This is a genomic window from Pseudomonas sp. PONIH3, from assembly GCF_002934345.1.
Taxonomy (GTDB): domain Bacteria; phylum Pseudomonadota; class Gammaproteobacteria; order Pseudomonadales; family Pseudomonadaceae; genus Aquipseudomonas; species Aquipseudomonas soli.
On sequence record NZ_CP026386.1, the window covers coordinates 3743531 to 3799115 of the forward strand.

General features: G+C 57.2%; 60 protein-coding genes and 2 pseudogenes (2 of these 62 cut by a window edge). 42 read left to right on the forward strand and 20 right to left on the reverse strand.

Features of this window, described 5'->3' with window-relative positions:
- The 20 genes from mnmG to C3F42_RS17345 all read left to right on the forward strand — a co-directional run.
- Positions 1-1136 carry the 3' portion of a tRNA uridine-5-carboxymethylaminomethyl(34) synthesis enzyme MnmG gene (mnmG, locus tag C3F42_RS17250; protein WP_102683386.1) on the forward strand. 757 nt of this gene lie to the left of the window's left edge, so only the last 1136 of its 1893 coding nucleotides appear in the window; its start codon lies beyond the left edge, outside the window; the stop codon is at positions 1134-1136.
- Positions 1133-1783, forward strand: coding sequence for a 16S rRNA (guanine(527)-N(7))-methyltransferase RsmG (gene rsmG / locus C3F42_RS17255; RefSeq protein ID WP_023628557.1), 651 nt, complete (start codon positions 1133-1135; stop codon positions 1781-1783). Before mnmG ends, rsmG begins: the two co-directional genes overlap by 4 nt.
- Positions 1784-1801: 18 nt before the next feature.
- Positions 1802-2593, forward strand: coding sequence for a ParA family protein (locus C3F42_RS17260; RefSeq protein WP_023628558.1), 792 nt, complete (start codon positions 1802-1804; stop codon positions 2591-2593).
- 9 nt (positions 2594-2602) lie between these two features.
- Positions 2603-3475 (forward strand): ParB/RepB/Spo0J family partition protein, encoded by an 873-nt coding sequence (locus tag C3F42_RS17265; RefSeq protein WP_023628559.1) that lies wholly within the window; start codon positions 2603-2605, stop codon positions 3473-3475.
- A gap of 149 nt (positions 3476-3624) precedes the next feature.
- Positions 3625-4032: a F0F1 ATP synthase subunit I gene (locus C3F42_RS17270; RefSeq protein ID WP_011536507.1), complete on the forward strand. Its 408-nt coding sequence runs from the start codon at positions 3625-3627 to the stop codon at positions 4030-4032.
- 16 nt (positions 4033-4048) lie between these two features.
- Complete coding sequence (atpB, locus tag C3F42_RS17275) at positions 4049-4918, forward strand: F0F1 ATP synthase subunit A (RefSeq protein ID WP_023628560.1); 870 nt, start codon at positions 4049-4051, stop codon at positions 4916-4918.
- Between the two features lie 144 nt (positions 4919-5062).
- Positions 5063-5320, forward strand: coding sequence for a F0F1 ATP synthase subunit C (atpE, locus tag C3F42_RS17280; protein WP_003097235.1), 258 nt, complete (start codon positions 5063-5065; stop codon positions 5318-5320).
- A gap of 57 nt (positions 5321-5377) precedes the next feature.
- The gene (locus C3F42_RS17285) at positions 5378-5848 is read left to right on the forward strand and encodes a F0F1 ATP synthase subunit B (RefSeq protein WP_023383136.1); all 471 of its coding nucleotides are present in this window, start codon (positions 5378-5380) and stop codon (positions 5846-5848) included.
- Between the two features lie 12 nt (positions 5849-5860).
- Positions 5861-6397: a F0F1 ATP synthase subunit delta gene (locus C3F42_RS17290; RefSeq protein ID WP_023628561.1), complete on the forward strand. Its 537-nt coding sequence runs from the start codon at positions 5861-5863 to the stop codon at positions 6395-6397.
- A gap of 21 nt (positions 6398-6418) precedes the next feature.
- Positions 6419-7963: a F0F1 ATP synthase subunit alpha gene (atpA, locus tag C3F42_RS17295; RefSeq protein ID WP_038707082.1), complete on the forward strand. Its 1545-nt coding sequence runs from the start codon at positions 6419-6421 to the stop codon at positions 7961-7963.
- A 48-nt stretch (positions 7964-8011) separates the two neighbouring features.
- Positions 8012-8872 (forward strand): F0F1 ATP synthase subunit gamma, encoded by an 861-nt coding sequence (gene atpG / locus C3F42_RS17300; protein WP_023628562.1) that lies wholly within the window; start codon positions 8012-8014, stop codon positions 8870-8872.
- A 27-nt stretch (positions 8873-8899) separates the two neighbouring features.
- Complete coding sequence (gene atpD / locus C3F42_RS17305; protein WP_023628563.1) at positions 8900-10276, forward strand: F0F1 ATP synthase subunit beta; 1377 nt, start codon at positions 8900-8902, stop codon at positions 10274-10276.
- A gap of 44 nt (positions 10277-10320) precedes the next feature.
- Positions 10321-10740: a F0F1 ATP synthase subunit epsilon gene (locus C3F42_RS17310; protein WP_011536500.1), complete on the forward strand. Its 420-nt coding sequence runs from the start codon at positions 10321-10323 to the stop codon at positions 10738-10740.
- A gap of 121 nt (positions 10741-10861) precedes the next feature.
- Complete coding sequence (gene glmU / locus C3F42_RS17315; RefSeq protein WP_094010831.1) at positions 10862-12229, forward strand: bifunctional UDP-N-acetylglucosamine diphosphorylase/glucosamine-1-phosphate N-acetyltransferase GlmU; 1368 nt, start codon at positions 10862-10864, stop codon at positions 12227-12229.
- 143 nt (positions 12230-12372) lie between these two features.
- Complete coding sequence (locus C3F42_RS17320; protein ID WP_046857650.1) at positions 12373-13140, forward strand: DeoR/GlpR family DNA-binding transcription regulator; 768 nt, start codon at positions 12373-12375, stop codon at positions 13138-13140.
- A gap of 12 nt (positions 13141-13152) precedes the next feature.
- Positions 13153-14988, forward strand: a complete 1836-nt coding sequence (glmS, locus tag C3F42_RS17325; protein ID WP_094010832.1) for a glutamine--fructose-6-phosphate transaminase (isomerizing) — start codon at positions 13153-13155, stop codon at positions 14986-14988.
- A gap of 270 nt (positions 14989-15258) precedes the next feature.
- Positions 15259-16158: a TnsA endonuclease N-terminal domain-containing protein gene (locus tag C3F42_RS17330; RefSeq protein ID WP_256586199.1), complete on the forward strand. Its 900-nt coding sequence runs from the start codon at positions 15259-15261 to the stop codon at positions 16156-16158.
- A complete protein-coding gene (locus C3F42_RS17335) occupies positions 16151-18322 on the forward strand; it encodes a Mu transposase C-terminal domain-containing protein (RefSeq protein WP_012316940.1) in 2172 nt (723 codons plus the stop codon). The genes C3F42_RS17330 and C3F42_RS17335 overlap by 8 nt, the downstream gene beginning before the upstream one ends.
- A complete protein-coding gene (locus C3F42_RS17340; protein WP_016489904.1) occupies positions 18315-19763 on the forward strand; it encodes an ATP-binding protein in 1449 nt (482 codons plus the stop codon). Before C3F42_RS17335 ends, C3F42_RS17340 begins: the two co-directional genes overlap by 8 nt.
- A gap of 24 nt (positions 19764-19787) precedes the next feature.
- Positions 19788-21257 carry a TniQ family protein gene (locus tag C3F42_RS17345; protein ID WP_012316938.1) on the forward strand — a complete coding sequence of 490 codons (1470 nt, stop codon included), beginning with the start codon at positions 19788-19790 and terminating at the stop codon, positions 21255-21257.
- A 194-nt stretch (positions 21258-21451) separates the two neighbouring features.
- On the opposite strand, the gene C3F42_RS17350 is transcribed toward C3F42_RS17345, so the two are convergent.
- Together C3F42_RS17350 and C3F42_RS29395 are read right to left on the reverse strand one after the other, a co-directional pair.
- A complete protein-coding gene (locus C3F42_RS17350) occupies positions 21452-22480 on the reverse strand; it encodes an IS30 family transposase (RefSeq protein WP_100774681.1) in 1029 nt (342 codons plus the stop codon).
- A gap of 24 nt (positions 22481-22504) precedes the next feature.
- Positions 22505-23251, reverse strand: a complete 747-nt coding sequence (locus tag C3F42_RS29395; protein ID WP_158659574.1) for a TniQ family protein — start codon at positions 23249-23251, stop codon at positions 22505-22507.
- 36 nt (positions 23252-23287) lie between these two features.
- On the opposite strand from C3F42_RS29395, the gene C3F42_RS17360 reads away from it, so the two are divergent.
- Positions 23288-24199, forward strand: a complete 912-nt coding sequence (locus tag C3F42_RS17360; protein WP_016489903.1) for a DUF4238 domain-containing protein — start codon at positions 23288-23290, stop codon at positions 24197-24199.
- A 43-nt stretch (positions 24200-24242) separates the two neighbouring features.
- On the opposite strand, the gene C3F42_RS17365 is transcribed toward C3F42_RS17360, so the two are convergent.
- The 3 genes and pseudogenes from C3F42_RS17365 to C3F42_RS29970 all read right to left on the reverse strand — a co-directional run.
- Entirely contained in the window at positions 24243-24572 is a 330-nt protein-coding gene (locus C3F42_RS17365) for a hypothetical protein (RefSeq protein ID WP_016489902.1), read from the reverse strand.
- A complete protein-coding gene (locus tag C3F42_RS17370) occupies positions 24569-24970 on the reverse strand; it encodes a hypothetical protein (RefSeq protein ID WP_024717850.1) in 402 nt (133 codons plus the stop codon). Before C3F42_RS17370 ends, C3F42_RS17365 begins: the two co-directional genes overlap by 4 nt.
- 155 nt (positions 24971-25125) lie before the next feature.
- A pseudogene (locus tag C3F42_RS29970) lies at positions 25126-25319 on the reverse strand (IS5/IS1182 family transposase); the annotation flags it as partial.
- Between the two features lie 402 nt (positions 25320-25721).
- On the opposite strand from C3F42_RS29970, the gene C3F42_RS29400 reads away from it, so the two are divergent.
- From C3F42_RS29400 to C3F42_RS17390, 4 genes are all read left to right on the forward strand, one after another.
- On the forward strand, positions 25722-25895 hold the full coding sequence (locus C3F42_RS29400; protein ID WP_016489901.1) for a hypothetical protein: 174 nt from the start codon (positions 25722-25724) through the stop codon (positions 25893-25895).
- 245 nt (positions 25896-26140) lie between these two features.
- A complete protein-coding gene (locus tag C3F42_RS30325) occupies positions 26141-26278 on the forward strand; it encodes an MbcA/ParS/Xre antitoxin family protein (protein ID WP_371920596.1) in 138 nt (45 codons plus the stop codon).
- Positions 26279-26423: 145 nt separating this feature from the next.
- Positions 26424-26756: a DUF2790 domain-containing protein gene (locus C3F42_RS17385; protein WP_012316932.1), complete on the forward strand. Its 333-nt coding sequence runs from the start codon at positions 26424-26426 to the stop codon at positions 26754-26756.
- 137 nt (positions 26757-26893) lie between these two features.
- Positions 26894-27082 carry an AbrB/MazE/SpoVT family DNA-binding domain-containing protein gene (locus tag C3F42_RS17390; RefSeq protein WP_016489899.1) on the forward strand — a complete coding sequence of 63 codons (189 nt, stop codon included), beginning with the start codon at positions 26894-26896 and terminating at the stop codon, positions 27080-27082.
- Positions 27083-27187: 105 nt separating this feature from the next.
- Here the strand turns inward: C3F42_RS17390 and C3F42_RS17395 are convergent, their stop codons facing one another.
- The 6 genes from C3F42_RS17395 to C3F42_RS17420 all read right to left on the reverse strand — a co-directional run bounded on the left by C3F42_RS17395 (position 27188) and on the right by C3F42_RS17420 (position 32074).
- The gene (locus C3F42_RS17395) at positions 27188-27643 is read right to left on the reverse strand and encodes a DUF411 domain-containing protein (RefSeq protein WP_012316931.1); all 456 of its coding nucleotides are present in this window, start codon (positions 27641-27643) and stop codon (positions 27188-27190) included.
- Positions 27633-28415 (reverse strand): cytochrome c, encoded by a 783-nt coding sequence (locus C3F42_RS17400; protein WP_012316930.1) that lies wholly within the window; start codon positions 28413-28415, stop codon positions 27633-27635. The genes C3F42_RS17395 and C3F42_RS17400 overlap by 11 nt, the downstream gene beginning before the upstream one ends.
- Before the next feature lie 10 nt (positions 28416-28425).
- The gene (locus C3F42_RS17405) at positions 28426-29541 is read right to left on the reverse strand and encodes a copper resistance protein B (protein ID WP_012316929.1); all 1116 of its coding nucleotides are present in this window, start codon (positions 29539-29541) and stop codon (positions 28426-28428) included.
- On the reverse strand, positions 29531-29854 hold the full coding sequence (locus C3F42_RS17410) for a hypothetical protein (protein WP_012316928.1): 324 nt from the start codon (positions 29852-29854) through the stop codon (positions 29531-29533). Before C3F42_RS17410 ends, C3F42_RS17405 begins: the two co-directional genes overlap by 11 nt.
- A gap of 14 nt (positions 29855-29868) precedes the next feature.
- Positions 29869-31686 (reverse strand): copper resistance system multicopper oxidase, encoded by a 1818-nt coding sequence (locus C3F42_RS17415; protein WP_012316927.1) that lies wholly within the window; start codon positions 31684-31686, stop codon positions 29869-29871.
- A 181-nt stretch (positions 31687-31867) separates the two neighbouring features.
- Positions 31868-32074, reverse strand: a complete 207-nt coding sequence (locus C3F42_RS17420; RefSeq protein WP_012316926.1) for a co-regulatory protein PtrA N-terminal domain-containing protein — start codon at positions 32072-32074, stop codon at positions 31868-31870.
- A 165-nt stretch (positions 32075-32239) separates the two neighbouring features.
- On the opposite strand from C3F42_RS17420, the gene C3F42_RS17425 reads away from it, so the two are divergent.
- From C3F42_RS17425 to C3F42_RS17450, 5 genes are all read left to right on the forward strand, one after another.
- Positions 32240-32917 (forward strand): heavy metal response regulator transcription factor, encoded by a 678-nt coding sequence (locus C3F42_RS17425; protein WP_012316925.1) that lies wholly within the window; start codon positions 32240-32242, stop codon positions 32915-32917.
- On the forward strand, positions 32917-34323 hold the full coding sequence (locus tag C3F42_RS17430; protein ID WP_012316924.1) for a heavy metal sensor histidine kinase: 1407 nt from the start codon (positions 32917-32919) through the stop codon (positions 34321-34323). Before C3F42_RS17425 ends, C3F42_RS17430 begins: the two co-directional genes overlap by 1 nt.
- 385 nt (positions 34324-34708) lie before the next feature.
- A complete protein-coding gene (locus C3F42_RS17440) occupies positions 34709-35041 on the forward strand; it encodes a transposase (protein WP_009684096.1) in 333 nt (110 codons plus the stop codon).
- Entirely contained in the window at positions 35038-35373 is a 336-nt protein-coding gene (tnpB, locus tag C3F42_RS29980; RefSeq protein ID WP_009684097.1) for an IS66 family insertion sequence element accessory protein TnpB, read from the forward strand. The genes C3F42_RS17440 and tnpB overlap by 4 nt, the downstream gene beginning before the upstream one ends.
- Positions 35374-35434: 61 nt before the next feature.
- Positions 35435-36970, forward strand: a complete 1536-nt coding sequence (locus C3F42_RS17450; protein WP_009684098.1) for an IS66 family transposase — start codon at positions 35435-35437, stop codon at positions 36968-36970.
- 33 nt (positions 36971-37003) lie between these two features.
- Here C3F42_RS17450 and C3F42_RS17455 read toward each other — a convergent pair whose 3' ends face one another.
- The 3 genes from C3F42_RS17455 to C3F42_RS17465 all read right to left on the reverse strand — a co-directional run bounded on the left by C3F42_RS17455 (position 37004) and on the right by C3F42_RS17465 (position 39980).
- Positions 37004-37537 carry an NUDIX hydrolase gene (locus C3F42_RS17455; RefSeq protein WP_009684099.1) on the reverse strand — a complete coding sequence of 178 codons (534 nt, stop codon included), beginning with the start codon at positions 37535-37537 and terminating at the stop codon, positions 37004-37006.
- Between the two features lie 92 nt (positions 37538-37629).
- Positions 37630-38481, reverse strand: coding sequence for a universal stress protein (locus tag C3F42_RS17460; RefSeq protein WP_012316922.1), 852 nt, complete (start codon positions 38479-38481; stop codon positions 37630-37632).
- A gap of 11 nt (positions 38482-38492) precedes the next feature.
- Entirely contained in the window at positions 38493-39980 is a 1488-nt protein-coding gene (locus C3F42_RS17465; protein WP_104443855.1) for a SulP family inorganic anion transporter, read from the reverse strand.
- A gap of 1495 nt (positions 39981-41475) precedes the next feature.
- Between C3F42_RS17465 and C3F42_RS17480 the strand changes: the two genes are divergently transcribed.
- A complete protein-coding gene (locus C3F42_RS17480) occupies positions 41476-42159 on the forward strand; it encodes a hypothetical protein (RefSeq protein WP_177336881.1) in 684 nt (227 codons plus the stop codon).
- Positions 42160-42267: 108 nt separating this feature from the next.
- Here C3F42_RS17480 and istB read toward each other — a convergent pair whose 3' ends face one another.
- Positions 42268-43008 (reverse strand): IS21-like element helper ATPase IstB, encoded by a 741-nt coding sequence (istB, locus tag C3F42_RS17485; protein ID WP_064491510.1) that lies wholly within the window; start codon positions 43006-43008, stop codon positions 42268-42270.
- Positions 43005-44525 carry an IS21 family transposase gene (gene istA / locus C3F42_RS17490; protein ID WP_081273177.1) on the reverse strand — a complete coding sequence of 507 codons (1521 nt, stop codon included), beginning with the start codon at positions 44523-44525 and terminating at the stop codon, positions 43005-43007. The genes istB and istA overlap by 4 nt, the downstream gene beginning before the upstream one ends.
- A 373-nt stretch (positions 44526-44898) precedes the next feature.
- On the opposite strand from istA, the gene C3F42_RS17495 reads away from it, so the two are divergent.
- On the forward strand, positions 44899-45030 hold the full coding sequence (locus C3F42_RS17495) for a YHYH domain-containing protein (RefSeq protein ID WP_016489890.1): 132 nt from the start codon (positions 44899-44901) through the stop codon (positions 45028-45030).
- 72 nt (positions 45031-45102) lie between these two features.
- Here the strand turns inward: C3F42_RS17495 and C3F42_RS17500 are convergent, their stop codons facing one another.
- From C3F42_RS17500 to C3F42_RS17510, 3 genes are read right to left on the reverse strand one after another with little or no spacing between them, the layout of a single operon-like run.
- Positions 45103-45834: a TraX family protein gene (locus tag C3F42_RS17500; RefSeq protein ID WP_012316919.1), complete on the reverse strand. Its 732-nt coding sequence runs from the start codon at positions 45832-45834 to the stop codon at positions 45103-45105.
- Complete coding sequence (locus C3F42_RS17505) at positions 45831-46271, reverse strand: YqaA family protein (RefSeq protein ID WP_012316918.1); 441 nt, start codon at positions 46269-46271, stop codon at positions 45831-45833. Before C3F42_RS17505 ends, C3F42_RS17500 begins: the two co-directional genes overlap by 4 nt.
- Positions 46272-46275: 4 nt before the next feature.
- The gene (locus C3F42_RS17510) at positions 46276-46584 is read right to left on the reverse strand and encodes a metal-sensing transcriptional repressor (protein WP_012316917.1); all 309 of its coding nucleotides are present in this window, start codon (positions 46582-46584) and stop codon (positions 46276-46278) included.
- A 512-nt stretch (positions 46585-47096) separates the two neighbouring features.
- On the opposite strand from C3F42_RS17510, the gene C3F42_RS17520 reads away from it, so the two are divergent.
- The 6 genes from C3F42_RS17520 to C3F42_RS17540 all read left to right on the forward strand — a co-directional run bounded on the left by C3F42_RS17520 (position 47097) and on the right by C3F42_RS17540 (position 50326).
- On the forward strand, positions 47097-47834 hold the full coding sequence (locus C3F42_RS17520) for a HupE/UreJ family protein (RefSeq protein WP_012316916.1): 738 nt from the start codon (positions 47097-47099) through the stop codon (positions 47832-47834).
- An 11-nt stretch (positions 47835-47845) separates the two neighbouring features.
- A complete protein-coding gene (locus C3F42_RS17525; protein WP_012316915.1) occupies positions 47846-48502 on the forward strand; it encodes a hypothetical protein in 657 nt (218 codons plus the stop codon).
- Positions 48503-48576: 74 nt separating this feature from the next.
- On the forward strand, positions 48577-48699 hold the full coding sequence (locus C3F42_RS29985) for a hypothetical protein (protein ID WP_016489889.1): 123 nt from the start codon (positions 48577-48579) through the stop codon (positions 48697-48699).
- Between the two features lie 170 nt (positions 48700-48869).
- A complete protein-coding gene (locus C3F42_RS17530) occupies positions 48870-49145 on the forward strand; it encodes a metal/formaldehyde-sensitive transcriptional repressor (protein WP_012316914.1) in 276 nt (91 codons plus the stop codon).
- Positions 49142-50083: a CDF family Co(II)/Ni(II) efflux transporter DmeF gene (gene dmeF, locus C3F42_RS17535; RefSeq protein WP_012316913.1), complete on the forward strand. Its 942-nt coding sequence runs from the start codon at positions 49142-49144 to the stop codon at positions 50081-50083. The genes C3F42_RS17530 and dmeF overlap by 4 nt, the downstream gene beginning before the upstream one ends.
- Positions 50084-50152: 69 nt before the next feature.
- Entirely contained in the window at positions 50153-50326 is a 174-nt protein-coding gene (locus tag C3F42_RS17540; protein WP_012316912.1) for a DUF1289 domain-containing protein, read from the forward strand.
- A gap of 40 nt (positions 50327-50366) precedes the next feature.
- On the opposite strand, the gene C3F42_RS17545 is transcribed toward C3F42_RS17540, so the two are convergent.
- Positions 50367-51671 (reverse strand): MFS transporter, encoded by a 1305-nt coding sequence (locus C3F42_RS17545; RefSeq protein ID WP_012316911.1) that lies wholly within the window; start codon positions 51669-51671, stop codon positions 50367-50369.
- Between the two features lie 190 nt (positions 51672-51861).
- On the opposite strand from C3F42_RS17545, the gene C3F42_RS17550 reads away from it, so the two are divergent.
- The 4 genes and pseudogenes from C3F42_RS17550 to C3F42_RS17565 all read left to right on the forward strand — a co-directional run.
- Complete coding sequence (locus C3F42_RS17550) at positions 51862-52803, forward strand: chromate resistance protein ChrB domain-containing protein (protein WP_012316910.1); 942 nt, start codon at positions 51862-51864, stop codon at positions 52801-52803.
- Complete coding sequence (gene chrA, locus C3F42_RS17555; RefSeq protein ID WP_012316909.1) at positions 52796-54166, forward strand: chromate efflux transporter; 1371 nt, start codon at positions 52796-52798, stop codon at positions 54164-54166. The genes C3F42_RS17550 and chrA overlap by 8 nt, the downstream gene beginning before the upstream one ends.
- Positions 54167-54235: 69 nt before the next feature.
- Positions 54236-54688, forward strand: a pseudogene (locus tag C3F42_RS17560) (chromate resistance protein ChrB domain-containing protein).
- A gap of 713 nt (positions 54689-55401) precedes the next feature.
- Positions 55402-55585, forward strand: partial view of an autotransporter serine protease gene (locus C3F42_RS17565; protein ID WP_104444678.1) — the 5' end (the start) only. It continues 2816 nt past the right edge of the window; the window shows 184 of its 3000 coding nt (coding positions 1-184); its start codon is at positions 55402-55404; its stop codon lies beyond the right edge, outside the window.

Here is a 55585-nt window from a genome sequence, read left to right on the forward strand (position 1 = left end):
AGATCATTGCCTCGAACCTCGACCGTTCGCCGATGTATTCGGGGGTGATCGAAGGCATCGGCCCGCGTTATTGCCCGTCGATTGAGGACAAGATCCACCGCTTCGCCGACAAGGAAAGCCACCAGGTGTTCATCGAGCCGGAAGGCCTGACCACCCATGAGCTGTATCCCAACGGCATTTCCACATCGTTGCCGTTCGACGTGCAGCTCGAGATCGTCCGCTCGATCCGCGGCATGGAGAACGCGCACATCGTGCGCCCGGGCTATGCCATCGAGTACGACTACTTCGATCCGCGCGACCTGAAGTACAGCCTCGAGACCAAGGTCATCGGCGGCCTGTTCTTCGCAGGCCAGATCAACGGCACCACCGGCTACGAAGAAGCCGGTGCCCAAGGCCTGCTGGCCGGGACCAACGCGGCTCTGCGCGCCCAGGGCCGTGAAAGCTGGTGCCCGCGCCGCGACGAGGCGTACATCGGCGTGCTGGTCGACGACCTGATCACCCTCGGCACCCAAGAGCCGTACCGCATGTTCACTTCGCGAGCCGAGTACCGGCTGATCCTGCGCGAAGACAACGCCGACCTGCGCCTGACCGAGAAAGGCCGCGAACTCGGCTTGATCGACGATGAGCGCTGGGCGGCGTTCAGCGCCAAGCGCGAAGGCATCGAGCGTGAAGAGCAGCGCCTGAAGAGCACATGGGTGCGCCCGAACACGCCGCAAGGCCAGGCCATTGTGGATAAGTTCGGCACGCCATTGGCGCATGAGTACAGCCTGCTCAACCTGCTTGCCCGCCCTGAAATCGACTACGCTGGCCTGATCGAGGCAACCGGCGGCGAGAATATCGATCCACAGGTCGCCGAACAGGTCGAGATCAGGACCAAGTACGCCGGCTACATCGACCGCCAGCAGGAAGAAATTGCCCGCCTGCGCGCCAGTGAAGACACACGTCTGCCTGTGGATATCGACTACACGACCATTTCCGGGCTGTCCAAGGAGATCCAGGGCAAGCTCGGCGACACCCGGCCAGAGACCCTGGGCCAGGCTTCGCGTATTCCCGGCGTCACCCCGGCGGCGATTTCCCTGTTGCTGATTCACTTGAAAAAACGCGGCGCAGGCCGCGAATTGGAGCAAAGCGCTTGAGTTCCCCGGTCACCCCGCAACATGCCGAAGAGTTGTCCACAGGTGCGCGCCAGCTTGGTGTCGAGCTGACCGCGCAGCAGCACGAACTGCTGCTGGGCTACCTGGCCCTGTTGATCAAATGGAACAAGGCCTACAACCTGACCGCCGTGCGCGACCCCGACGAGATGGTCTCGCGTCACTTGCTCGACAGCCTCAGCGTCATGCCGTTTATCCACAACGACACCCAGCGTTGGCTGGATGTCGGCAGCGGCGGCGGCATGCCGGGCATTCCGCTGGCCATCCTGCACCCGCACAAGCAGGTGACGGTGCTCGACAGCAACGGCAAGAAGACGCGATTCCTCACCCAGGTGAAGATGGAGCTGAAACTGGACAACCTCAGGGTTATCCACAGCCGGGTGGAAGAGGTCCAGCCCGAGCAGCCGTTCTGCGGGATCGTCTCCCGGGCCTTCAGCAGCATGGAGAATTTCACCAACTGGACCCGCCACCTGGGTGACAGCCGCACGCAATGGCTTGCAATGAAGGGGCTGCATCCTGCCGATGAACTGGTAGCATTGCCCGCAGACTTCACAGTGGAAAGCGAGCAGGCCCTGACCGTTCCAGGTTGCCAGGGCCAGCGCCATCTGCTGATACTGCGCCGCAAGGCATGACTGGGAACACGAGCAACAATGGCTAAGGTATTCGCAATCGCGAACCAGAAGGGTGGTGTGGGCAAGACCACCACCTGCATCAATCTCGCCGCATCGCTGGCCGCGACCAAGCGTCGCGTGCTGCTGATCGACCTCGATCCACAGGGCAACGCCACCATGGGCAGCGGTGTGGATAAGCACGAGCTCGAGCATTCGGTGTACGACCTGCTGATCGGGGAATGCGACCTGGCCCAGGCCATGCACTACTCCGAGCACGGTGGTTACCAGCTGTTGCCGGCCAACCGCGACCTGACCGCCGCCGAAGTGGTCCTGCTGGAAATGCAGATGAAGGAGAGCCGCCTGCGCAACGCGTTGGCGCCGATCCGCGAGAACTACGACTACATCCTCATCGACTGCCCACCGTCGCTGTCGATGCTGACGCTCAATGCGCTGGTCGCCTCCGATGGCGTGATCATCCCCATGCAGTGCGAGTACTACGCGCTGGAAGGGTTGAGCGACCTTGTGGATAACATCAAGCGCATCGCCGCCCGGTTGAACCCGGAGCTGAAGATCGAAGGCCTGTTGCGGACCATGTACGACCCGCGCCTGAGCCTGAACAACGATGTTTCGGCGCAGCTCAAGGAACACTTTGGCGAGCAGCTGTACGATACGGTGATCCCGCGCAACATCCGCCTGGCGGAGGCGCCGAGCTTCGGCATGCCGGCACTGGCCTACGACAAGCAATCCCGTGGCGCGCTGGCCTACCTGGCGTTGGCCGGGGAACTGGTTCGTCGTCAACGCCGTCCATCACGCATTGCACAAACAACTTAAGGAATCCGCATGGCCATCAAGAAACGCGGTCTCGGACGTGGGTTGGATGCACTGCTCAGTGGTCCTTCCGTCAGCGCGCTCGAAGCGCAGGCTGTCAAGATCGACCAGAAGGAACTGCAACACCTGCCGGTCGAGCTGATCCAGCGCGGCAAGTACCAGCCGCGTCGCGACATGGATCCCGAGGCGCTGGAAGAACTGGCGCACTCGATCCGCACCCATGGCGTCATGCAGCCGATCGTGGTTCGCCCGATCGGTGACAACCGCTACGAGATCATCGCCGGTGAGCGCCGCTGGCGCGCCACCCAGCAGGCTGGCCTGGATACCGTTCCGGCCATGGTCCGCGAAGTACCCGACGAAGCCGCCATTGCCATGGCGCTGATCGAGAACATCCAGCGCGAGGACCTCAACCCGCTGGAAGAGGCGCTCGCCCTGCAGCGTCTGCAGCAGGAGTTCGAACTGACCCAGCAGCAGGTGGCTGATGCCGTCGGCAAGTCGCGGGTCACCGTGGCCAACCTGTTGCGCCTGATCTCGCTGCCCGAGGCGATCAAGACCATGCTCGCCCATGGCGACCTGGAGATGGGCCACGCCCGCGCCTTGCTCGGCCTCGAGGAAGATCGACAGGAAGAAGGGGCGCGTCATGTTGTCGCACGCGGCCTCACCGTGCGCCAGACCGAGGCGCTGGTGCGTCAGTGGCTCAGTGGCAAACCTGAGCCGGTCGAGGCGAGCAAACCTGATCCGGATATCACGCGTCTTGAACAGCGTCTGGCAGAGCGCCTGGGCTCGGCGGTACAAATTCGCCATGGCAACAAGGGCAAAGGCCAGTTGGTTATTCGCTACAACTCCCTTGACGAGTTGCAAGGCGTGCTTGCTCACATCCGCTGAAACAATTCCTGTTGTAGCGCGCAGTCGGAAATCACTACCCAAGAGTTGAATAGGGGTTAATCCACCCCTATACTCTGCGCGCATTTTGTCGGCACAAATTATGCCAAGTCATTGTTGACGAGGCGGTCGACTTTCGAGGAGCAGTTGTGATGGAAATCCGCACGCCAAACCGCCTGCCTTTCCATCGCTGGGCGGTTTTTCCGGTACTGCTGGCTCAATTTGTCGTACTGCTGCTGGCAACGCTGGTGTTGTGGCAGTGGAAAGGGGTGGTCAGTGGATATTCAGGCCTTTGCGGAGGTTTGATTGCCTGGCTGCCCAATGTGTATTTCGCCTGGAAGGCTTTTCGCTTCAGCGGAGCCCGGGCGGCGCAGGCCATCGTCAAGTCGTTTTACGCGGGCGAGGCAGGCAAGATGATTTTGACGGCAGTGCTGTTTGCACTGACCTTCGCAGGAGTGAAGCCATTGGCGCCGTTGGCAGTATTCGGCGTCTTCGTGCTGACCCTTTTGGTCAGCTGGTTCGCGCCCCTGCTGATGAATAAAAGACTTTCGAGACCTTAGGGCGTTTGAGGCAACCATGGCAGCAGAAACCGCTTCGGGCTATATCCAGCACCACTTGCAGAACCTGACCTACGGTCAACTACCAGACGGCAGCTGGGGCTTGGCCCATTCGGCTGCAGAAGCCAAGGCAATGGGCTTCTGGGCGTTCCACCTGGACACCCTGGGCTGGTCCGTTGCGCTGGGTCTGATCTTCCTGTTCATCTTCCGCATGGCGGCTAAAAAGGCCACTTCCGGCCAGCCTGGCGCCTTGCAGAACTTCGTAGAAGTGCTGGTGGACTTCGTCCACGGCAGCGTGAAGGATTCCTTCCACGGCCGCAGCCCGGTGATCGCCCCGCTGGCGCTGACCATCTTCGTCTGGGTATTCCTGATGAACGCCATCGACCTGGTACCGGTCGACTGGATTCCTCAACTGGCCATCCTGATCTCCGGTGATCCGCACATTCCGTTCCGCGCGGTGTCGACCACCGACCCGAACGCCACCCTGGGCATGGCCCTGAGCGTGTTCGCGCTGATCATCTTCTACAGCATCAAGGTCAAGGGCATCGGCGGCTTCATCGGCGAGCTCACCCTGCACCCGTTCGGCAGCAAGAACATCTTCGTGCAGATCCTGCTGATCCCGGTGAACTTCCTGCTCGAGTTCGTCACCCTGATCGCCAAGCCGATCTCGCTGGCGCTGCGTCTGTTCGGCAACATGTACGCCGGCGAGCTGGTGTTCATCCTGATCGCGGTGATGTTCGGCGCCGGCATCCTCTGGCTCAGCGGCCTGGGTGTGGTGCTGCAGTGGGCGTGGGCTGTGTTCCACATCCTGATCATCACCCTGCAAGCTTTCATCTTCATGATGCTGACCATCGTCTACCTGTCGATGGCTCACGAAGATAACCATTAAGACCGCCTGGCGTGTCTGATAGCCTTCCCCGCCGGTTTGGGGGGAGGGCTTAAAAAGTCCGCAAGGGCATGCTGTACCAAACGATTTGTTTTACCGCTTCAAACTAAAAACCTAACCAATACGACGTAAAAGTCGGGAGGAAAGATGGAAACTGTAGTTGGTCTGACCGCTATCGCTGTTGCTCTGCTGATCGGCCTGGGTGCTCTGGGTACCGCCATTGGTTTCGGCCTGCTGGGCGGCAAGTTCCTGGAAGGCGCTGCTCGCCAGCCAGAAATGGTTCCGATGCTGCAGGTCAAAATGTTCATCGTTGCCGGTCTGCTCGACGCCGTAACCATGATCGGTGTTGGTATCGCTCTGTTCTTCACCTTCGCGAACCCCTTCGTTGGTCAGATCGCCGGCTAATCACTCGTTCCTACGAGTTGATTGGTGTGATGGACAAAGACCGAGCGAGGTGTTGGCGTGAACATTAATGCAACCCTGATTGGCCAATCCGTTGCTTTTCTGATTTTTGTACTCTTCTGCATGAAGTACGTATGGCCTCCGGTCATCACTGCCCTGCAAGAGCGCCAAAAGAAGATTGCCGACGGTTTGGACGCTGCCAACCGCGCAGCTCGCGACCTGGAGCTGGCCCAAGAGAAAGCGGGTCAGCAACTGCGTGAAGCGAAGGCACAGGCAGCCGAAATCATTGAGCAAAGCAAGAAACGCGCTGCTCAGCTTGTCGAGGAAGCCCGTGAACAGGCTCGCGTCGAAGCTGACCGTGTGAAGGCTCAGGCTCAAGCCGAGATCGAACAGGAACTGAACAGCGTCAAAGACGCCCTGCGTGCCCAAGTGGGTGCCCTGGCTGTTGGCGGTGCTGAAAAGATCCTTGGCGCCACAATCGATCAAAACGCGCATGCGGAGCTGGTTAACAAACTGGCCGCTGAAATTTAAGCGAGGGCGATCATGGCAGAACTGACCACGTTGGCCCGACCTTACGCTAAGGCTGCCTTCGAGCATGCCCAGGCCCATCAGCAACTGGCCAATTGGTCAGCCATGCTCGGCCTGGCTGCTGCGGTGTCGCAAGACGACACCATGCAGCGCCTGCTCAAGGCCCCGCAACTGACTAGCGCAGAAAAGGCCGCCGCATTCATTGAAGTGTGCGGTGACAAGTTTGACGCCAAGGCACAGAATTTCATTCATGTTGCCGCGGAAAACGAACGTCTCCTGCTTCTGCCGGAGATTTCGACTCTGTTCGACCTGTACAAGGCCGAGCAAGAGAAGTCCGTGGACGTGGAAGTCACCAGTGCTTTTGCGTTGAACCAAGAACAGCAAGACAAACTCGCCAAGGTTCTCAGTGCACGGTTAGGCCAGGAAGTGCGCCTGCACGCGTCGGAGGATGCCAGCCTGATCGGCGGCGTCGTCATCCGCGCTGGCGACCTGGTAATCGACGGTTCGGTTCGCGGGAAAATCGCGAAACTGGCCGAAGCCTTGAAATCTTGAGTTTGAAGGGGCAGCAGAGCAATGCAGCAACTCAATCCTTCCGAAATTAGTGAAATCATCAAGGGCCGCATCGACAACCTCGATGTCGGCTCCCAAGCCCGTAACGAAGGTACCGTCGTTTCGGTTTCCGACGGCATCGTGCGGATCCACGGTCTGGCCGACGTCATGTACGGCGAAATGATCGAGTTCCCTGGCAGCGTATTCGGCATGGCCCTGAACCTGGAGCAAGACTCCGTAGGTGCAGTGATCCTGGGTGCCTATGACACCCTCGCCGAAGGCATGAGCGCCAAGTGCACCGGCCGCATCCTGGAAGTTCCGGTTGGTAAGGAACTGCTGGGTCGCGTCGTCGACGCACTGGGTAACCCGATCGACGGCAAAGGTCCTCTGGGCAACACCCAGACCGACGCGGTCGAGAAAGTAGCTCCAGGCGTGATCTGGCGTAAGTCGGTAGACCAGCCTGTACAGACTGGCTACAAGTCCGTCGACGCCATGATCCCTGTCGGCCGTGGCCAGCGTGAGCTGATCATCGGTGACCGTCAGATCGGCAAGACCGCCATGGCCATCGACGCCATCATCAACCAGAAAGACTCCGGTATTTTCTGTGTTTATGTTGCAGTCGGCCAGAAGCGTTCCACCGTTGCCAACATCGTTCGCAAGCTGGAAGAAGCCGGCGCCCTGGCCAACACCATCGTGGTCGTTGCCAGTGCTTCGGAATCCGCCGCACTGCAGTTCCTGGCGCCTTACGCCGGCTGCACCATGGGCGAGTTCTTCCGTGACCGCGGTGAAGACGCCCTGATCGTTTACGATGACCTGTCCAAGCAGGCCGTTGCCTACCGTCAGATCTCCCTGCTGCTGCGCCGTCCACCAGGACGTGAAGCGTACCCAGGCGACGTGTTCTATCTCCACTCCCGTCTGCTGGAGCGTGCATCGCGCGTTTCCGAAGAGTACGTCGAGAAGTTCACCAACGGTGCCGTAACTGGCAAGACTGGCTCGCTGACCGCTCTGCCGATCATCGAAACCCAGGCTGGTGACGTTTCCGCGTTCGTTCCGACCAACGTGATCTCGATCACCGACGGTCAGATCTTCCTGGAATCGGCCATGTTCAACGCAGGCATCCGTCCTGCCGTTAACGCCGGTGTGTCGGTATCCCGTGTTGGTGGTGCTGCCCAGACCAAGATCATCAAGAAGCTGTCCGGTGGTATCCGTACCGCCCTGGCCCAGTACCGTGAACTGGCGGCCTTCGCCCAGTTCGCTTCGGACCTGGACGAGGCTACCCGCAAGCAGCTGGAGCATGGTCAGCGCGTTACCGAGCTGATGAAGCAGAAGCAGTACGCGCCAATGTCGATCGCCGACATGGCCCTGTCGCTGTACGCCGCTGAGCGTGGTTTCCTGACCGACGTAGAAGTCTCCAAGGTTGGCAGCTTCGAGCAAGCTCTGATTGCCTACTTCAACCGTGATCACGCCGAACTGATGGCCAAGATCAACGTGAAGGGTGACTTCAACGACGAAATCGACGCTGGCATGAAAGCCGGTATCGAGAAGTTCAAGGCCACCCAGACCTGGTAAGCCGCAGCGGGGGCTCCGGCCCCCGCTTGCTAACCTGATAGGTGATACATGGCAGGCGCAAAAGAGATTCGCAGTAAGATTGCGAGCATCAAAAGCACGCAAAAAATTACCAGCGCCATGGAGAAAGTGGCGGTCAGCAAGATGCGCAAGGCACAAATGCGCATGGCTGCTAGCCGTCCTTACGCGGAGCGTATCCGCCAGGTGATCGGTCATCTGGCCAACGCCAACCCGGAATACCGCCACCCGTTCATGATCGAGCGCCCTGTAAAGCGCGCTGGTTATATCGTGGTGAGCAGTGACCGTGGTCTGTGCGGTGGCTTGAACACCAACCTGTTCAAGGCCCTGGTCAAGGACATGGGCGAAAACCGCGAACAGGGCGTTGAAATCGACCTGTGCGTGATCGGCAGCAAGGGTGCGACTTTCTTCCGCATCTTTGGCGGCAACGTCGTAGCCGCGATCAGCCACCTGGGCGAAGAGCCATCGATCAACGATCTGATCGGCTCCGTCAAAGTGATGCTGGACGCCTACCTCGACGGCCGTATCGATCGCCTCTCGGTGGTTTCGAACAAGTTCATCAACACCATGACCCAAAAACCGACGGTCGAGCAATTGGTACCGTTGGTGGCAACCCCGGATCAGGAACTCAAGCACCACTGGGACTACCTGTACGAACCCGACGCAAAAGAGCTGCTGGACGGCTTGATGGTGCGTTACGTGGAGTCGCAGGTGTACCAGGCGGTGGTCGAGAACAACGCTGCTGAACAAGCGGCCCGGATGATCGCCATGAAGAACGCCACAGACAACGCCGGTGATTTGATCAAAGAGCTTCAGTTGATCTACAACAAGGCGCGTCAGGCTGCGATCACCCAGGAGATCTCGGAAATCGTCGGCGGCGCTGCCGCGGTTTAACGGTTCAAAAATTCAGAGGATCCAGCTATGAGTAGCGGACGTATCGTTCAAATCATCGGCGCCGTCATCGACGTGGAATTCCCACGTGACGCCGTGCCGAGTGTTTACAACGCGCTGAAAGTACAAGGCGCGGAAACCACCCTGGAAGTTCAGCAGCAGCTGGGCGACGGCGTGGTTCGTACCATTGCGATGGGCTCGACCGAAGGTCTGAAGCGCGGTCTGGATGTCGTCGACACCAAGGCTGCCATCTCGGTACCTGTTGGCAAGGCAACCCTGGGCCGTATCATGGACGTCCTGGGCAACCCGATCGACGAAGCCGGCCCGATCGGCGAAGAAGAGCGTCGCGGTATCCACCAGCCAGCGCCTTCGTTCGCTGACCAGGCAGGCGGCAACGACCTGCTGGAAACCGGCATCAAGGTTATCGACCTGGTCTGCCCGTTCGCCAAGGGTGGTAAGGTTGGTCTGTTCGGTGGTGCCGGCGTCGGCAAGACCGTCAACATGATGGAACTGATCCGTAACATCGCCATGGAACACAGCGGTTACTCCGTGTTCGCTGGTGTGGGTGAGCGTACTCGTGAGGGTAACGACTTCTACCACGAGATGAAGGACTCCAACGTTCTCGACAAGGTAGCGCTGGTCTACGGTCAGATGAACGAGCCACCAGGAAACCGTCTGCGCGTAGCGCTGACCGGCCTGACCATGGCTGAGAAGTTCCGTGACGAAGGTAACGACGTTCTGCTGTTCGTCGACAACATCTATCGTTACACCCTGGCCGGTACCGAAGTATCCGCACTGCTGGGCCGTATGCCTTCGGCAGTAGGTTACCAGCCGACCCTGGCCGAAGAGATGGGCGTTCTGCAAGAGCGTATCACTTCGACCAAGGAAGGTTCGATCACCTCCGTCCAGGCCGTATACGTACCTGCGGACGACCTGACCGACCCGTCGCCAGCGACCACCTTCGCCCACTTGGACGCCACCGTCGTTCTGTCCCGTGACATCGCTTCCCTGGGTATCTACCCAGCGGTCGATCCACTGGACTCGACTTCGCGCCAGCTGGACCCGAACGTGATCGGCACCGAGCACTACGACACCGCACGTGGCGTTCAGTATGTTCTGCAGCGCTACAAAGAGCTGAAGGACATCATCGCGATCCTGGGTATGGACGAACTGTCCGAAGCCGACAAGCAACTGGTTGCCCGCGCTCGTAAGATCCAGCGCTTCCTGTCGCAGCCGTTCTTCGTGGCCGAAGTCTTCACCGGCTCGCCAGGCAAGTACGTTTCGCTCAAGGACACCATCGCTGGCTTCAGCGGCATCCTCAAAGGTGACTACGACCACCTGCCAGAACAAGCGTTCTACATGGTCGGCAGCATCGACGAAGCGATCGAGAAAGCCAAGAAACTGTAATCCCGGCGCCCCGCAAGGGGCGCTAATCAGGTTGAGGCAAGCAGATGGCTATGACAGTCCATTGCGATATCGTCAGCGCGGAAGGAGAGATCTTCTCCGGCCTGGTCGAGATGGTAGTAGCGCACGGCAACCTGGGCGATCTGGGTATCGCTCCAGGCCACGCGCCGCTGATCACCAATCTCAAGCCTGGTCCGATCACGCTGACCAAGCAAGGTGGTGATCGTGAGGTGTTCTACATCTCCGGTGGCTTCCTCGAAGTGCAGCCGAACATGGTCAAGGTTCTTGCCGACACCGTGCAGCGCGCTGCCGACCTGGACGAAGCTCAGGCTCAGGAAGCCCTCAAGGCTGCTGAGAACGCGCTGAACGCGAAAAGCTCGGACTTCGACTACGGTGCTGCTGCCGCACGTCTGGCCGAAGCTGCAGCTCAGCTGCGTACCGTCCAGCAATTGCGCAAGGGCAAGTAACCTGGCCTTGGCCGGTCACTTCCAATGCGATTGAGTTAAAGGGTAGCCTCGGCTACCCTTTTTCTTTTCTGAATTTCCCCTTTGGTCACGTCCCTGACCGCCCAGTATTGGTAGCCAGTCAATGTCCCTCGATATCGTCATTCTCGCCGCAGGCCAAGGCACCCGCATGCGCTCCGCGCTGCCCAAGGTGCTGCATCCGGTTGCCGGCAACTCCATGCTCGGCCACGTTATCCACAGCGCCCGCCAGTTGCAGCCCCAGGGTATTCACGTGGTTATCGGCCACGGCGCGGAGCTGGTGCGCGAACGCCTGGCGGCCGACGATCTGAACTTCGTCATGCAGGACAAGCAACTGGGCACCGGCCATGCCGTGGCCCAGGCGTTGCCGGCGATTACCGCCGACACCGTGCTGGTGCTTTACGGCGATGTGCCGTTGATCGAGGTCGAGACCCTGCAGCGCTTGCTGGCCAAGGTCAGCGAACAACAGTTGGGACTGCTGACCGTAACCTTGCAAGATCCGACCGGCTACGGTCGCATTGTGCGTGACGCCGCGGGCAAGGTGACCGCGATCGTCGAGCACAAGGATGCCAGCGAAGCGCAAAAGGCGATCAAGGAAGGCAACACCGGTATCCTCGCCATGCCGGCCGCACGCTTGGCCGACTGGATGGGCCGTCTGTCCAACAACAATGCCCAGGGCGAGTACTACCTCACCGACGTGATCGCCATGGCCGTGGACGATGGCCTGGTGGTCGCCACCGAACAGCCCCACGACCCGATGGAAGTGCAGGGCGCCAACGATCGCCGCCAGCTGTCGGAACTCGAGCGTCACTACCAGCTGCTCGAAGGCCGTCGCCTGATGGCCCAGGGCGTCACCCTGCGCGATCCGGCGCGCTTCGATGTCCGTGGTGAAGTGACCGTCGGCCGCGATGTGCTGATCGACATCAACGTCATTCTCGAAGGCCGGGTAGTCATCGAGGACGACGTGCAGATCGGCCCGAACTGTGTGATCAAGGACAGCACCCTGCGCAAGGGCGTGGTCATCAAGGCCAACAGTCATATCGAAGGCGCGGTGATGGGTGAGGGCAGCGATGCCGGCCCGTTCGCCCGCTTGCGTCCAGGCAGCGTGCTGGAGGCCAAGGCGCATGTGGGTAACTTCGTCGAGCTGAAGAACGCCCACCTGGGCGAGGGCGCCAAGGCCGGCCACCTGACCTACCTGGGCGACGCCGAGATCGGCGCCCGCAGCAACATCGGCGCAGGCACCATCACCTGCAACTATGACGGTGCCAACAAGTTCCGCACGGTGATGGGTGAGGACGTGTTCATTGGCTCCAACAACTCCCTGGTTGCCCCTGTGGAAATCCAGGCCGGAGCCACTACCGCAGCGGGCTCGACCATTACCCAGATGGTTGAAGTGGGACAGTTGGGCGTTGCGCGTGCACGCCAGCGCAATATCGAAGGCTGGAAACGGCCGGAGAAGATCAAGAAGAGCTGAGTTATCCACAGCGCTTTTTGCACAGGGCCGGCTTATGTGAATAAGTCGGCCTTTTTGTTTGCCGGTTGATGCCCGACTTGACGAATCGATTGACTTAGGTTTTGATTGCAACACTTATCTTTCGAATCGAAACTTAAATCCACATGTCGAAACGAAATACCCCTCAACGGCGCCACAATATCCTGGCCTTGCTCAATGAGCAGGGCGAGGTCAGTGTCGACGCCTTGGCCAAGCGTTTCGAAACCTCCGAAGTGACCATCCGCAAGGATCTGCATGCCCTGGAGGCCAACGGCCTGCTGCTGCGCCGCTACGGCGGTGCGGTGACCATGCCCCAGGAGCTGCTGGGCGACACGGTCCAGCCGGTGTCCCTCTACAAGCAGGCCATTGCCCGTGCTGCGGTGGAACGCATCCGCGAACACGCGCGCATCATCATCGACAGCGGCAGCACCACGGCGGCGATGATCCCGCAGCTCGGGCGCCAGCCAGGCCTGGTGGTGATGACCAACTCGCTCAATGTGGCCCGGGCTATCAGCGAACAAGAGCATGAACCCGTGCTGCTGATGACCGGTGGTACCTGGGACCCGCACTCGGAGTCCTTCCAGGGCCAGGTGGCCGAGCAGGTACTACGCTCATACGACTTCGACCAGCTGTTCATCGGTGCCGACGGCATCGACCTGGAACGTGGCACAACGACCTTCAACGAACTGCTGGGATTGAGCCGGGTCATGGCCGAAGTGGCCCGCGAGGTGATCGTCATGGTCGAGTCGGACAAGGTCGGCCGCAAGATCCCCAACCTCGAGCTGCCCTGGGGCAGCGTGAATACCCTGATTACTGATGATCGCCTGCCCGCCGAGGCACGCGACCGGATTCAAGCCCGCGGCATCACCCTTATCTGCGCCGCTATCAGCTAGGAGCAACATCTTATGTGTGGAATCGTCGGTGCCGTTGCTGAGCGCAATATCACAGCCATTCTCATCGAAGGCCTCAAGCGTCTGGAGTACCGTGGTTATGACAGCGCCGGCTTGGCCGTCCTGACCCAGCAAGGCGCGCTCGAGCGTCGCCGCCGCATCGGCAAGGTCAGCGAACTGGAAGGCGCGGTTGCCGCCGACCCGCTGGCTGGCCAACTGGGTATCGCCCACACCCGTTGGGCCACCCATGGCGCGCCTACCGTGCACAATGCCCACCCGCACTTCTCTGGCCATGAAGTGGCGGTGGTGCACAACGGCATCATCGAGAATCACGAGGAACTGCGCGAAGAGCTCAAGGGCCTGGGCTACACCTTTGTCTCGCAGACCGACACCGAGGTGATCGTGCACCTCATCCACCATCTGCTCAAGACCATCCCCGACCTCACCGATGCGCTCAAGGCCGCGGTAAAGCGCCTGCATGGCGCCTATGGCTTGGCCGTGATCAGCGCCAGCCAGCCTGACCGGCTGGTGGCTGCCCGCAGTGGCAGCCCCCTGGTGATCGGCCTGGGCCTCGGTGAAAACTTCCTGGCCTCGGATCAACTGGCCCTGCGCCAGGTCACCGACCGTTTCATGTACCTGGAAGAGGGCGATATCGCCGAGATTCGTCGCACTCAGGTGCAGATCTGGGACCAGGCCGGTCAGCCGGTCCAGCGTGAGACGGTGCAGTATCACGAAGGTGCGGAAGCCGCCGAGAAGGGCAACTACCGCCACTTCATGCTCAAGGAGATCCACGAGCAACCCGGCGTGGTGCAGCGTACGCTGGAAGGTCGCCTGGGCAATGACCATGTGATGGTGCAGGCCTTCGGTCCCCAGGCCGCCGAGCTGTTCGGCAAAGTGCGCAATGTGCAGATCGTCGCTTGCGGTACCAGCTACCACGCCGGCATGGTCGCCCGTTACTGGCTCGAAAGCCTCGCCGGCATCCCTTGCCAGGTGGAAGTCGCCAGTGAGTTCCGCTATCGCAAGGTGGTGGTGCAGCCGGACACCCTGTTCGTCTCCATCTCACAATCCGGCGAGACCGCCGACACCCTGGCGGCCCTGCGCTATGCCAAGGAATTGGGCTTCCTCGGCAGCCTGGCCATCTGCAACAAGGGCATCAGCTCGCTGGTGCGTGAATCCGACTTGACCCTGCTGACCCTGGCCGGGCCGGAGATCGGCGTCGCCTCGACCAAGGCCTTCACCACCCAGCTGGTCTCGCTGATGCTGCTGACCCTGGCCCTCGGCCAGGTGCGCGGTACCCTCGAGGCCGGTGTCGAAGCCGAGCTGGTGGACGAGCTGCGCCGCCTGCCGGCACGCCTGAGCGAAGCGCTGGCGATGGATGGCGTGGTCGAGAAGATCGCCGAGCTGTTCGCCGACAAGCACCACACCCTGTTCCTTGGCCGCGGTGCCCAGTACCCGGTGGCCATGGAAGGCGCGCTCAAGCTCAAGGAAATCTCCTATATCCACGCCGAAGCCTACCCGGCCGGTGAGCTCAAGCATGGTCCTCTGGCATTGGTGGACAACGATATGCCCGTGGTGACCGTGGCTCCTAACAACGAGCTGCTGGAAAAGCTCAAGTCGAACCTGCAGGAAGTTCGCGCCCGTGGTGGTGAGCTGGTGGTCTTTGCCGACGAGCAGGCCGGCATGAGCAATGGCGAAGGCACCCATGTGATCAACGTCCCGCACATCAACGATGCGCTGGCACCGATCCTCTACACCATCCCGCTGCAACTGCTGTCGTACTACGTCGCCGTGCTCAAGGGCACCGACGTCGACCAGCCGCGCAACCTGGCCAAGTCGGTGACGGTGGAGTAACGCTACTGCTGTTGAAAAGGGAGGTGTTTTTAAAGAATAAAGGTTGTCACAAAAAAATAAAGGTTGTCACAAGTTAAGAAAGGTTGTCACAAGGCTCTGTCACGGCCCGTTTGTCGGGGCAGAGCCTTGTCCATGGATATAGGATCACAATCCCTTCTGCACCACAGTGACTGCTGTCCTGGCTGAGCCCGCTCTTGAATTTCTCCGCGCCACGACCTGTGTCGTTCCGATCCGATCGAGCGGGTCACTCAACGATGAGCGACTCGTGAAATGACATCTGTACCCACTGAACCGGTGAATCCAGCTAGCTCGAAGCTAATGACTCAGCGGAAAATTGATAGAAGAATACAATCGGGTCGCGGATCTGGCGTTAGAGAGTCCTATGAGCCTTGGATCAAGATTTGGGATATCCAGTCGAGCGGGGTGTCGCATCTTGTACCGGGTGTGAAATTTCATCGCAGTCATCATTTGCTATCCAACGCTGAGCGCGACTATCACCTGATCCTTGAGCATGATCCTTCCATCATCGACATTCGTGAGCAGTTCCCGCTCCTAACGCAAGCTGAGACTCAAGCGATCGCGTCAAGCCTGAATTACCGTCATCCTGTGTATCCAGGTACTCAAGTCCCAGTGGTTATGACCACTGACTTCCTCATAACTTTCATAGATTCGAAGGGCGAAGCAACCTTGGCCGCGCGCTCTGTGAAATACCGTAAGGAGTTCGAGGATGCCAGCCTCAAGGAGCAGAATCGGATGGCGGAAAAGCTTGAGATCGAAGCTAAATATTGGGCTATGAGAAAGGTAGAATGGAAACTGGTTCTCCATGAAAGTCTCTCGCAAGTTAAAATAGCAAATCTTGTCATACTTAGAACTTACGCGGTCATCCATCCTTCGTTGCCGACGGAGAATAATATAAATAATCTGCTCGAATTTATAGCGGGATGTAAGACTAGTGAATTGCCACTAAAGGCACTGCTGCAAAAAGCCTCGAGGGTAATTTTTATAGAATATATTGGTGTTAAACGCCTCTTCCACCATCTTCTTTGGACGGGCAGACTGGGGGCGAGTCTAAGCGCTAAGGTAATAAGCTTATCTGAACCTTTGCATGTTTGGATTGCTGAGCCATCCTTTTCCAGCACATCAGAAATCGAGGTGCCTCGTCATGCTTAGTCTGGGAGTTAACTGCATCGTTTCTCCGGGTGAGGGATCTGAGCTGCTGAAGAAACCGGTCAGAGTTTTAGCTATAAAGGATGAGTTTGTCTTAGTCATTGAACTCGGTACAAGTCCGACGAAGCCATGGCGGGTTGGAAGCTCACTATTGATCGAAGAGATCAATAACGGAGCGGCGGTGATCAACCCTGAAATGGTACCTATGCACTTGCTTCGAAGTGACGACGAGATCAGTGAGAATGAAAAAGACAGCCGAGATAGGAACTGGGAGCTGGTACGTGGTTTGGTGGAGAATCATGGCCCCCTCGATATCTTGACGTCTAACTTTGGTTCCCTTGTTGCTAATCACGCAATGGTAGTGGGAGTTGACCGGAAGCAAATTTATCGACTTCTCTATCGGTATTGGAGCATGGGGCAGACACGAAACGCATTTTTGTGGAATACCAGCACGTGTGGAGGCCGTGGAAAGAAAAAAAGTCGGGCCTCAGGCATTGTTCCTGGCCGACCGCTTAAATATCGTGGCGTAGTTGTGGATGACGGTGGCGCAATTCTGCTCGAGTCACGGCACATCTCGCATATTCGCTTGGCCTATGGGCGCTTTGCCAGTGGCAGGTGTGGCAAGCTAAAGAAAGCCTATGATTGGATGCTCAATAAGTTTTATCGGTCGATCAAGTCCGACGGTTCAAAAGGTAACCTGGTTCGAGGTAGCTACCCGTCCATCAATCAACTGGAGTACCATGGAAAACTTTTCTTTGATGAACTCTATAGGTTGAAGAAGAGCGGCGGCGCAATCCGCTATAATAAAGACCATCGTGCGCTAGTTGGATCTGCCTCTCAAGGGTTAGTCGGTGCAAGTCATCGGTACGAAATCGATTCGACGATTGCTGATGTTTATTTGGTACATCGAGTCAATCGGTTATGGTTGATCGGCAGGCCAGTGCTGTATGTGTTGGTTGATACGTTCACCAGAATGATCGTAGGTATTCATGTCGGGCTTGAAGGGCCCAGTTGGAATGGTGCTCGACATGCCATTTATAATGCTTGCACGCCGAAGAAGGAGTTTTGCAAGCGTTATAATATTGAGATCGATGAGGTTGACTGGCCATGTTCTCATCTACCGGTTGAAATCGTCGCAGATCGCGCTGAACTTCTCAGTGAAGCTGGGGAGACGATGACAAAGACTCTTGGTACAGCCTTGAAGATTTTGCCACCGTTTCGGCCTGACTGGAAAAGTATCATTGAAAGCCGTTTCCGACTGCTCAACGAAAAGCTGGATTTGAAATTTGTCCCTGGCGGCGTAGATGCTCGGAAAATGGAGCGTGGTGATCGTGACTACCAGCTCGACGCAATTTTCGATATCGATGAGTTTACTGAGATGGTAATCCTCGGTGTTTTGGCTCACAACAAGAGCCTTCGAGTTCCTCATCTTCTGAACCGTGAGATGATCGCGGCAGAAGTGGAGCCCACGCCTATGGCCATGTGGAAGTGGTCTATGGCAAACAATCTCCTGAATTCGAAATTCGTATCACCAGCGGAGCTGAAGATTGCATTGTTACCCTCGCAGGTGTGTCGAATTGGTCGAGGAGGTATAAATTTCCAAGGTGTGCAGTACACCTGTGAAACCGCCATTCGTTCGGAATGGTTGGAGCGCTCTCACAACTTTAAAACGAGGTACGTTAGGGTTTTCTACGATCCAAACTCTATTGAGAACTGCTGGATGAAATCTGAGGCGGGTTTCGAGCCGTTGACCATTGTACCGCAGCAGCGGGTTAAGTACGGTGGGCTTCGTATGGAGGAGGTCCTCGATATTATCAAGATTTTGAATCAGGTCGCCCCAGATGCCCGGTACGAGGATGCCAATACTGGAGCGCTTCTTCAAGGCCGCCAGGAGGAGATTCTTCATCGAGCGCAAGCCAAACGCCAGGGGCAGGGAGATCCGAAATCTGACGCTGAGTTCAAGCGGGACAAGCGTTCGAAACGTGCCGTTGAAACCCAGACTGAGCGCGACTTGCATACCGCTGACCTAAATCAGCTTCGCCTTGTGGATAACTCGCCAGCCGCGGAGGAGACTTATACACCTGTAACCGTGAAACCTGTCTCGGGTCGGAGCGCCGCCTTCCTGAAATTGGTGATCAACGCGGGTAACGAGGCTAGTCATGAGTGATTCCAGTTTTGCGCCAGCAGATTACAACCCGACTGGCATGCCTCAATACGACGGTAACCCACTGATTGAGTGTCTCCCGAAGATTCTTTCGGATGTTGATGTAGTCAGGCGCATTGGGAGCGCCCCGCCCCGGCCTGACAACGTGGAGCGGGCCTTGGACCCGAAATTACGTGGTCATGGCATCAACAGGCTGAAGGATGTCGTTGTACCTTTTGAAATCCACCTCAGGCTTGAGGACCTGTTCAGTCAATTGATTCGGTACGGATACACCGGGCGCAATCCATTGCATGCGTCATCCGTTAGGCATCGCTTGCCCTCTTCTGCGGAGATCAAGGGGCACGGGTTTATGTCCACCGCTGAAACGTTGACACTGATCGGGTTGAGCGGCATGGGTAAAACGACTGCGCTGAACTCCATTGCCAAGCTTTATCCACAGGTGATCAGTCACAGTAAGTATAAAGAGCAGATCTTCATTGAGACGCAGGTGGTCTGGCTCAAGATCGATTGTCCGCACGATGGCTCGTTGCGAGGTTTTTGTACCGCATTCTTCTCTTCATTGGATGAAGCATTAGGCATAAAAAAGTACTCAGGCAGAGCTGCTACTGGCCGCAGCATCAGCGTGATGCTTCAAAATATCAGTCAGTTGTGCAAAACCTATTTCATCGGAGCTCTCATAATTGATGAGATGCAGCACCTCTGCTCATCCCGAGGCGGGCAAGACCGCGAAAAGCTTCTCAACTTTTTTGTGCAGCTGTCGAATGACGCCGGCATCCCGCTGATCTACGTTGGCACAAATGCCATGCTTCCGCTGTTTTCTGGTGTTTTGCGAAATGCTCGGCGTGCGGCAGGAATGGGGCCTATCACTTTTGACAGGTTTACCGAAGATGATCCGTTTTGGGCGCATCTGGTTTCACTGCTCTGGGCATACGACTGGACCAAAACCCCCACTCCGTTGACGGGTGAGATCCTTTCCAAAATATATGACCTCACTCAAGGAAACACGGATTTCCTGGCCAAACTTCTAATGCTGGCTCAGCGGCACGCAATCTGGGAGGGCATCGACTCGATTACACCGGCGGTTCTGCAGCAGGTGTACGACAGTCAGATGAGGCTCCTTCATAAGGCCATCGAGGCTCTACGAAGCGGGGATCCGCTGCAAATTGCTGACTTCGAAGACATGATGCCCACGAAGGACCAGGTCGCCAAGATGATGAATTACGATTTGGCGCGGCGTGCAGACAGGGCGAATCTCTCTTTAATTACCCAGGCCGCGATAGTGACACCTGTCGAGCACAGTGAAAGGGCAGCCGCAAAGCCTATTAGTAAACCGGTGGTTCCGGTTGCCAACGAGTCAGCACCAACTGCCCATTTCTCCGAAGGCGATGATGTGCAGACCCAGCTCGAGCAGAGAGGCTGGGTAGATAAGGACTCTGCTTGGTGACATGAACCGCGGGAGATCAGGTCAATGGATCGCTTGCATTGGTTTCCTCAGCCGTTCCCTGATGAGTCTCTCTACAGCCTGGCGGTCCGTTATCATAGGCTGTCGTCGAACGACAGCTATCGCCGGACAAGCCAGGAGTTGTTCGGCGCGTATTCCAGAACCTGTGGCTCTATCCTGCCGTGCTGCTTGGGTGCTCTGTCGCAACGGTTAGCATCAGCTTATTCGGTAGAGCATTTGATCGATCGCTTTACCCTTTTGCCTCTGTACGAACCTTTTTTGAATGACACGAAGAGCAAAGCCGCGCGTATCGCCATGACTGGTACCGACGGCACGGGCCTGAAAATGAGCCTGGGTCTCACAGCCTCAGGCTTCCTCAAGCACGCGTCGTTCAGGTACTGCGAGAGGTGTGTTGAAGAAGATATTCAAAACTGCGGCTCGGCCTACTGGCATCGTATTCACCAAGCAATGGGTACTTGCATCTGCCCGCTCCATGGAGAGGTGCTCTGCGGGACGATGTTTCCGGATGGAACTGACTGGCGTTGCATGCTGTTTCCGGCGGAGGCAGCGGGGTCGCCAGTGATGCGGGCTCCTGACTCTTCAGCTGCTGTGATAGGTGAAATGCAGTTTTGGGGACTTGAGCACCCAGCGGATGTACAAAATCTGCTGACCGGAAACTTCCTTCAGCATCGTCTGGATGAGATGGGGTTTCTTAAGGCTGGTCGGGTGAGGGAACAGGTATTAAGGAGCTTCCTGACGCCGCGTCTTCTCTGTAGCCCTCGCGCTAATGAGTTTCAGGAGCTCAGTTGCTCTTGGGACTGGGTGTTGGGCGTCGTGCGTCCACGCGGGGCGGTCGTACAGCCATTAAAATTCTACTTTCTTTGCTGGCTCCTTGAGGCAGACCTTGAGCACCTCAAATCCTTTCACCCGCGAGCTGATGCTCGCAGCGGTGAAGCGGCTAGGGGCAACGATACTAGGCCCCTCATAGAGGACGGCGAAATTGAGGCACGCCGCGAAGCTTTCTCGAGCAGCAAGAACGCGAAATGCCATGATAAGCCGGGCTATCAGTGGCTTTACCGCCATGATAAGGAGTGGTTAGCGCAGTATGTGTCTGCCCATCCTTTCATAAGGGTAAGGAGGGGGTTGGTCGATTGGCATGCGAGAGACGCAGCGCTTGCTCAAGATCTGCTAATCGCCAGGGACCAGATTCTGTCTACGCAGGGCAAACCGAAAAAGGTGACCCGCGCCGCGTTAAGCAGGAAGGTCGCTCGTAGCCATGATTTTTTGAGGGTACCTGATAAGTTCCCAATAAGTACTTTGTTGATGAAAGATATTCTCGAATCTGATCATGACCATCAAGTTCGTAAAATCAGATGGGCGGTGAGACATTATCTTCTATCTGAGCGAAGTGCTATAAGTGTTGTGTACCGGCTTGCTGGGATTCGGCTGTCTCATGTAACTGATGAGGAGGTACTAGGTATTCTATCTACTGTATGATATTTGCGTTTGATGAAGTCAGACCGAATAAGTTCATTAACTTCGTTTTGCAACTGAGTGCACGCGGCACTGTTTGTTAGCAAGTCTAGGTATCTGGCAGCGGTGCGACAGCCTAGGAAGGCTTGAATTACGAAGTTGTAATCAGTCGCCCCCTTTGAATAGGGAGGCGGTTGCAGGAGCTGAGTGCAACACGGTCATTGAATTGAAACTGGAGCATCATGCCGCATAGCCATGGCCTTCTGCATCACCTCGCCCATAACTTCGATTGGGCATTTGAAGTCGAAGCGCTTACGCGGACGCATGTTCAGTTGCAGTGCGATGGCATTCAGTTCTTCCTGGCTGTGTACCGACAGGTCTGTGCCTTTGGGCAGGTACTGGCGGATCAGGCCATTGATGTTTTCGTTGCTACCGCGCTGCCAAGGGCTGTGCGGGTCGCAGAAGTAGATCGCCACGCCGGTTCTTTGGGTGATCTCGGCGTGTCGCGCCATCTCCCGGCCCTGGTCGTAAGTCATGCTCTTTCGCATCTCCAGCGGCATGCCATTGAGCGCGGCGCTGAAGCCTTCCAGCGCCGAAGTCGCCGTCGCGTCGTTCATCTTTACCAGCATCAGGTAGCCACTGGTGCGTTCCACCAGCGTACCGACGGACGAGGCGTTGGCCTTACCCTTGATGAGGTCGCCTTCCCAATGCCCCGGCATCTGCCTGTCTTCAATCTCCGGCGGGCGCACATGAATACTGACCATCTCGGGGATCTGGCCGCGCCGATCCACACCACCAGAGCGCGGTCGGCGTGTCGTCTTGCTTTGCCGCAGGCAGATGATCAGCTCCTTGCGCAGTTCACCGACCGGCAGGGCATAGATCGCGTTATAGATCGTCTCGCGACAGACGTAGGCATCTCTGAGGCTGGGAATGTTCATGCTGCGCAGCTTGCCGGCAATCTGCTCGGGAGACAAACGCTCACGGAGCATATGCGCCACCAACTCGAAGCGCTCACCACCCGGCAACAGCTTTCGCTTCGGTCGACACACCTGGCGGCGAGCCTGCATCTGCTGCTGGGCCGCGTGGGCCGAGTAGCCGCCACAGACATCTCGATTGCGGCGCAGCTCCCGGCTGATGGTCGAAGGGGATCGGTTGATCAAGCAGGCAATCCTACGCAGGCTGAAGCCTTGAGTACGACCGATTTGAATGGTGGCGCGCTCTTCAACGCTGAGTTCGGTATAAGACATAGTGGCAGCACCGTACCGGAAAGGTCAGGTGTTGCACTCAGTTTTTGCCGCCGCCGGATTTATAGTTTTTGTGCCGAGCTCACGCACTATAATTTCAGACACGTATCCATAATTGCCGTATATTTCATCGAAATAATTTTTGTATAAGCTTTTGGTCACTATCCATTCAGCGTTGTGCGTTTTAGCTGGAGGGCCTTTGTAGTTCAGAAGTTCTGCGATAAATATTGAATACAGATGGTTCGGTGATTTCCATTGACGTGTCGGGTTTTTGTATTTTTGACTGCATATTCCTAGTTGGGTTATTTTATGCTTATTAATGGGGGTTGAACATGCGGGGCAGATAGTTATGAGGTCAGAACCATGGATGCTACAAACCTTAACATAAGACTGTACATGGCTTCGATGTACGTACGCTGTGCCGTGATTCTCAAAGTCCTCGAATGCGCATTCGGGGCAAATTTTTTTCCAATAAGCGGGGGTTACTATTGTTTGGTTTGTAGGTCGGCCTAGCGCTGCGGTGAGAGGGTACAGGGTGTGGTTGTGCAAAACCTCTTCCGTGATTTTTCGTTCAGTAAATAAGGAGGGAAATTTAAAAATTGCGTACCCCCTAATTTCCGCTTTTCCCCCAATTCCTTTGCGTCCGTAACCTGTTCTTGGTATCGGTCTTATCCGGAAATCCTCATGTGGCAGGGTTCGGATACCGAGCATCTCGTTTCCCCGCTGCAGTGCCGACGCCACATATTCTCCAGGTAATGGTGTGAAAATCTTCATTGCTATAGCATCCTCATTTTTGGAGAGAACCACTGCATGCCGAATCCCCCTCGCAATCACCATTTCGTTCCACAACACTTTCTCAAGGCTTGGCAATACGCTCCTGGGAGAGTCTTCCGCTACCGCCGACTGCCTTCGAATGGTGCGCTGGAAATCAAGCCGGTTGCTATAAAACATACTGCTTCGATTGAGGACTTGTACCGTATCGACTTTCCCGATGGGGGATTTGAGGTCGAATCCAGCCATATTACCCCGATGATTGATGAAGCGGGCCATAAGATCATCGAAAAGGCACGTAGCAGTAGAGTTCAGGGTTGGAACCATCTGGACCGCCGACAACTGGCGAACACCCTGACGTTTCTGGAGGCTCGCCATCCCGACATTCTAAAAGCCATGGATATCCGCTCGGAACTCGATCTTATTAGGCAAAATATGAAGGATGAGCAGATCTCATCACATACTTCGATCAATGAAGTGGTTGACTATTTTAAATCAAGCAAGTCCCTCGGTGCGATGTCGTTAGTCCTATTCGCCCAGAACGAGATTTCGCCGTTTATTGACGAGGCATTTTCAGATGGACTCTTGAAGGCAACCATGCGGGAGTACAATTGGGAACAACCGGGCTTGCTCGCATCTGATTACCCCGCATCTCGCTGGGGAGACTATTTGAGGGACCTGTTGTTCATCATCGCCATCTCGCCAGGTAAAGCTTTAGTATTCTCCAATAACCCCAACGTTGTCGTCTATGATCATCTCAAGCCGCACGTACGTGCTCGGCTGATCAATCTGTATTCCTTGGCGAAGGCGCGCACGGCTTATTACTTCGACGAGACTCAGGGCGAGTTTGTCAGCGCTCATCTCGGCTGGGCTCTAAACCGCTCCACTCTTTCAAAGCAGCGCGACTACGTCAAAGATTTTTTACTCGCCGAGAATGCTTGGGACCTCTAGCATTTTTCCAGATGGCAAATTGCCTTCAATTGACCAGTGAGCCTCATTGAGGCTGACCATGAGGAGCCGGTTCCAGCAAATCTATAGCAGGCCGGTAGCGATACTCTTGCGGCGAAAAGCGTCCCTGGGGGCCAAAAAACAGCCTGGCTGTGAACTTTTCCAAGTAGGTCACCGCTTCCTCTGATGCGTGCTGTACGAAATAGGCCCGCTGCGCTGCGGGCAGTGTGGCGCGGTGAATCAGACAGGCCTTCACCATTTCTGCCAGCACAGAACCGCGAACGTCGTAACGCGCATCTACGGTGTGCAGGACAGTGCAATAACAGGACTGGTATGCCGATTGATGATCGACCTGCCATTGGGTATCCCGATTCATCCCTGGCTCCCCGCCTGCCAGGAGGCTAGGAACTGCAGCACTCGTTCAACTTGAACCTGACTGACCAGTTGCTCCGCGGTCTGCTGTTCGAAGGTCGGTAACGGCTCGAGTCGAAACCAAGTGATCGCCCGTTCGACGGCGACTCCGCTCTCGTCTAGGGCCAAGATCACCCGCAAGACATCCGCGATAAAGCGTTGCGTCGCTTCGGCGTCGGATGCGCTGGTAGCATCTGGTTTGCTGTGACGATAGGCAGCGATCTGACCGGCAAACTCGGTAGGGCTGAGGCCAAAGATCTCGGCATAGCGCTCGACCGAATAAGGCGCCCCGCTCGTAGGACACAGGTAGTCGATCAGTTCGGCGGCCGACAGTACCGCTGTCTGGAGTGTCCCCTGGTTCATGGCGCATTCCTCCTGCCACGTTTCGCTCACAGCATGCCCCCAAACCTGCGAGAAGCAAAGCTCCCGTTCGCTAGCCCAGGCCATTTATGACCTCATTTTCCAAGGAGTCCCCAAAGCTATTTTCCGGAGCTGGTCGGAACCAAGCTCATCCCAATGCTGACGGAAAGATGGTTGAGATAGCCATAGATGTTGATCTTCAGCAGTGCAGCAGGGTACGCAGGGCGTCCAGTTTCGGTGAGAACCACACCACTGAAGCCCAACGGGTGAGATCAAGCTCATCGTCGAGCACATCGATTACTCGAACCTAGTTAGTATCTGCGACATAATCATCCAGGCTCTCAGGCCGCAACGTGCATTAATCTCGATGCTTGCCTTGGAGGAATGGCCTCATGGACTACTCCGCTATGACTGCCGACGGCAGAATAACATTAGCACTGGTCAAGGTTTTACACAGCCTGGGCCGGTAGAAGACGCTGGCGAGAGGCAGCTAGCAGCATGCGGCACTAGTTTTCTACGCTTGGTTTTCCGATCAACCGAGAGTGCTTTGGTTGGACCATTGGCGTCTAAAAGGCTAATAATCGCTCTGCAATTTAAGCAACAGCCTTTTCGGCCAAAAAGCCAAAACCAGGCCGTGAGTGGGTCCGGGCAACTGACAGGATCTGCCTGTATTTCGCTGTCCACAGGGCCCTTTTGTGGAGTGTTTAGCAAACCGATACTATCGTCGCATTACTTTCACGCCTAGGACCCTTTTATGCATATGAGCTTCGGAGCTGGCGACCTTAACGAATACCTTGCTGACCTGTCGGGTTATAAAGTTGGTTTGGCTTTAACCCTGGAAGAACTCTACGACCATCTCAGTGGTGAAGAAGGATACGCAGATCTCGCGCGAGAATCTGAGCAGGGCGGAACCACCCCGACGGGTTGAGCCAGCTGGAGCTCCTGAGTCTAGTCCAAACAGGATTCTTTTTCAGCGACGTGAAGTGCATGGTCGAGTCATCGAGCCTGTTCAAGGCTCGTAACCTCGTCGGGCGAATCACAGGAAGATCGACCAGAAGCATTCACCGTCTGAGCCATCCCGCTCAGGCCCATCGTCTGGATGCCCAGCAGAGCGCGGTGGCGTTCCAGTATGCGAAAGGACTGGAGCTTGCATCGAAGGTATTTGGCTCTCAGATGCTCGCGGAGCAGTGGCTTTGTCGGCCGTGCGGCCGTTTGTTGGGGTTTGTACCCTTCGAGATGCTCGACACGTCGCTCGGGTTCAGCGTCGTAGCGGACTATCTTGAGCGTATACGCTTGGGTGTCTACCAGTAGCTTGCCTGAGGGCGAGGTTGGTATGCGGCGAGGAGGCAACGCTACCTCTTTTTACATGCGGGACTTACAACCTTGTAATTCCCGTATCACTCAATTGACAGCGATCAACCCCTAATCTTCAGTCACGTTTATTGGAGTGATTGAAATGAAAGTCATCAAAAGTATCACCGCTATCCTGGCCCTAGTGGCTTCGTCAGCCGTACTCGCCGAAGGAGGATCCGACCGTCTGCATGGAAAGATGATTCAGGCCAATGAGCAAGCTATGCGAGCTTATGCCGCTGCCAAGGGAAAGAACCCACCGGAGGTGATCCACTATCGCTACGGGATGCGGCTCGACGTGGCGAAGGTGATCAGCATGACGTCGACCAAGGCGAGCTGTGACGTGATGCCGGCACAGATGAATTACGAGGATTCCAACGGAGACGTGAAAATCCTTGAATACCGGACCGCTGGAGTCGGTTGCCGGGGCCAGAACTGAGCACTGAGCGAGTGGACAGGACTTACTCTGATAAAACGCCGGGTTGAAGCGTCAATTCCGGCAATAGATCGCCTGGTTACCGGCTTTCATGACTGGTGGAGTACGATGAGGACTGGTAGCTCAGGCAGGAGAGTCCAATGACTCAATCAGCGCGCACCACGGTAAAGTGCCTAGATCCCGGCGACGGCTCCGGCGATGTGATTGTGGAATTACCCGATGACATTTTGCGCGAGCTCGGGGTCACGACGGGCGACAGACTCTCCATCGAGCTCATCAACGGCGATATCGTACTCAAGCCAGTCCGCGAGCGCCGTGAATCTGACTAGCTACCCTTTGTAGCCCCTCTCTGTCGTCCTGTTGAGCTGATGAAGCTTTCTAGCGGGGGAATAAGGGACGGCAGTCAGCCTACCGCCGTCCTCCTGGTAGGTGCGTTATTTGGCTGGATAGTTGGCGACTACTTGGTCCTCGCCGCTTTTGATTAAACCAATGACTTGGTAGGCATGGCTTACGCCATCAACCTCCATGCCTGGGGACCCAGCTGGCATTCCTGGTACGGCGATCCCGACTAGATCGTTCCGCCCCCTGAGTTCTCGAATCTGCTCAGCTGGCACGTGACCTTCAACAAACTTTCCGTCGATCACAGCTGTGTGGCAGGACGCTAACCGTGGCGATACGCCCAGCTTCTGTTTCACTGCGCTCATGTCCGTCTCAACATGGTCGGTCACTTTGAAACCATTGGCTTCCAGGTGCGCGATCCACTTCTTGCAGCAACCGCAGTTCGCGTCTCGGTGAACGTCGATGGACAATGGCTCGGCAGCATAGGCCGCCGAGGTCACCAGAAGCCCAGCGATAGCGGCTAGCCGAACGAATATCCGGTTAGTTGGCATGAGTGTGCTCCTTACCGTCTTTGTGAACATGCGTCTTTGGCGACGATGTCGGGTGGGCATCCGAATGGGCCTCGGCCGCATTGTGGTCACCGTGATGATCTGCCGCTTGAGCGGAGCCTGCGGGTGCAGCTCCATGGTCGTGAGCTGCCTGGGCATGATCGTCGTCTGCCGCTTCATCGTGATCACCATGCTCGGCACGACCGCTCCCGCCGTGCTGGCCCTCATGGTTGTGCATATCGCTTTCACCGCCGCCGTGCTGGTGGCCGCCGCTCGTGGCCACCAAGGCCTTGTACTGCTCGGCATTCATCTGGGGCAGTTGATCCAGGAACGCGACGATTCCCCAGATGTACTCATCGCCCATGCTCTTGCCCCAGGCGGGCATGCCCGTGGCTTTGATACCGTGCTTGATTGTCCAGAATGCGGCGGCTGGATCGCCTCCGACACCCACCTTGGTGAGGTCGGGTGGCGACGGGTATAGCGCTTGGCTTAGCTCAGTCTTCCCAACGCCAGGGGCAAGGTGACAGCCTATACACATGGCGTTGTAGTTGCCCGCCCCCGCTTTGATCAACGCGGCTTCCTTCAGATCAGGGACTTCGATGTCTCGCGCTCGAACCTCAATAGACCGATCACGAGCCATGGCGAGAAAGGAATGGACTGCCGGGAAGTGAGGATCATCAGCGCCGACATTCACCAGACCGAAATAGGCTGTGCCCAATACCGCAGCACTTCCGACAGCACCGGCCCCAAGCAGCGTTGTAATTGTTTTTTTCATGTTGGAATTCTCAGAACCACATCCGGATACCGGCAACGAAGCGTGCCTCATCAACATCTCCACCCTCGTCTCGGATGAAGTCAGCGGTGTTGCCGTAGGAGCGGCTCCAGGTAACGCCTATGTATGGAGCAAACTGGCGGACAATTTCATACCGTAGGCGCAGCCCGACTTCGGTATTGGCAAGGCCCGAGCCAACGCCGCGCTCAGGATCGTTCTTGCCATAGAAATTGACCTCGGCCGTGGGCTGCAAAATCAAGCGATTGGTCAGCAGGATGTCGTATTCGCCCTCAAGACGCGCAGCAGTCTGACCGTTCTCGCCTATAAACGCCGTGGCTTCGGCCTCGAAGTCATACAGAGCCATGCCCTGAATACCAAAGGCTGCCCAGGTCTGTGGGGATTCCGGTTTGAAATCCTGGCGGACCCCGGCGACCACATCCCACCAAGGGCTGACCGAGCGCCCGTACAGGAGTTGCAGCTCAGCATCTTCGGTTACCCCATTGGTGCGCTCGCCTTCCGAACGAACCCAGAGGCGATTAATGTCGCCGCCTATCCAGCCTGATGCGTCCCAGGCCAGGGTGCTGCCCTCATCGGCGTCCTGGTATTCGAGCTGGTCCAACAGGAAGAAGCTGTTGATTCCGCTGTCGTGCACTTGGTGGCCACCCAGGGGCGGAAAGGCCGACTCGCGATCCGCATCAGTGAGCACTGGAATCGGCGTGCGGCTCGTCGTGGTCGGAGAAGTCGCTGAGCTATGGTTCATCTGGGAATGGTCCATGCCCTTCATAGAGCCGTGATCCATGCCCTGCATGTTTCCATGGTTCATTTTGCTGTGGTCCATCTTGTTGTGGTCCACCGGGCTGGATTTACTCTTGCTTTGAGCATGCCCCATCTGGCTGTGATCAACAGGGGCAGGCTTTTTCTGCTGTTTGCCCATCCCCATCTTGCTGTGATCCATCGCCGGCATCGATTCGGATGGAGCAGCATCCATTTGCATGGAGCCGTGCCCCATTTTCGAATGATCCATGCCCGAGTGATCCATTTCTTCAGCAGCGAAGCTGGGCGTTACGCCCAGCATGCTGATCGAAACGGTCAGAGCCAGCAGCGAAGGCCGCCCGAGGCTATTGGCCATCTTTCCCTGCCTTAGCTTTGTCGCTGCCATGCGATTTCATCATTTTGTCGTGGTCCATGCCTTCCATCGAGCCATGGTCCATTCCCTTCATCGAGCCGTGGTCCATACCTTCCATGGAACCATGGTCCATGCCTTCATGGTTCATCCCCTGGCCCTGCTTGTCCTGCGAGCCTTTGGCTTTGCCGGCCTCTGTGGTTTTCTGGGAATGCTGATCATGATTGTCGCTGGACCACGACGACGGGGCATAAACAGCCAGAATGCCTACCATCGCAGCAGAAAGGAAAAAGGCGCTTCGTTTCATTGGTTTGCTCATCTCAAATCTCCAGTTCATTCGTCCACACGTACTTCTCGGAACATGCCCATTTCCATGTGGAACAGTAGGTGACAGTGATAGGCCCAACGTCCCAAGGCATCTGCGGTGACGCGATAGCTTCGTTTTGAGCCAGGTGGCATGTCGATGGTGTGCTTGCGAACCATGAAGTTGCCGTTCTCGTCCTCCAGATCACTCCACATACCGTGGAGGTGGATGGGGTGAGTCATCATGGTGTCGTTGACCAAGGTGATGCGAAGACGCTCGCCATATTTCAACCGCAGCGGTTCAGCGTCGGAGAATTTGATACCGTCGAACGACCACGCGAACTTCTCCATGTGGCCGGTAAGGTGCAGTTCGATTGTCCGTCCAGGCTCTCGACCATCGGGATCGATGAAGGTGCTCCGCAGATCGGCGTACGTCAGCACTCGACGCCCGTTGTTGCGTAGGCCAATTCCCGGATCGTTCAGCTTTGGCGTTGGCGACATAGTCTGCATATCGACCAGTGGGTTGTTGGTCTCGGAAGCCGGATGGCTTTGCATTGCGCCGCTCATGCCGGCCATGCCTTCATTGCCCATCCCAGTCATCTTGCTGTGGTCCATACCGGCCATGCTGCCGTGGTCCATTCCAGCCATCTTGCTGTGATCCATGCCGGCCATGCTGCCCTGGTCCATGCCAGCCATGCTGCCATGATCCATTCCGCCCATGCTGCCGTGGTCCATGCCCATATCGCTCATGGCGATGATCGGGCGTGGATCTACCGCCGGTACGGGCGCTTGCAAGCCTTCGCGAACTGCCAGGGTGCCTCGGGAATACCCGGTACGGTCCATGGATTGCGCGAAAATCGTATAGGCCTGTTCGTTTTCAGGCTCGACGATGACATCGTAGGTTTCAGCAACGGCGATCCGGAACTCATCGACCGATACGGGTTTGACGTACTGGCCGTCGGCAGCCACAACCGTCATCTTGAGCCCAGGAATCCGGACATCGAAATAGGTCATGGCCGAGCCGTTGATGAATCGCAGGCGGATCTTCTCGCCGGGCTTGAAGATACCCGTCCAGTTGCCGTTCGGAGCTTGGCCGTTCATGAGGTAGGTGTAGGTATACCCGCTCACATCTGCGAGGTCGGTGGGGCTCATCTTCATTTCAGCCCACATCTTCCGATCCGCTACAGCGGCCGACCAGCCTTTCTCGCTCACGTCGTCAACGAAGTCGCTGACCGTGCGCTTGTGGAAGTTGTAATAGTCGGACTGCTTCTTGAGTTTGGAGAGCACCCGCGCCGGGTCCTCATCCGTCCAATCGCTGAGCATGACGACGTAATCGCGGTCATATACAAACGGCTCGGGATCCTTAGCATCGATCACCAGTGCGCCATAGACCCCAGACTGCTCTTGGAGGCCTGAGTGGCTGTGATACCAGTAAGTGCCGTTCTGGTGGACCTTGAACTTGTATTCGTACATGCCATCGGGAGCGATGCCGTGAAAGCTCAAGCCCGGCACACCGTCCATATTGGCGGGCAGGATTATGCCGTGCCAGTGAATGGAGGTGTCCTGTTTCAACCGGTTGCGTACACGCAGCGTCACGGTGTCGCCTTCGCGCCATCGCAGGATCGGCCCAGGCACGGAGCCGTTGATGGCCATGGCCGTACGAGCTGCCCCCGTAATGTTGACGGGCAGTTCACCGATATACAGGTCGAATTCATTGCCGCTGAGCACGTTCGGTTGGCCAGGGCTGGTCACAGCCCAGACCGGCGCGCGCCACATGCCGAGCCCACCCAGAAGTCCGGTAGCGGCCAGGCCTTTGACGAATGATCGTCTCGTGGTTTTGCTTTGCATGCCGTTGCGTCCAGTCAGGTAGATCGCTGATATCCAGGCTGCTCGATGGCGCAGCCCTTGGGTTCGTTGGAGCTCTCACCAGTCTCGTAGACTTTCGCTACTGCGCGAGGCTGATGAGAGGCCGTAGTCTGAAACTGCCATAGTTCAGATTCCGGAGTGATTACATTTCTGTAAGCTCGGATCAGCAGCTCTCGTGGCCGACATGCTTGCTGGACTGTGCGGCGACCGGCGGCTGCTCTTTCTCCTGCTGCGCAACCTGATAGGCCTGCATGGAGTTTTGGCGAGCCGCTTCCATCCGCGCAAAGGTCCGGTCCGCGCCGCCCTCTGCCAGGGCGATGCCTGCCATGCCGAAGGTAACGACCACCACAATTGCTTTGACCATGTTCATCTGGAGATCCTCAGTGGGTTCTGCGCCTCATGGCGTCAGGTACAGGGTCAAATTAGCCTCGCGGTGCTGTCAGAAAACTGATCGCGACATTACTTTTCCGTCAGCTTCTGGTTGGGCGTCTTTTTTCCTGCAAACTGGAGATGCACTCCGCGTGGATGAGAGCAGATGAAATTACTCGTAGCCGAAGATGAGCCGAAAACCGGTGTCTACCTCCAGCAAGGCCTAACAGAGGCTGGCTTCACTGTAGACCGGGTGATGACAGGCACTGACGCCCTGCAACAGGCGCAGAGCGAAGCGTATGACTTGCTGATCTTGGACGTAATGATGCCGGGGCTCGATGGCTGGGAGGTCCTGCGCAAGATCCGGGCAGCGGGGAAAGACGTGCCGGTCCTCTTTCTCACGGCCCGTGATGGCGTAGATGATCGCGTTAAAGGCTTGGAGCTGGGTGCTGATGACTACCTTGTGAAGCCCTTTGCGTTCTCTGAGCTGTTGGCTCGGGTCCGCACACTGCTGCGCAGAGGCAACGGTGGTTCTGCTCAAACCACCATGAAGATGGCGGACCTTGAGGTTGACCTGCTCAAGCGCCGGGCTACGCGAAACGGCAAGCGGATCGACCTTACTGCCAAGGAGTTTGCCCTTTTGGAGCTGCTCATGCGCCGACGCGGGGAGGTGCTCCCCAAGTCGCTGATCGCTTCTCAGGTCTGGGACATGAACTTCGACAGTGACACCAACGTGATCGAGGTCGCGATTCGCCGACTGCGGGCCAAGATTGATGACGACTTCGCGCCAAAGCTCATCCATACCGCCCGAGGCATGGGCTACATGATGGATGTGGCAGAGTGATGCGCCCGCAATCATCGCTCGTCAAGCGACTGACCCTGATGTTCATGTTCGCGGTGACTGCTGTCTTGGTCGTTGCCGGCGTGGCTTTCTACGGGCTCAGCCAGCACCATTTCCGGATGCTGGATGAGCAGGCGCTCTCCGAAAAGCTGGAGTCAACGCGTCATATTCTGTCCATTTCAGCAGCGCGAGGCGAGCTCGGCGATCAGGAGCAGCAGCTGCGGGCATTGCTCGGCGCACATCAGGATCTTTCGGCGAAAATCACCAAGGCTGACGGAACGACCCTTTTTTCAGACTCCAAAGCCTCCCAAATTCCTCAGCGGTTCGAGCAGGCGCGCCAGGGTGCGGTCTGGGAGTGGCAGGATGAATCGCAGAACTTCCGCGGTATCACCGCCCAGTTGGCCATCGCGGGCGAGCCGGAACCTGTGACGGCGGTGCTGATGCTCGATGTCACCACTCATGCCCATTTCTTCCACACCTTGCAGTGGTGGTTCGGGATCGGCTTGGTGATCAGTGCAGTGGTGAGTGCAGGCTTGGGCTGGGTCGTGGCCAAAAGCGGGCTTCGGCCTGTCGGGCAAATCACCAAAGTGGCGACCGCGATGTCAGCAAGATCGCTCCGCGAGCGCATTCCCCTGAAGCCCGTACCGATTGAGCTTCAGGAGCTCATCCTGTCTTTCAACGGGATGCTGGGACGATTGGAGGATGCATTCGTTCGGTTGTCCAACTTTTCTGCCGATATCGCTCACGAGTTGAGAACGCCGGTCAGCAACCTACTGACCCATACTGAAGTGGTGCTCACCAAGAAGCGTGACCTGGATGCATATGAGGAAAACCTCTATTCGAACCTGGAAGACCTCAAGCGCATGTCGCGCATGATTGACGACATGCTTTTCCTCGCCAAGGCGGACAACGGTCTGATCGTGCCCGAGCAGATCGATGTGGACCTCTCCGAACTCGTATACAAGCTGTTCGAGTACTACCAGTTCCTGGCTGAGGACCGGGGCATTCAGCTGACCCTCCAAGGTCGTGGCAAGGTTCGTGGCGATCGCCTGATGATTGACCGAGCGCTTTCCAACATTTTATCGAACGCGTTGCGCTACACCCCGGAAGGCAACGAGATATCAGTGCAGATCGAGCAAACACGTGAAACCGTGACGCTATCCGTACGTAACAGCGGAGTAACCATCGATCCTCAGCACATTGGCAAGATCTTCCACCGGTTCTATCGGGCCGATCCAGCCAGACGCGAAGGCGGGCCAAGCAATGCAGGCCTAGGCCTGTCGATAACACGCTCCATCATCGAGGCTCACAGCGGACGAATTTGGTGTACTTCAGCGGAGGGTGTCACAACCTTCTTCATCAGTCTCCCAGCCTCCATGCGGTTGGTTGGTGCAGCCCCAACCCCTTAATGGTGAGTTCATCCCGGTAACCTATACTCGCCCATCCTGATTCTTATCGTGGCGCTTCCGCTTAACGGGATGGCGGGCATCGATTCGGCGACTGAACCTTGCCCAATGCAGACCATGGGCATGGAAATGATGGCGGGCATGGACCATGCCTGCTGCCAGGACCAAGACCTGGGAAAGACTGGTGACCATACCAATCCTGCAAGGTAGGCCAGGAGTGCAGGACTGCCAGCACAGTGCAGCCCAGCTTCCTAACGCCTGGACTGACTATGCCAAGCCACGACCGTAACCGTCCGGCCAACTCACCTTCCTGACCCCGACGCCAAAGGCGATGGTGTCCACCTAATTTAAGTGGACACCATTTCTAGCCTTTTAAGCGGGTCTTTCCATGCAGTCACAACGCCGTTCCTATTCAAAATCCTTCAAGGCCCAAGTTGTCCAAGAGTGCGCCCAGCCCGGCGCATCGATTGCCAGCGTCGCGCAGAAGCACAGCCTTAACGCGAACCTCGTACATAAATGGATTAGGGTACTCACGAACAAAACTATGGCGCTGCAACCTGCTTTCATTCCAGTGCCCTTGCCGCTAGCCGGAGGACATTCGCAGGCAGCTTCATCAAGTATCTGCATTGAAATCCAGCACCCGCGTGGCACCGTCAAAGTGAACTGGCCGACCGAAAGCGCTGTCGCCTGTGCCACCTTTCTGCGAGACCTGTTGGAATGATTCGGATCGATGCCATCTGGCTTGCCACCGAGCCTATGGACATGCGCGCCGGTACCGAGACCGCGCTGGCCAGGGTGATCGCGGTGTTCGGTGTGGCGAAGCCGCACTGCGCATACCTCTTCGCTAATCGCCGTGCCAACCGAATGAAAGTCTTGGTGCATGACGGTGTGGGCATTTGGCTGGCAGCGCGACGATTGAACCAAGGCAAGTTTCATTGGCCCGGCATCCGTCACGGATCGGAAGTCGAACTCGATAACGAGCAACTTCAAGCCTTGGTACTGGGTTTGCCGTGGCAGCGGGTCGGCGCAGGCAGCGCGATCACAGTGCTTTAGCCCCTGCCATTAGCCCATCGGTTTATCGCTGTTGACGACCTGCTCTGACACAATCAGCGGCATGACTTCCTCGCCCAATCTCGACCAGATGACACCGGAACAGCTGCGCGGCTTGGCCGAACAGGCTATGCAGTTGCTGTCCCAGGTCGACTCCATGAGCCAGAAAATCCAACGCCTCGAAACGGTCAACGAGCAACTGGCTCATGAAATCGCCATCCTCAAGCGACACAAGTTCGCCAAGCGCAGCGAGCAACTGAGCCCCGACCAAGGCAGTCTGCTTGATGATCTGCTCGATACCGATATCGCAGCTATCGAAGCCGAGCTGAAGGCAGCCAATCCGCCGGCCGCACCGGCCGAGCCACGTCATAAGCCCAAGCGTGCACCACTGCCGCCGCAGTTTCCGCGAACCGTGATCCGTCACGAACCAGAGAATACTCAGTGCGTGTGCGGCTGCCAGCTTCAGCGAATCGGCGAAGACGTCAGCGAGAAGCTCGATTACACTCCGGGCGTGTTCACAGTTGAGCGGCATGTGCGTGGAAAATGGACGTGCCGTCAGTGTGAAACACTGATCCAGGCGCCTGTACCGGCCCAAGTGATCGACAAGGGCATCCCGACCGCAGGCCTTTTGGCCCACGTGATGGTGGCGAAGTTCGCCGACCATTTACCGCTGTACCGGCAGGAGAAGATTTTTGGTCGGGCCGGACTGCCCATCGCCCGTTCGACACTGGCGCAATGGATCGGACAGACCGGTGTGCAGCTCCAGCCTCTGGTCGATGCGCTGCGTGAGCATGTGTTGGCCCAGGGCGTGATCCACGCCGATGAGACCCCGGTTCAGATGCTCGCACCAGGCGAAAAGAAAACCCACCGCGCTTACGTGTGGGCCTATAGCACCACGCCTTTCTCGGCCCTAAAGGCCGTGGTCTACGACTTCAGCCCCAGCCGTGCCGGCGAACATGCGCGTAACTTCCTGGGCACGTGGAACGGTAAGCTGGTCTGCGATGACTTCGCCGGCTACAAGGCCAGCTTCGAGCTGGGCATCACCGAAATCGGCTGCATGGCCCATGCACGCCGCAAATTCTTCGACCTGCATGCAGCCAATAAAAGCCAGTTGGCGGAGCAGGCGCTTCACTCGATTGGCGGGTTGTATGAAGTCGAGCGACACGCCAAGGAAATGAGCGACGAAGCCCGCTGGCGATTACGTCAGGAAACAGCGGTGCCCATCGCTGAAAAACTGCATGAGTGGATGTTGGCCCAACGCGAACTTGTGCCCGAGGGTTCGGCCACGGCCAAGGCCCTGGATTACAGCCTTAAACGCTGGGTAGCGCTGACGCGCTACCTGGAAGATGGTGCTGTGCCCATCGACAATAACCAGATCGAGAATTTGATCCGGCCGTGGGCGCTTGGGCGCTCGAACTGGTTATTTGCCGGGTCGCTGCGCAGTGGAAAAAGGGCGGCGGCAATCATGAGCCTGATCCAGTCGGCGCGTATGAATGGGCACGATCCGTATGCCTATCTCAAGGATGTACTGATGCGGCTTCCGACACAGCGGGCGAGCGAAATCACGCAATTACTCCCGCAGCATTGGATGCTTGCCTGAGGCAGGCTAAGTGGACTTCGCCAAATAGTCAGCTCAAAGGCTGATTGGCATCAACAATTCGGAAGCGACTTTTCTCAGCATGTAGGTTTCGCGCAGAATTGACTGCCCCATCGAAGACTCGTGACGCTGCATGACGGCTTCATTGTGTGCGATGGCTTCATGCAGGTTGATCCAGACAGGCCGCATACCATTAGCGATTTCGTGGCTTTCCATTCTCACCGGCTCTAGCTGGGGCGCTACTTCGCATTGATAAAAATGCGAGGTCATGTGCATCAGATCGTACTGTGGCTTTTGGTAGGGCCGGTACTCCTCGATGTAACCGTAGTGCTGGAGCACCTGTATTTCACGAGCACCAGTCTCTTCCTCAAGCTCACGCTTCAGGCCTGCGACAATGTCCTCGTCACCATCAAGGCCGCCTCCAGGAAAGCTGAAATCGTTATAGCGCTCGGTGAACAGCAACAGGATCTGTTCACCCCGCATCACGATGCCGCGAGCTGCATGTCGACGGAATACTCTGCCCTGCTTGGATTTCAGCTCGGGGTGAACAATTTCAGTTATGAGTTGCATGTGGTCTCGTAGCGGCAAGATCAGTTAGTCATCGTCCAGGGTGGCCACGGTATTTCCTCAGTTCTGGAAATACTGTGGCCAGTGGAACTGGCTCAGCGAAGCAGCAATAAGGGTACAGTGGATGTACGCAGCATCGTCGTGGTCGTGCTGCCTATCAGAAACTGCCTGATGCGTGAGTGCCCGTACGCCCCCATGACCAAGAGGTCAATGCCGTGCTCTGCCTGATACGCATGCAGTGTGGACTCTACTTCGCCTGGGCGGATCTCGGAATGCACCAGCGAGCCGGAAGACGCAAGCGTGGTTCGTGCCTTCTCCAGCGCGTTCTGGTTGTCTTCAGAATCCGTTCCAACCATGACGATATGAATTGGCAGGCCTTCGCACAGCGGGCTTGAAGCAAGCATCTGTAAGGTCTTGTGGCCTGTTGCGCTGCCGTCAAATGCCACCATGACCGTTTCAGGTTTCCTGAAATGGCTGGTTGTAATCAGGGTGGGGCGGTGGATAGTTCGGACTATCGCTTCAATCTGGCTGCCAAGACTTTGGGCACTGCGCGTGCTGTCCTCACCGACTCTTCCAATCACCAGTAACCGAATATCGTCTTGGAGATCGCTCAGGCTCTCGACGAGATGGCCATGGCGCTGCTTCATATCAGGTGACATGGCGCCAGAGTGAACTGTTCGCTCGCGAGCTTTTTCAAGCATGTGCTGCCCATGCTCCAACGCCAGTTTTGCCCGCTGCGCATCCAGCATGGCCAACTCTTCCAGCAGATGTTCTCTGCTACCGAGACCGATATTGCCGCTGAGGTCAGCGGATGCAGGATATTTCTCCTTATCCAGCACATGAAGCAAGGTCAGGGGAGCGCTGAGTCGTTGCGAGGCCCATGCTGCGTAATCGCAGACCGCCAATGAGGATTGTGAGTTATCAATGCATGCCATTACGCGGGTCATTGTCGTTCTCCTTAGTGGCTCATGAGCTTGTCGATGGCACCGGGTTTGTCATGCACGCCGAAGCGGTCAACGATTGTCGCGCTGGCTTCATTGAGACCGAGCACTTCAACCTCAGCGCCTTCGCGTCGGAACTTGATCACGACCTTATCCAGCGCTGCGACGGCGGTGATATCCCAGAAATGCGCCTGTGTGAGATCGATGGTGACCTTGTTGAGCGCCTCCTTGAAGTCAAAAACCTCAGTGAACTTGTCCGCAGAGCTAAAGAACACCTGGCCCACGACGCGGTAAGTCCGATGCGATTTCGTCTCTTCAAGAGTGCTCTTGATATCCAGGTAGTGCCCGACCTTGTTTGCGAAGAACAGGGAGGCCAGCAGCACACCTACCAGTACGCCGTAAGCCAGATTGTGAGTGGCCACGACGACCACGACGGTCGCCACCATGACGAGGTTGGTCGACAGCGGATGCTCTTTCAGATTACGCAAGGAATCCCAGCTAAAGGTGCCGATGGACACCATGATCATCACAGCCACGAGTGCCGCCATAGGGATTTTGGAGAGCCACTCGCCAAGAAATACCACCATCAGCAGCAGGAAAACGCCGGCACACAATGTCGAGAGACGGGTGCGGCCACCAGATTTCACGTTGATGATCGACTGGCCGATCATGGCGCAACCTGCCATGCCGCCAAGCATGCCGGCAGCGATGTTGGCCACACCCTGGCCTTTGCACTCGCGGTTTTTGTTGCTGGTGGTGTCGGTAAGGTCGTCGACGATGGTCGCGGTCATCATTGATTCGAGTAGACCCACTACTGCCAACGCAGCCGAGTACGGGAAAATGATGCGCAGGGTTTCAAAATTCAGCGGAACTTCAGGCCAGAGGAAGATCGGGAGCGTATCAGGCAGTTGGCCCATGTCACCGACGGTGCGGATATCCAAACCGAGGTAAATGGCGATGGCAGTCAGCGTCAGAATGCACACCAATGGAGAGGGAATCACCTTGCCGATTTTCGGTACATACGGGAACAGGTAGATGATTCCCAGGCCCGCAGCGGTCATGGCATAGACATGCCAGGTGACATTGGTCAGCTCAGGCAATTGCGCCATAAAAATCAGAATCGCTAATGCGTTTACGAAGCCGGTGACTACCGAGCGTGAAACAAAGCGCATCAACGAGCCGAGCTTCAGGTAGCCGGCAAGGATTTGAAGTACGCCACATAGTAGCGTCGCGGCCAGCAGGTACTGGAGTCCATGCTCTTTTACCAGCGTAACCATCAGCAGTGCCATGGCGCCTGTCGCCGCCGAGATCATTCCGGGGCGCCCGCCGACAAAGGCGATGACAGCACAGATACAGAAGGAGGCGTAGAGACCGACTTTGGGATCTACCCCGGCGATGATGGAAAAGGCGATGGCTTCCGGGATCAGCGCGAGTGCGACCACCGGCCCCGCGAGCACGTCGGCACGGACGTTGGAAAACCACGTTTGTCTAAGTTTTTGCAGCATATAAATATCCAAGGCAAAGCATCGCGCACGCCAAGGGAGTGGCGAGCGAATCGATACAAATTCAAATTTTGAGGATTTTTTGCTGTGTGCTTAAGGTGTAAAACCAGGCGTACAGCAGTGAGCACCCGCGAGCGAGGCTAGCGGAAGCAGGTTGTTGCGAGGGGGCGTAGCGCTAAGGCGGCGTAGGCTGCCAGTAGATCGTTTGGAGTACAGTCATGCTGATGTTCCTGTAGCTCAAGGGGTATGCGGAGCCGAAGTATACAATGAAGCCATCGTCGATTGCGACCCGCTGGCAGGCTCTGCATGACCTACGTCAGATACAGGCTTATTCAATGGGTATACCTGCGGGCAAGGCTTTGTTTTCCACCCGTTCTTGTCCGAGCTGGTCTGTGTGCTGAGGGGTGAGTTGGCCAGACGGTTACCCACGACCTGCCGATACCTATGCTGTAGGCATAGCGACAGGTTCTCCCCCCCGATCCATGGCGTCCTCCCCGCGTCTGACTCCCTCTTAATTTCACACCATCGTTCTGCGTAGCAGCGGGGCGATGGCACGCGGCTGGGCGCTGATCTGTCGAGGAATCATTTTCATGACTCCATAACGTTTTCAGGGACGGATCCAAGCTGAGCCTGCACAGCTGAAGGGCTTGAACGTAGGAGACAAGGTGAAATTTGGGTTCCGTATGGGGGGAAGCGTCGCGAAATCGTGAGCATTCAGAAGCAGTGATTTTCCAGCCTTAAATGATCGGGCAGGCCTTCGCACCGAGATGCTGACCACTGTCAGCAATGCGCACAGGCCTGTATGACCTGCGCAGATTCCTGCGAAGCAATGACTGCGTAAGCGAATTTCGCCAAACCTCCGCCTGCTTTCCATGCGCCTGATAAAAGATTTGGGTACGTCGATAACCGGCGTGCCTAGGGAGACAGGTAGACCGCTTATGGGCATGCGTTCTGGCAGAGCCTAGCTTGGGCAGCTAGCCAACCAAAGGCGCTGCTGTACAGATCTGGTAGCAAAGAAGCCCGCCTCGGCGGCGGGCTATCAGATGTCTCCAAGGGGAGGCTGTAGGCCAACAAGTCTCGGAGCAAGCGCTTGTAGGATACGCCTCTTGGCTCACGCCCACCAGCCAGCTCGACGGGAGCGAATGGTCCTGCGTTCTGACGGCATTTGAAGCGGCTTATGTGGGCCACGTCAATCGGCAGGGCAATCCGCCAAGACAAAGCAAGCTGGTTATCCCCAGGCGGTATACCCTCAGGGAGAGTCAAAGGCAAAGCTAGGGGTAAATCTAGCGGGTACTCACATTTGAGGGCAGAATCACCAGCTTCGCCTACATTGCACTGGGTTGAGGGGAAGGTGGTGGGAGCAGAGCTAGATCGGGTAAAGGATCGCAAAAGGAGCAGAGCGTTAATCGAAGACCTCTACCTCGACGCGAACCGAGTTTACGTAATCCACTACTCCTGCGAATCGTTTTATCAGAACGATACGGGGGAGTCGAAACGTGTGACCTCCATCGCCACACGAAACCTAAAAACCGGCCAGACCAAATCATGGTCCATCCATAAAGAAGCAGAGCTCAGCAAACAGCTCTCCAGCATGCAAGCAGAGCTCAATAAATTCGAAAAGTCGATGCTCAAAGGCTTTTTCCAATGGCTTGATAAGCACAAGGATTGCCGTTTCCTGCACTGGAATATGCGAGACGAAAATTTCGGGTTCTTTGCGCTTGAGCATCGCTTCCGGGTACTCGGCGGCAAACCCGTAGAGCTGCCGGATGACAAGAAGGTTGACCTTGCGCGTGAGCTGGTTGCGTTGTATGGAAGAAATTATGCCCCGCATGCCGATAGCAAGGGAAGGAAAGGCAGGATCATGGCATTAGCTGAACTCAACAATGCCAGCGACCAAGACGCGCTGCCGGGCGCTGATGAGGCTGCCGCCTTTGTGAACGCTGAGTACATAAAAATGCATCAATCGACCTTGAGGAAGCTCGATATGTTTGCGAACTTCTTCGAACGGACACATGACAAGTCCTTGAAGACGAAATCCAAATGGTACGAGCGGAACGGGGTGCACCCTGTTGTGTTGATTGAAATCGTCAAAGACCATCCGATCTACACGACAGTTATCGTACTGAGTGGCCTTGCCATAGCTGCCGTCAATTTCAGCCGTTTCTTGGAGCTTTTCAACTAGCTCCCCGTATCGGGTTCTGCGCTGTAGCGCAAGCGCCAGTTCACCACTGTCAATGGCCATTAATTTTGACCCACTTTTGGCCAATAGAATTGACCCACTTGCTCACCGCTAACCGCCGGTTTTCTGCTTCAAACGATAGCTCTCACCTCCCAGCATAAAGATGTGTGAATGGTGGATCACGCGGTCGATGATGGGCACGGCCACGTTGTCGTCATGGAAGAACTCGCCCCAGCTGGTGAAGTCCTTGTTGGTGGTCAGGATGACCGAGCGGTACTCGTACAGGTTGTTGATTAACTGGAACAGGTTGTACCGGGCTTGGCGCGTCATCGGCAGGTAGCCCAGCTCATCGATGATCAGCACGTCGTATTTGCTCAGCTGATTAAGGCGCTTCTTCAGCTCGCCCTTCATTTCCGCCAGCTCCAGATCCTCGACCAACGCCAGAGCCGTGCGGAACAGCACCTTGTAGCCCGCCTGAACCGCCTTGTGGCCAATCCCAATGGCCAAGTGGGTCTTGCCCACACCCGGTGGTCCGATGAACACCAGGTTGTCGCGGTTGTCGATAAAGCTGAAGTCCAGCAAGGTGCTGACCTGGCGCTTGGTGATGGTGGTCTGGTGCCGGTAATCGAAGGCCTCCAGATGCTTCTCCGAGGGGAACTGCGCCTGCTTGAGGTTGCGGCTTACGCGGCTACTGGAGCGGGCGTTAAGCTCATGCTCGACCAGTGACTGGGCGAAGCTCAGGTAGGACAGTTCATTGGCTTCGGCTCTGGCCAGCAGGGTGGCCAGCTCACCCGCGGTCGCGCTGAGGCGCAGGCTTCGGTACTGCGCGATAGTGCTGTCGAGCAGGCTCATTGGGTCACCCCGTGGCCAGTCGACTGGCCAATGCGGGCATAAGCGTTCAGGTCGGCGTGACTAACCTGGCTACCGGCCTCTGGCGCATAGTCATGGTCGCCGATGATCCGGCCCCGCGCCTTGGCTTGCTGCCATGCTTCGAGGTAGCGCTTGAGCCCGGTGGCGGTCAGTTCACTGCGCTCGCACAACTCGCCGAGCAACGCCGTATCAACCGGCGCATGGGCCATGAGCAGGTCGCGTGCAGCAACCAGCTGATCCTTGTAGATACGCGGCGAAGTACGCTTGAGCAGTTGGCACAGGGTTGCCCCAAGGGCATCGGGCAGGATCGAGTCGATGCCGCGCTCCAGGTCGGTAATGCGCTGGGCATGGTCTCGGTAATGGTTGTTGTTCTTGATCATCCGGCCCTTGGCCTTGCACAGGTCATGGGTGGCTATGAGTTCACCGCTCTCCAGGTCATGGATCAGCAACTGGTTGTCCTGTGCGCTGACACCGACACGGGCTTGCTGCCAGGCCATGGGTACCGAGTACTTGTTGGCCTGCCATGAGATCAAGCCGGTCTTGTCGACCTTGCGGGTCTCCCTTGTCGGCGCCACGTGCAGCAGGTTCTGCGGGACGAGATAGGGCTTGAGCTGACTACGCTCCAGTGCCTCGAAATGCGCTCTTGGATGCTGCCCCGTCGTGCCGTGCACGCGTGCGTTGGCGACAGTCTCGAGCCAATCATTCAGGTGCTGTCGGACGGCGGCCTCGTCCTGGAAGTGCTCGCCGTAGAAGCAGTCACGCTTGACGTACTTGACCCCGGCCTCCACCTTGCCCTTGCTCTCCGGGTCATAGCCCTCGCAGGCATGGATGCGGTACCCGACGGTAGTCGCATACTGGTGGAAGCGCTGGTTCAGCGTCAGCTCACGGTACTGCTCGTTGATCACCACCATCTTGGTCTGATCGTAGATGCACTCCTCGGTGACGCCGCCGAAGTAGCGGAAGGCCTCGTCGTGCATCTGGATAAACCGTTCGGTATCCAGCGGCCGGAAGTTCAGACCGACATACATCAGCCGTGAACAGGACAGCACAAACACCACAAAATGAACGACACGCTCCAGGCCGCCAATCATGACGCCTCGCAGCTCACCGGGGTCGACCTGACACTGCACGCCAGGCACTGACTCAACGACCGGCTCGTAATAGCGCAACTGGCCACTGGCAACCTGCTGCTTGAGCGCTTGCACATAGCGGCGAATGCTCCGGTCTGACACCGCCAGCTCGGTGGTGCGCTCCCTCAGGCGACGGGCCAGCTTGACTGCGCTCAGGGCTGGAAACTGACCCAACTGATTAATCAGATAATCGCGGTGCTCGTCGAGCACCTTGGTGCGTGAAGGGTCAGCAATGGTAGCGCTGATCTGCATCTCATCCAGGTGGAGATACTTGCGTACGGTGTTCCGGGAAATCCCCAGCTCACGACTGATGGCACGGACCGACAGGCCTCGGCCCTGGTCATACAACCCCTTGATCTTGTGAATCACAACCCACTCCTTCAATGATCTGTCCCCGGCCTGTGCATAAGGCGGGTGACGCTACATGGTCGGTGGCCAATGCCACTATGGGTGGGTCAAAATTGTTGGCCAGAGGTGGGTCAGTTTAATTGGCCATTAACAACCACTCTTTGGGCCTCATTAGGAGGCCTGTAGGTGTATACGGGACTCGGGACGATTGGATTTAGAGAATTAAAACTCTCGCAGCGTTTAATTCCACGGGCTCCAGCCCGACGCCCGTAATTACCCCTTTCATTGGACCACACCTCGTCGGGGACGCAGCCGCTTGCCGTATGAAGGCAATTAGCCATAATCTTCGCCGGTGGCCGAAGCCACGTACAAAAACCAAGCATGGAGTAGCCTGATGAAAATCGTTTACCTCGTGATCGCAGCAGTCCTGTCGTTCTCCTCGGTCACTGCCTTCGCACATAGCGGCGGTACCGACTCCAAGGGTTGCCACACCAACCACAAAACGGGCGAGCGCCACTGTCACTAAGGCGGTCCGCAGGTCCTTCAGCGCTGGTGTTCTTGACCCTGAGGATGCCAGCCATAGAAGCAAAGCCAGCAGCTAAAGCAAGTTGCGAATACCCAGTAGCGCCACCAGGTGGCCGGGGTAGAACCAATAGCTCCACTGTTTGACAGGCACGACCTTGAACGGCAATGGGGCCCAGAACAGCGCCAAACCGAGCAGAGGTGCAAGAGCGGCGGTCGACAGTGCGAGGATGGCGAATGGTTCTAGTTGCGCTGCTTGCTCGAACAGGCCAGTTCGAGAGTTGGCAGCAGCACAGAGTGCGACGGGCAGTAACGCGAAAAGTTCGGGGCGCTTGATCGCGAGCACCAGAGCTGCCGGCACGAACACTCCATAAAAGCCGAACATCAACGGCTCGCTCAGCAAATAGGCAGCCAGAATCGCCCCGCCGGCCAGTACCAGGCTTTCGAGCGTCCGGTGCTGCACTCCCCAAGCGACCAGCAGACCCAACGCCAACGTGACCAGGACGTTGAATGTGCCTGAGGTGCTGACCATCCGGTATGGCACTTCTGATAGCGCCGCAAACAACACCAAAAGGGCGAGATACCGGCCATTACTCCGGATAAACAACTCACCAGGCTGGTTCCGCGAAACGTTGATGGCCACCGCCAAACAGAACAAAGGAAAGGACAGTCGGCCTAAGACAAACAGGTTACTGGTAGCCGGCCAGGCCAACCGCATGTGATCGAGCACCATCGTAATCAAGGCGATCCACTTGATCAGGTCCTGGCCCGTGTGCCGCTCTCTGTGACGGATGGGATCTGACGTCACGGCATGCTCCCGAGTACCAAAAGAGTCAGTAGCAAGTACCGCCCACCCTTGGCCAAGGTCACCAACAGTGTGAACCGCCAAAGTGGCTCGCGCATGACCCCGGCTACCAACGTAATTGGATCGCCGATAATGGGTACCCAGCTCAATAGCAGTGACCAGTATCCATAGCGCTGGTAGAAGACTTGTGCCTTCTCCAGCTTGGACTCCCTAATCGGGAACCAGCGCTTGTGCTTGAAGTGCTCGACGCCTCGACCCAAAAACCAGTTAACCACGGAACCCAGCACATTGCCGGCGGTAGCCACCGCGACAAGCGCCACGGGCAGGTACAGCTCAGACACTAGCATCGCGGCCAGCGCGGCTTCTGACTGCATGGGTAGCAGCGTGGCGGCCGCAAAAGCTGCCAGAAACAGGCCGAGGTAGCTGGTGAGCTCGAACACGGCCCTACAGGTACTTGGTAATTTGCTTGAATTCGTCCAGGGCCGATCGATCGCCCTTGCTCAAGGCTGCAACCGAGTCCTCAAGACAGTGGTCGATATGGTCCTGGATGAGCGTGCGCTTGGCCTGGCAGACGGCCTTTTCAACCGCATGCAGTTGCTGGGCAATGTCTACACACTCGCGCCCATCCTCGATCATGGCAATGATGCTGCGCAGATGGCCGTCTGCACGCTTCAGGCGCTTGATGATCGCCTCATGGCTCTGGTGAGTATGGGCATGGCCCTGTTCATCATCGTGCTGGTGATCATCGGACATATCTTGAGTCTCTGTCGGCGATACATTACGCTGGCGATGCTATCCCCCCCAGGGGGTTAGGTCAAACGTGCAACGTTGCTGTTGAATCAGCGTCATAGGCATCTGAATGTCCCGTCGTTTCCTGTCATCAGCCATCCTCGTGGCTTTGGCTATGGCCGTTATGCTGGCCTGGACGGGGCACGCCTATTCGTTGGCAGTACCGACTCAAGTCGCTGCCCAAGAAGCAGGGAACATGAAGCATGGGCATGACCATGGCGAGGCCTCATGGAGCTGCGCGCATTGCACTGACCACTATCATGCCCCGCTCACGCCCGACCACCAGCACGAGACCCCTCAGCTCTCTTCTGCTGCGCAACTGACACCTATCTTCGGCCCGTCCATGCCATTGGCCTGGTCAGGCAACTCGGTACCACACCCGCCTATCTTCCGAATCGAACGCCCACCTCGTCCTGCTTTTGCTTCCTGACCCTGGCCGCTTTGCGGCTCTCGATCACTGCAAAAAGGATTGATCCATGCGTTTACACTCGATAACGGGTGGGAGCTTGCTCGCTGTGCGTGCACGCCATCCCATCTGCCTCTTGTTCCTGTTCGTCGCGTCATTGCTTATCGGCATGCCGGAGGCATTGGCACACGCCGTAGCGGAAGGCGACAAGGGATTCATCCAGGAAAGCTCGGGGGTCATGCTGATCCCGTTCATCTACATGGGCGCCAAGCACATGATGACGGGCTATGACCACCTGCTGTTCCTGTTCGGCGTCATCTTCTTCCTCTACCGCCTCAAGGACGTGGGCCTCTACGTCACGCTATTCGCCGTTGGACATTCGGTCACGCTGCTGTTCGGCGTGCTTACTGAGATCAGCATCAGCTCCTACATCATCGACGCGATCATCGGTTTCTCGGTGGTCTACAAGGCGATGGACAACCTGGGGGCCTTCAAGCGCTGGTTCGGTTACCAGCCGAACACCAAAGCCGCGACGCTCGTCTTCGGCCTGCTGCATGGCTTTGGCCTGGCAACAAAGATCCAGGAGTACGAAATCTCGGCCGACGGCCTGATCCCCAACCTCATTGCTTTCAATGTCGGGGTTGAGATCGGTCAGTTGCTCGCGCTGAGCGCCATCCTGATCGTGATGGGCTTCTGGAGAAGAACCGGTGGTTTCTGGCGTCACGCCTACACCGCCAACGTTGCCATGATGAGCGCCGGTTTCCTGCTGATGGGTTATCAGCTGACTGGCCTGATTGTTACCGCTTGAGGATTCTGAACATGTTCAACTCCCCACTTCCTTCGGCAAACGAACTGCCGAGCAGCCGTCAGCTCATTCGATCCACCGCCATCGCCTTCGCTGCCGCGATGGGCCTTCTGGTCACCGTGGTCATGCCTTCGGAGTATGCCGTCGACCCAACAGGTCTGGGCCGAGCCATGGGTCTTACCCAGATGGGCGAGATCAAGATCTCCCTCGCCCAAGAAGCCTTGGCCGATGAGGCCGCTACGAAAGCCGCTGTACCTGCGCCGGCAATACCGGCACCGGTTCCCGAGGCTGCTCCCGCTCCGGCTCCACAAGTTGCAGCGGTGCAGCCTGCCCAGCAAGCAGTGCAGCCAGCGGCAAAAACCGACGAGGTCAGTTTGACCCTCAAGCCAGGCGAAGGGCGCGAGATCAAGCTCGAAATGCGTAAGGGAACTGTCGTTGCATATGAGTGGAATGCTTCGGGACCGGTCAACCACGACACCCACGGTGAAACCTATGACGCGGCCCAGGGCGACTTCCACAGCTACAGCAAGGGTCGTCAGGTGCAAAGCGACAAGGGTGAGCTGACTGCGCTCTTCGACGGCACCCATGGCTGGTTCTGGCGCAACCGTACCACGGGTAACGTCACCATTGTGCTGAACACGACTGGCGACTATCTCAACCTGAAGAAATGACGCGTGGTCGAGGCTCACTAGAAGTGAGCCTCGACCTATCAATTTTTTGATCTCACCACTGTGGAACCTACGACATGACCATCAAACTGCTACGTTCGCTCGCTGTAATCGGTCTCCTCGGCCTGCTCGTCGCATGCGGCGATGCCGAGCCAGAGGTGTCGAACGATAGCGCGGGCCATGGCCACGCTCACGACTGATACCCCGGTTAGAGCCAAGGAAGGCTCTATCTACCGCTCCTCAGGATGACGGTTGATACGTTCGCCAGTCATCCCGCTCGTCTCAAAAATCGCCTGCTGATTACTGGTCTCTTGTATAGGGGGGTGGGGTATGACAATCTCCGCGCCAATATACATAGGGGGAGTATGGTATGGGCCATCTCGCATCGAACAAAGAGGCGCTGCTCAAGCGCGTCAAACGCATTGCTGGGCAGGTGCAGGCAATTGAAAAAGCCCTTCAGGAAGAAGAGGACTGCGCCAAGACCCTGCTACTGGTGGCATCGGCCCGTGGAGCGATGAATGGGTTGCTGGACGAAATCATCAAGGATCACGCCAGGGCGCACGTAGCTCACCCGTCACTTACTGACGAAGAGCGCAGCAAGGGCGTAGAAGAACTCCTGGAAGCCATTCAGCGGTACTCAAAATGACTTCGGACATCCAAGCTATGAGCACGACGGCAACCACCCATGACCATGTTTTTCTCGGTGCCTCCCATGAAGAGAATGCGAAGCGCACGCTCTGGGTCGTGTTGCTGACCGTTGTAATGATGGTGGGTGAGATTGCCGCAGGCTACATCACCGGATCGATGGCCCTACTCGCCGACGGCTTCCACATGGCCACACACGCTGGTGCGCTCGGCATCGCGGCCGCTGCATACGCGTATGCCAAGCGACACGCCACCAACTCTGGGTTCAGTTTTGGTACGGGCAAGGTCGGCGATCTGGGTGGGTTTGCTTCGGCGCTGATCCTGGGACTCGTTGCCCTGGCAGTGGGTGCTGAGTCGATCGTCCGTTTGTTCCAACCGAATGAAGTGCAATTCAGCATCGCGATTGGTATCGCGATAGTTGGCTTGCTGGTGAACATCGTGAGTGCGTTGCTGCTGGGCCACGGGCACAACCATGATCACGGGCATGACCACCACCATCACCACGATCATGGCCACGGGCACGGCGACAACAATCTGCAATCGGCCTATGTGCATGTCCTGGCCGATGCACTGACCTCGGTCCTTGCGATCGTCGCACTGCTGGCGGGCAAATACCTTGGATGGGTCTGGCTCGACCCTGTGATGGGCATCGTCGGCGCCGTTGTTATCGGGCGCTGGTCCTGGAACCTGATGAAAGTGACTGCCGGCGTCCTTCTGGACAAAACTGATGATCACGTAGCGCAGGAAATCCGCGAGTTCATTGAGCAACCGGGTGACGTCCGCATCTGCGATCTTCACGTTTGGCGCGTAGGCCCCGACGCCCACGCCGCTATCGTCAGCGTTGTTGGCAAAGCCGCAACCAGTGTTGAAAGTATTCGTGAGCGGCTGTTGCCGGTTCATGAAATTCGGCACCTGACCGTCGAAATTCACCAAGCCTAATCTGTGGATGCGGGCCGCTGAGGCGGCCTGCACTCACGCGCCACAATCCTGCCCACAGGTAACTCATCCATGGCTTCGCAGATCGAGAACCCTTGTATTTCACTCTGTCAGTTGAAGGGCGATCTCTGTGTAAGCTGCGGACGGTCGAAAGATGAAATCCGCAAGTGGAAGCGCATGAAACGTCCGGAGAAGATGGCCGCCGTACAGAAAGCCAGTGCGCGGCTGAAGGCGCTCAAGAAATAGCACCGACCCAGCGACTCTCCACCGCCCTGGATGGAGGGCGCTATCGCCGTGGCCATTTCCGGTGGAGCTCATCAATGACAAACGAGTGCGCATGAGATTTTCCATCAGCGACATGAGGATGATCTTCCGAAAGATCGTCGTGCTGATGCGACACAACCTCGTGCTCATGGTCGGGATGCCAGATCCATTTGCTCAGTGTCCACGCAAACCCAGCGAGTAGACCTAGGCCAACGAACGCAGCAGTGAGGCTGACGCTGGCTCCCAGCCACCCGGCCAGCGGGTAGGTAATCAGCCAACAAGCATGAGACAAGGCGAACTGCGCCGCGAACAGCGCTGGTCGATCCTGAGCCGAAGAAGATCGACGCAAGATCCGCCCCGACGGCGTTTGTGCCAGGGAATATCCAGCGCCCAGCACCACCCACAGAACAACCAAGGCCGAATAACTGGAGACGAAAGCCCCGATCAGCAAACCAGCCACCAGGATCGCTCCGCCGGCAAGCATGGCCTTACGATCGTCCAGACGCTCAAGAAGTCGCGGAAGCAGCATGGCCACCACCATCGAACCGCCACCGAAAGCCATCAACGCCATGGCCATCGCGCTCTGATCCAGCCCAAGCTTCGCCTGAACCAACACGACCGTATTCACGATAACCATCGCGCTGGCTGCAGCAATTGCGAGGTTCAAGGCCAGGAGGCCGCGCAGGCGCGGGGTACGCAGGAAGATCCGTAGGCCTTTGGTCGTCCGCTCGTAGATGCTCCGCTTGGGCCCGCGAACGGCTACCGGCAATACCGCTGAAACCACCATCGCAGCTGACACGAGGAAACCCACGACGGTGCCACCGAACAGGCTGTGGAAGCTGACCACGGTCAACAGGGCTGCCGCGAGCATCGGGCTAATAACACTCTCCAGGTCATAAGCCAGGCGCGAAAGTGATAGCGCCCGGGTGTACTCACGCTCGTCAGGGAGGATGTCAGGAATGGTGGCCTGGAACGTTGGCGTAAACGCGGCAGATGCAGACTGCAGCACGAAAATCAGCACGTAGATCTGCCAGATCTCGGTGACAAACGGGAGTAACAGCGCCACGGCTGCCCTGACCAGGTCGAGGGAGACCAGCATGGCTTTTCTGGGTAGGTGTTCGGCAAACGCACCGGCAATCGGCGCCACGCCAATGTAGGCCACCATCTTGATCGCGAGCGCAGTGCCCAAGACGGCGCCGGCCTGCGCGCCGGCTAGATTATAGGCCAGAAGCCCAAGCGCTACGGTCGCCAGGCCGGTGCCGATCAAGGCAATCACCTGAGCAATGAACAGGTGCCTGTAAGTGCGGTTTTTCAGGACAGATAGCATGGCACCTCCGTGCACGGCTGGAGGCGATCTCTATCGCCTGAACTTCATCAGATCGACAACAGCGTATCCCCCCCAGGGGGATATGGTCAACGCGATTCCATACGGCTCGACACGCTCGATGAATACCCGTTGCATTTGGACGAAACTGGCTTAATGTAGGAAAAGATACATTTTATGTTGAGTTTTCTACATGATTAGCTGGTCGCTATTGATTTTGGGACTGCCGACAGCAAACGCCACCGAACGAATGCGCGCCTGGAGAACGCTGAAGGCCTCTGGCGCCGCCGTGCTACGCGATGGTGTGTACTTGCTGCCGGAACAAAGCGCGGGCCGCGAAACGTTCGAAGCCGTGGAGCGAGATGTGCTAGCCATCAACGGCACGGCATTTCTGCTGTCGTTGCCAGAACGCGAGGAGCGCTTCAGCGGGCTATTCGACAGAAGCGATGAATACGCCAAGCTGATGGAAGAAATTGCAGGCTGCCGAGCTGACCTATCCCCGGATAATGCGTTGCTGACAGCCCGACAGGTGCGCAAGCTCAGGAAGGCCTTCGGCCAGTTGGCAGCGATCGATTTCTTCCCAGGTGTACTCAAGACCCAAGCCGACGCGGCCCTGCAGGAGCTTGAGACCGCGATTAGCCGCGCTCTGTCTTCTGATGAGCCGAGTGCGCACGATGAGGCGATCAACCAGCTGGAGCGCAGCGAATACCAAGGTCGCCGATGGGCAACGCGAAAACGTCCTTGGGTAGACCGGTTGGCCTGTGCCTGGCTGATCCGTCGCTTCGTTGATGCCGATGCCCAATTCATTTGGTTGGACAGTCCCAGCGACTGCCCAAGCGATGCGCTCGGCTTTGATTTTGATGGGGCCCGATTCAGCCACGTTGGCCAGCGGGTTTCCTTCGAAACCCTCATCGAGAGCTTCGCCTTTCAGCAGCCAGGCCTGGCACGCCTGGCGGGTGTCATCCACTACCTGGATGTGGGAGGCGTACAACCTTCCGAAGCACCCGGTATCGAGCGTGTCCTCGCCGGATTGAGAGAGAGCATTGGCGATGACGATCAACTGACAATGGTCGCAGGAGGCATCTTCGATGGCCTGCTGACGGCTTTCGCAAGCGAGGAAGCCCAAAATGGTTGATACCACCTCCGCAGTAAGTGAACAGCCGCCATCGCAAGCGTCTCAGCAGCCGATCGGTCTGTATGAAGCCTTCCTGTTCTGGCTCAAGTTAGGCTTCATCAGCTTTGGCGGGCCTGCCGGACAGATCTCAGTCATGCATCAGGAGTTGGTCGAGCGTAGGGGGTGGATCAGCGAGAAACGGTTTCTACACGCGCTGAACTACTGCATGTTGCTGCCCGGCCCCGAGGCTCAGCAGCTCGCAACGTATATCGGTTGGCTCATGCACCGCAGCTGGGGTGGGGTAATTGCCGGCGCATTGTTCGTGCTGCCTTCACTGTTCATCCTGATCGGTTTGTCCTGGGTCTATGTCGCCTTTGGCGAGGTGCCGGTAGTCGCGGGCATTTTCTATGGCATCAAGCCGGCGGTCACCGCCATTGTCGTCCACGCTGCACACCGGATTGGTTCACGAGCCCTCAAGAACGGCTGGCTGTGGGCTATGGCCGGCGCCTCGTTCGTCGCTATCTTCGCCCTCAACGTGCCGTTCCCGCTGATCGTGCTGGTGGCCGCCATCATCGGCTATGTGGGGGGCCGCTTCGCACCCGGCAAGTTCGTGATCGGCGGCGGTCATGGGGCCGCGAAGAACAGCTTCGGTCCGGCGCTGATCGATGACGACACCCCAACCCCTGAGCATGCCCGTTTCAGCTGGGGACATCTGGTACACCTGCTGCTGGTCGGTGGAGCGCTGTGGGTGCTGCCCATGGGGTTGCTAACGCTGTCGTTTGGCTGGGACGGCAGCCTGACGCAGATGGGCTGGTTCTTCACCAAGGCTGCACTGATGACGTTTGGCGGGGCGTACGCGGTGCTGCCTTATGTCTACCAGGGCGCTGTCGGTCATTACGGGTGGCTGACGCCAACCCAAATGATCGATGGCCTCGCTTTGGGGGAAACCACGCCAGGGCCACTGATCATGGTGGTTGCCTTCGTCGGATTCATCGGTGGGTACGTGCATCCGATGTTCGGTGCGGAGCACCCGTTCCTTGCCGGTGCAGTCGCGGCGAGCCTCGTGACCTGGTTCACCTTCCTGCCTTCCTTCATCTTCATCCTTGCCGGTGGCCCAGTGGTGGAGTCGACTCACAACGAGATGAAATTCACTGCACCGCTGACAGGCATCACCGCGGCTGTGGTGGGGGTGATCCTGAACCTCGCCATGTTCTTCGGCTACCACGTACTTTGGCCAAAAGGCTTCAGTGGGGCGTTTGACTGGCCTTCAGCGATGATAGCGGTTGCTGCAGCAATTGCCCTATTCCGCTTTAAGCGGGGTGTCATTCAGGTTCTATTCGCTTGCGCCCTGGCAGGCCTGGCAGTCCACATGTTGCGTGGTTGAAACCAACTGCCGGCCGACATCATCGGCCGGTGTTTCATGACCCATCGCCTGCCGGCGGTGGGGTGTCCAATGAAATGGGTAACGCGTGAACGTCCAAAGATCGATCGGATCGCCTGTCCTTGGCTCATCCAGCGCTTCATCGATACAGTCCCGGTTTTCCGCTACGTCCCCAGCAGCGAGGTCTTGCGCGTGGCAAGTGATGAAGGTGCCACGCTCTATGACATTCTAGGGGTAGACCTGAGCCATGTCGGGCCGTTAAGCAGCTTCGACGCCTTCCTCAAGAAGTACCAGCTCGATGATCCCACTCTGGCCAAGCTCGCCGAAATCGTCCGTGGCGCGGACACGTCCAGGCTGGATCTCACGCCCCAGTCGGCGGGGCTTTACGCCATTTCTTTGGGGCTGTTTCGCTGCTACACGGATGACCACGAAATGCTCAAACATGGCCGGATTCTGTAAGACGCCCTCTTTGCATGGTGCCGTGACTGCCACGGTGAAACGCACACCAGGCCACCGCAGATGTAAGAACTCAGCTTGCCGGGCAATGGAAATTTCTTCTGATGACGTATCGGTGGGGCTGCGTCATGAGCTCGCTGTACTGGCCCTTTGCTTGTTTCGCCGCGCAGCCGAGAATCGCTTCCAACCGGACTGTAAGGCCCGATCTAGGACTGTGTGCTGGCAGAGTGAAGAGGGGGCATGAGACAGACTTAGTACCTGTGAACAGGAGAAGCTCGTACCGATTACCTCTGTGTACAAAGATACCATCATAATTTTTCCGGGGTTTTTGCACGATATATCCTTGTGATTTTTCTTTGGCTGAACCTTTGCTGTGACAACCTTTACTGTTGTGACGACCTTTATTAAACGGAAAAGCCCAAGAATTTTTGAAAGATTATGCTTTGTGACAACCTTTATTCTCTCTTCTCCAGGATCAGCGCCCCCGCTCGGCCGCGGAATCCAAGAGCTTTTGTGACAAAGTTTATTAATCCGTAACAGGAGGGCGCCGCACGGGCGCCCTCCCTTTATGCTGTCTTCCTTCCTCTCAAAGCCTCCCCCGCAACCTGTCCGAGCAGGTAAAAACGCATATTGGATATGCAGCGCTGACGCATCGCGCAATCTAGAAACGTCATATCCTTCTGCTGCTCGATGAAGCCGTGCCTTGCGGCCTGGCGATGCAGCGACACACTGGTCGACCCAGGATGGGCGATCCGACAACAAGAACAAGAGAAGTCATCGACATGGATGTGAGATGTGATCAGCTCAAGACGCTGACGGGCACGCTGTGCCTGACGTTTGCCACCGGCCTGCCGCTGTCGGCTGCGGCGGCCTATCAGGACCCTGGCCGCCTGGGCGACCCCGCCAGCTGGCGCTCGGTCGAATACCAGCAGGACTGGGGCCTGGAGCGCATGCAGGCGAGCCAGG

Bases quoted from the DNA above. Each gene is read 5' to 3' on its own strand.
- C3F42_RS17335 (WP_012316940.1), top strand. From the start codon at position 16,151: ATGCTTAGTCTGGGAGTTAACTGCATCGTTTCTCCGGGTGAGGGATCT.
- C3F42_RS17340 (WP_016489904.1), top strand. From the start codon at position 18,315: ATGAGTGATTCCAGTTTTGCGCCAGCAGATTACAACCCGACTGGCATG.
- C3F42_RS17540 (WP_012316912.1), top strand. From the start codon at position 50,153: ATGGCTTCGCAGATCGAGAACCCTTGTATTTCACTCTGTCAGTTGAAG.
- C3F42_RS17430 (WP_012316924.1), top strand. From the start codon at position 32,917: ATGCGCCCGCAATCATCGCTCGTCAAGCGACTGACCCTGATGTTCATG.
- C3F42_RS17450 (WP_009684098.1), top strand. From the start codon at position 35,435: ATGACTTCCTCGCCCAATCTCGACCAGATGACACCGGAACAGCTGCGC.
- glmU (WP_094010831.1), top strand. From the start codon at position 10,862: ATGTCCCTCGATATCGTCATTCTCGCCGCAGGCCAAGGCACCCGCATG.
- C3F42_RS17405 (WP_012316929.1), bottom strand. From the start codon at position 29,541: ATGGCCAATAGCCTCGGGCGGCCTTCGCTGCTGGCTCTGACCGTTTCG.
- C3F42_RS17385 (WP_012316932.1), top strand. From the start codon at position 26,424: ATGAAAGTCATCAAAAGTATCACCGCTATCCTGGCCCTAGTGGCTTCG.
- C3F42_RS17310 (WP_011536500.1), top strand. From the start codon at position 10,321: ATGGCTATGACAGTCCATTGCGATATCGTCAGCGCGGAAGGAGAGATC.
- atpA (WP_038707082.1), top strand. From the start codon at position 6,419: ATGCAGCAACTCAATCCTTCCGAAATTAGTGAAATCATCAAGGGCCGC.
- C3F42_RS17520 (WP_012316916.1), top strand. From the start codon at position 47,097: ATGCGTTTACACTCGATAACGGGTGGGAGCTTGCTCGCTGTGCGTGCA.
- C3F42_RS17410 (WP_012316928.1), bottom strand. From the start codon at position 29,854: ATGAGCAAACCAATGAAACGAAGCGCCTTTTTCCTTTCTGCTGCGATG.
- atpB (WP_023628560.1), top strand. From the start codon at position 4,049: ATGGCAGCAGAAACCGCTTCGGGCTATATCCAGCACCACTTGCAGAAC.
- C3F42_RS17415 (WP_012316927.1), bottom strand. From the start codon at position 31,686: ATGCAAAGCAAAACCACGAGACGATCATTCGTCAAAGGCCTGGCCGCT.
- C3F42_RS17420 (WP_012316926.1), bottom strand. From the start codon at position 32,074: ATGAACATGGTCAAAGCAATTGTGGTGGTCGTTACCTTCGGCATGGCA.
- C3F42_RS17270 (WP_011536507.1), top strand. From the start codon at position 3,625: ATGGAAATCCGCACGCCAAACCGCCTGCCTTTCCATCGCTGGGCGGTT.
- C3F42_RS17525 (WP_012316915.1), top strand. From the start codon at position 47,846: ATGTTCAACTCCCCACTTCCTTCGGCAAACGAACTGCCGAGCAGCCGT.
- C3F42_RS17465 (WP_104443855.1), bottom strand. From the start codon at position 39,980: ATGCTGCAAAAACTTAGACAAACGTGGTTTTCCAACGTCCGTGCCGAC.
- C3F42_RS17510 (WP_012316917.1), bottom strand. From the start codon at position 46,584: ATGTCCGATGATCACCAGCACGATGATGAACAGGGCCATGCCCATACT.
- C3F42_RS29400 (WP_016489901.1), top strand. From the start codon at position 25,722: ATGCATATGAGCTTCGGAGCTGGCGACCTTAACGAATACCTTGCTGAC.
- C3F42_RS17530 (WP_012316914.1), top strand. From the start codon at position 48,870: ATGGGCCATCTCGCATCGAACAAAGAGGCGCTGCTCAAGCGCGTCAAA.
- C3F42_RS17495 (WP_016489890.1), top strand. From the start codon at position 44,899: ATGAAAATCGTTTACCTCGTGATCGCAGCAGTCCTGTCGTTCTCCTCG.
- C3F42_RS17425 (WP_012316925.1), top strand. From the start codon at position 32,240: ATGAAATTACTCGTAGCCGAAGATGAGCCGAAAACCGGTGTCTACCTC.
- glmS (WP_094010832.1), top strand. From the start codon at position 13,153: ATGTGTGGAATCGTCGGTGCCGTTGCTGAGCGCAATATCACAGCCATT.
- C3F42_RS17360 (WP_016489903.1), top strand. From the start codon at position 23,288: ATGCCGAATCCCCCTCGCAATCACCATTTCGTTCCACAACACTTTCTC.
- C3F42_RS17260 (WP_023628558.1), top strand. From the start codon at position 1,802: ATGGCTAAGGTATTCGCAATCGCGAACCAGAAGGGTGGTGTGGGCAAG.
- C3F42_RS17455 (WP_009684099.1), bottom strand. From the start codon at position 37,537: ATGCAACTCATAACTGAAATTGTTCACCCCGAGCTGAAATCCAAGCAG.
- C3F42_RS17350 (WP_100774681.1), bottom strand. From the start codon at position 22,480: ATGTCTTATACCGAACTCAGCGTTGAAGAGCGCGCCACCATTCAAATC.
- C3F42_RS17545 (WP_012316911.1), bottom strand. From the start codon at position 51,671: ATGCTATCTGTCCTGAAAAACCGCACTTACAGGCACCTGTTCATTGCT.
- istB (WP_064491510.1), bottom strand. From the start codon at position 43,008: ATGAGCCTGCTCGACAGCACTATCGCGCAGTACCGAAGCCTGCGCCTC.
- chrA (WP_012316909.1), top strand. From the start codon at position 52,796: ATGGTTGATACCACCTCCGCAGTAAGTGAACAGCCGCCATCGCAAGCG.
- C3F42_RS30325 (WP_371920596.1), top strand. From the start codon at position 26,141: ATGCTCGCGGAGCAGTGGCTTTGTCGGCCGTGCGGCCGTTTGTTGGGG.
- C3F42_RS17320 (WP_046857650.1), top strand. From the start codon at position 12,373: ATGTCGAAACGAAATACCCCTCAACGGCGCCACAATATCCTGGCCTTG.
- C3F42_RS17440 (WP_009684096.1), top strand. From the start codon at position 34,709: ATGCAGTCACAACGCCGTTCCTATTCAAAATCCTTCAAGGCCCAAGTT.
- tnpB (WP_009684097.1), top strand. From the start codon at position 35,038: ATGATTCGGATCGATGCCATCTGGCTTGCCACCGAGCCTATGGACATG.
- atpG (WP_023628562.1), top strand. From the start codon at position 8,012: ATGGCAGGCGCAAAAGAGATTCGCAGTAAGATTGCGAGCATCAAAAGC.
- C3F42_RS29985 (WP_016489889.1), top strand. From the start codon at position 48,577: ATGACCATCAAACTGCTACGTTCGCTCGCTGTAATCGGTCTCCTCGGC.
- C3F42_RS29395 (WP_158659574.1), bottom strand. From the start codon at position 23,251: ATGAAGATTTTCACACCATTACCTGGAGAATATGTGGCGTCGGCACTG.
- atpE (WP_003097235.1), top strand. From the start codon at position 5,063: ATGGAAACTGTAGTTGGTCTGACCGCTATCGCTGTTGCTCTGCTGATC.
- C3F42_RS17290 (WP_023628561.1), top strand. From the start codon at position 5,861: ATGGCAGAACTGACCACGTTGGCCCGACCTTACGCTAAGGCTGCCTTC.
- C3F42_RS17390 (WP_016489899.1), top strand. From the start codon at position 26,894: ATGACTCAATCAGCGCGCACCACGGTAAAGTGCCTAGATCCCGGCGAC.
- C3F42_RS17460 (WP_012316922.1), bottom strand. From the start codon at position 38,481: ATGACCCGCGTAATGGCATGCATTGATAACTCACAATCCTCATTGGCG.
- C3F42_RS17265 (WP_023628559.1), top strand. From the start codon at position 2,603: ATGGCCATCAAGAAACGCGGTCTCGGACGTGGGTTGGATGCACTGCTC.
- C3F42_RS17330 (WP_256586199.1), top strand. From the start codon at position 15,259: ATGACATCTGTACCCACTGAACCGGTGAATCCAGCTAGCTCGAAGCTA.
- dmeF (WP_012316913.1), top strand. From the start codon at position 49,142: ATGACTTCGGACATCCAAGCTATGAGCACGACGGCAACCACCCATGAC.
- C3F42_RS17395 (WP_012316931.1), bottom strand. From the start codon at position 27,643: ATGCCAACTAACCGGATATTCGTTCGGCTAGCCGCTATCGCTGGGCTT.
- C3F42_RS17365 (WP_016489902.1), bottom strand. From the start codon at position 24,572: ATGAATCGGGATACCCAATGGCAGGTCGATCATCAATCGGCATACCAG.
- C3F42_RS17400 (WP_012316930.1), bottom strand. From the start codon at position 28,415: ATGAAAAAAACAATTACAACGCTGCTTGGGGCCGGTGCTGTCGGAAGT.
- C3F42_RS17550 (WP_012316910.1), top strand. From the start codon at position 51,862: ATGATTAGCTGGTCGCTATTGATTTTGGGACTGCCGACAGCAAACGCC.
- C3F42_RS17370 (WP_024717850.1), bottom strand. From the start codon at position 24,970: ATGAACCAGGGGACACTCCAGACAGCGGTACTGTCGGCCGCCGAACTG.
- C3F42_RS17345 (WP_012316938.1), top strand. From the start codon at position 19,788: ATGGATCGCTTGCATTGGTTTCCTCAGCCGTTCCCTGATGAGTCTCTC.
- atpD (WP_023628563.1), top strand. From the start codon at position 8,900: ATGAGTAGCGGACGTATCGTTCAAATCATCGGCGCCGTCATCGACGTG.